Origin of the sequence: Croceitalea marina (assembly GCF_042684265.1) — a bacterium.
GTDB lineage: Bacteria > Bacteroidota > Bacteroidia > Flavobacteriales > Flavobacteriaceae > Croceitalea > Croceitalea marina.
In genome coordinates this window covers 1-57,671 of record NZ_JBHULB010000081.1, presented here as the reverse complement: position 1 = coordinate 57,671, position 57,671 = coordinate 1, and the positions used below count along the sequence as shown (strand labels likewise).

At 35.6% G+C, this 57,671-nt stretch carries 51 protein-coding genes, 2 tRNA genes, 1 other RNA gene and 1 pseudogene (1 of these 55 running past the window's edge); 27 read left to right on the top strand and 28 right to left on the bottom strand.

The genetic code is table 11. From position 1 onward, the window contains the following. The 8 genes from pafA to ACFSQJ_RS17270 form a co-directional block, all read left to right on the top strand. Positions 1–390, top strand: partial view of an alkaline phosphatase PafA gene (gene pafA, locus ACFSQJ_RS17305; protein WP_377768177.1) — the end only. It extends 1,302 nt beyond the left edge of the window; only the last 390 of its 1,692 coding nucleotides appear in the window; its start codon lies off the left edge, out of view; its stop codon occupies positions 388–390. A gap of 167 nt (positions 391–557) precedes the next feature. Next, positions 558–1,658 (top strand): alpha/beta hydrolase family protein, encoded by a 1,101-nt coding sequence (locus ACFSQJ_RS17300; RefSeq protein WP_377768176.1) that lies wholly within the window; start codon positions 558–560, stop codon positions 1,656–1,658. Positions 1,659–1,750: 92 nt separating this feature from the next. Next, complete coding sequence (locus ACFSQJ_RS17295; protein WP_377768175.1) at positions 1,751–3,028, top strand: alpha/beta hydrolase; 1,278 nt, start codon at positions 1,751–1,753, stop codon at positions 3,026–3,028. Positions 3,029–3,060: 32 nt separating this feature from the next. Beyond that, on the top strand, positions 3,061–4,554 hold the full coding sequence (locus ACFSQJ_RS17290; protein WP_377768174.1) for a serine hydrolase domain-containing protein: 1,494 nt from the start codon (positions 3,061–3,063) through the stop codon (positions 4,552–4,554). A gap of 5 nt (positions 4,555–4,559) precedes the next feature. Continuing rightward, positions 4,560–5,297: a DUF6503 family protein gene (locus tag ACFSQJ_RS17285; protein ID WP_377768173.1), complete on the top strand. Its 738-nt coding sequence runs from the start codon at positions 4,560–4,562 to the stop codon at positions 5,295–5,297. Between the two features lie 102 nt (positions 5,298–5,399). Continuing rightward, entirely contained in the window at positions 5,400–6,332 is a 933-nt protein-coding gene (locus ACFSQJ_RS17280; protein WP_377768172.1) for an alpha/beta hydrolase family protein, read from the top strand. A 14-nt stretch (positions 6,333–6,346) separates the two neighbouring features. Further along, positions 6,347–7,060, top strand: coding sequence for a hypothetical protein (locus ACFSQJ_RS17275; RefSeq protein ID WP_377768171.1), 714 nt, complete (start codon positions 6,347–6,349; stop codon positions 7,058–7,060). Between the two features lie 76 nt (positions 7,061–7,136). Next, a complete protein-coding gene (locus tag ACFSQJ_RS17270) occupies positions 7,137–7,580 on the top strand; it encodes a hypothetical protein (protein WP_377768170.1) in 444 nt (147 codons plus the stop codon). Between the two features lie 71 nt (positions 7,581–7,651). Here the strand turns inward: ACFSQJ_RS17270 and ACFSQJ_RS17265 are convergent, their stop codons facing one another. Together ACFSQJ_RS17265 and ACFSQJ_RS17260 are read right to left on the bottom strand one after the other, a co-directional pair. After that, positions 7,652–8,653, bottom strand: a complete 1,002-nt coding sequence (locus tag ACFSQJ_RS17265) for a metallophosphoesterase family protein (protein ID WP_377768169.1) — start codon at positions 8,651–8,653, stop codon at positions 7,652–7,654. 62 nt (positions 8,654–8,715) lie between these two features. Continuing rightward, positions 8,716–10,017, bottom strand: a complete 1,302-nt coding sequence (locus ACFSQJ_RS17260) for an alpha/beta fold hydrolase (RefSeq protein WP_377768168.1) — start codon at positions 10,015–10,017, stop codon at positions 8,716–8,718. A 123-nt stretch (positions 10,018–10,140) separates the two neighbouring features. Between ACFSQJ_RS17260 and ACFSQJ_RS17255 the strand changes: the two genes are divergently transcribed. Beyond that, the gene (locus ACFSQJ_RS17255) at positions 10,141–10,896 is read left to right on the top strand and encodes a LytR/AlgR family response regulator transcription factor (protein WP_377768167.1); all 756 of its coding nucleotides are present in this window, start codon (positions 10,141–10,143) and stop codon (positions 10,894–10,896) included. 33 nt (positions 10,897–10,929) lie between these two features. On the opposite strand, the gene ACFSQJ_RS17250 is transcribed toward ACFSQJ_RS17255, so the two are convergent. Beyond that, positions 10,930–11,952, bottom strand: a complete 1,023-nt coding sequence (locus tag ACFSQJ_RS17250; protein ID WP_377768166.1) for a helix-turn-helix domain-containing protein — start codon at positions 11,950–11,952, stop codon at positions 10,930–10,932. A gap of 105 nt (positions 11,953–12,057) precedes the next feature. On the opposite strand from ACFSQJ_RS17250, the gene ACFSQJ_RS17245 reads away from it, so the two are divergent. Continuing rightward, positions 12,058–13,920 (top strand): hypothetical protein, encoded by a 1,863-nt coding sequence (locus ACFSQJ_RS17245; RefSeq protein WP_377768165.1) that lies wholly within the window; start codon positions 12,058–12,060, stop codon positions 13,918–13,920. A gap of 83 nt (positions 13,921–14,003) precedes the next feature. On the opposite strand, the gene ACFSQJ_RS17240 is transcribed toward ACFSQJ_RS17245, so the two are convergent. The 5 genes from ACFSQJ_RS17240 to ACFSQJ_RS17220 all read right to left on the bottom strand — a co-directional run bounded on the left by ACFSQJ_RS17240 (position 14,004) and on the right by ACFSQJ_RS17220 (position 18,681). After that, on the bottom strand, positions 14,004–14,564 hold the full coding sequence (locus ACFSQJ_RS17240) for a BfmA/BtgA family mobilization protein (protein WP_377768164.1): 561 nt from the start codon (positions 14,562–14,564) through the stop codon (positions 14,004–14,006). 289 nt (positions 14,565–14,853) lie between these two features. Further along, positions 14,854–16,152: a site-specific integrase gene (locus ACFSQJ_RS17235; RefSeq protein WP_377768163.1), complete on the bottom strand. Its 1,299-nt coding sequence runs from the start codon at positions 16,150–16,152 to the stop codon at positions 14,854–14,856. A gap of 181 nt (positions 16,153–16,333) precedes the next feature. Beyond that, positions 16,334–16,408, bottom strand: a tRNA-Pro gene (locus ACFSQJ_RS17230). Positions 16,409–16,445: 37 nt separating this feature from the next. Beyond that, positions 16,446–16,529: transfer RNA gene (locus tag ACFSQJ_RS17225), tRNA-Ser, on the bottom strand. 112 nt (positions 16,530–16,641) lie between these two features. Beyond that, positions 16,642–18,681 (bottom strand): HD family phosphohydrolase, encoded by a 2,040-nt coding sequence (locus tag ACFSQJ_RS17220; RefSeq protein WP_377768162.1) that lies wholly within the window; start codon positions 18,679–18,681, stop codon positions 16,642–16,644. Positions 18,682–18,795: 114 nt separating this feature from the next. On the opposite strand from ACFSQJ_RS17220, the gene ACFSQJ_RS17215 reads away from it, so the two are divergent. Then, positions 18,796–19,971 (top strand): acetyl-CoA C-acyltransferase, encoded by a 1,176-nt coding sequence (locus ACFSQJ_RS17215; RefSeq protein WP_377768161.1) that lies wholly within the window; start codon positions 18,796–18,798, stop codon positions 19,969–19,971. A gap of 14 nt (positions 19,972–19,985) precedes the next feature. Continuing rightward, positions 19,986–20,738: a C40 family peptidase gene (locus tag ACFSQJ_RS17210; protein ID WP_377768160.1), complete on the top strand. Its 753-nt coding sequence runs from the start codon at positions 19,986–19,988 to the stop codon at positions 20,736–20,738. Between the two features lie 49 nt (positions 20,739–20,787). Here the strand turns inward: ACFSQJ_RS17210 and ACFSQJ_RS17205 are convergent, their stop codons facing one another. Then, on the bottom strand, positions 20,788–22,032 hold the full coding sequence (locus tag ACFSQJ_RS17205; protein WP_377768159.1) for a tetratricopeptide repeat protein: 1,245 nt from the start codon (positions 22,030–22,032) through the stop codon (positions 20,788–20,790). A gap of 28 nt (positions 22,033–22,060) precedes the next feature. Then, entirely contained in the window at positions 22,061–24,592 is a 2,532-nt protein-coding gene (gene gyrA / locus ACFSQJ_RS17200; RefSeq protein WP_377768158.1) for a DNA gyrase subunit A, read from the bottom strand. A gap of 258 nt (positions 24,593–24,850) precedes the next feature. Between gyrA and ACFSQJ_RS17195 the strand changes: the two genes are divergently transcribed. Next, entirely contained in the window at positions 24,851–27,400 is a 2,550-nt protein-coding gene (locus tag ACFSQJ_RS17195; protein ID WP_377768157.1) for an ATP-dependent Clp protease ATP-binding subunit, read from the top strand. A gap of 208 nt (positions 27,401–27,608) precedes the next feature. Further along, entirely contained in the window at positions 27,609–28,031 is a 423-nt protein-coding gene (locus ACFSQJ_RS17190) for an STAS/SEC14 domain-containing protein (RefSeq protein WP_377768156.1), read from the top strand. Here ACFSQJ_RS17190 and ACFSQJ_RS17185 read toward each other — a convergent pair whose 3' ends face one another. Further along, positions 28,032–29,570 (bottom strand): NAD(P)H-hydrate dehydratase, encoded by a 1,539-nt coding sequence (locus ACFSQJ_RS17185; protein WP_377768155.1) that lies wholly within the window; start codon positions 29,568–29,570, stop codon positions 28,032–28,034. 237 nt (positions 29,571–29,807) lie between these two features. Here ACFSQJ_RS17185 and thrA point away from each other — a divergent pair, with 237 nt between their 5' ends. The 8 genes from thrA (at position 29,808) to ACFSQJ_RS17145 (ending at position 38,222) form a co-directional block, all read left to right on the top strand. Beyond that, complete coding sequence (thrA, locus tag ACFSQJ_RS17180) at positions 29,808–32,252, top strand: bifunctional aspartate kinase/homoserine dehydrogenase I (protein WP_377768154.1); 2,445 nt, start codon at positions 29,808–29,810, stop codon at positions 32,250–32,252. 2 nt (positions 32,253–32,254) lie between these two features. Then, positions 32,255–33,178 carry a homoserine kinase gene (locus ACFSQJ_RS17175; RefSeq protein WP_377768153.1) on the top strand — a complete coding sequence of 308 codons (924 nt, stop codon included), beginning with the start codon at positions 32,255–32,257 and terminating at the stop codon, positions 33,176–33,178. A 29-nt stretch (positions 33,179–33,207) separates the two neighbouring features. Then, on the top strand, positions 33,208–34,503 hold the full coding sequence (thrC, locus tag ACFSQJ_RS17170; RefSeq protein ID WP_377768152.1) for a threonine synthase: 1,296 nt from the start codon (positions 33,208–33,210) through the stop codon (positions 34,501–34,503). A gap of 153 nt (positions 34,504–34,656) precedes the next feature. Continuing rightward, positions 34,657–35,742, top strand: a complete 1,086-nt coding sequence (gene gcvT / locus ACFSQJ_RS17165) for a glycine cleavage system aminomethyltransferase GcvT (protein ID WP_377768151.1) — start codon at positions 34,657–34,659, stop codon at positions 35,740–35,742. Between the two features lie 9 nt (positions 35,743–35,751). Then, positions 35,752–36,570: a sugar nucleotide-binding protein gene (locus tag ACFSQJ_RS17160; RefSeq protein WP_377768150.1), complete on the top strand. Its 819-nt coding sequence runs from the start codon at positions 35,752–35,754 to the stop codon at positions 36,568–36,570. A 20-nt stretch (positions 36,571–36,590) separates the two neighbouring features. Next, positions 36,591–36,875, top strand: coding sequence for a 4a-hydroxytetrahydrobiopterin dehydratase (locus tag ACFSQJ_RS17155; RefSeq protein WP_377768149.1), 285 nt, complete (start codon positions 36,591–36,593; stop codon positions 36,873–36,875). 70 nt (positions 36,876–36,945) lie between these two features. After that, positions 36,946–37,656, top strand: a complete 711-nt coding sequence (locus ACFSQJ_RS17150) for a YebC/PmpR family DNA-binding transcriptional regulator (RefSeq protein WP_377768148.1) — start codon at positions 36,946–36,948, stop codon at positions 37,654–37,656. Positions 37,657–37,727: 71 nt separating this feature from the next. Further along, entirely contained in the window at positions 37,728–38,222 is a 495-nt protein-coding gene (locus ACFSQJ_RS17145; RefSeq protein ID WP_377768147.1) for a hypothetical protein, read from the top strand. Between the two features lie 99 nt (positions 38,223–38,321). Here ACFSQJ_RS17145 and ACFSQJ_RS17140 read toward each other — a convergent pair whose 3' ends face one another. Genes ACFSQJ_RS17140 through ACFSQJ_RS17115 form a run of 6 tightly spaced genes read right to left on the bottom strand, consistent with a single transcriptional unit; the run spans position 38,322 to position 43,504 of the window. Next, positions 38,322–38,861: a 1-acyl-sn-glycerol-3-phosphate acyltransferase gene (locus ACFSQJ_RS17140; protein ID WP_377768146.1), complete on the bottom strand. Its 540-nt coding sequence runs from the start codon at positions 38,859–38,861 to the stop codon at positions 38,322–38,324. A gap of 31 nt (positions 38,862–38,892) precedes the next feature. Further along, a complete protein-coding gene (locus ACFSQJ_RS17135; RefSeq protein ID WP_377768145.1) occupies positions 38,893–40,020 on the bottom strand; it encodes an iron-containing alcohol dehydrogenase family protein in 1,128 nt (375 codons plus the stop codon). Continuing rightward, the gene (locus ACFSQJ_RS17130) at positions 40,017–40,727 is read right to left on the bottom strand and encodes an HAD family hydrolase (RefSeq protein ID WP_377768144.1); all 711 of its coding nucleotides are present in this window, start codon (positions 40,725–40,727) and stop codon (positions 40,017–40,019) included. The genes ACFSQJ_RS17135 and ACFSQJ_RS17130 overlap by 4 nt, the downstream gene beginning before the upstream one ends. Continuing rightward, complete coding sequence (kdsB, locus tag ACFSQJ_RS17125; protein ID WP_377768232.1) at positions 40,718–41,431, bottom strand: 3-deoxy-manno-octulosonate cytidylyltransferase; 714 nt, start codon at positions 41,429–41,431, stop codon at positions 40,718–40,720. The genes ACFSQJ_RS17130 and kdsB overlap by 10 nt, the downstream gene beginning before the upstream one ends. A 38-nt stretch (positions 41,432–41,469) precedes the next feature. Continuing rightward, positions 41,470–42,039, bottom strand: a complete 570-nt coding sequence (locus ACFSQJ_RS17120) for a DUF4126 domain-containing protein (protein ID WP_377768143.1) — start codon at positions 42,037–42,039, stop codon at positions 41,470–41,472. A gap of 25 nt (positions 42,040–42,064) precedes the next feature. Next, a complete protein-coding gene (locus tag ACFSQJ_RS17115; RefSeq protein WP_377768142.1) occupies positions 42,065–43,504 on the bottom strand; it encodes an ATP-dependent DNA helicase in 1,440 nt (479 codons plus the stop codon). A 102-nt stretch (positions 43,505–43,606) separates the two neighbouring features. Between ACFSQJ_RS17115 and ACFSQJ_RS17110 the strand changes: the two genes are divergently transcribed. The 3 genes from ACFSQJ_RS17110 to rsmD are packed head-to-tail and all read left to right on the top strand — an operon-like array spanning position 43,607 to position 45,600. Next, entirely contained in the window at positions 43,607–44,254 is a 648-nt protein-coding gene (locus ACFSQJ_RS17110) for a hypothetical protein (RefSeq protein WP_377768141.1), read from the top strand. Then, positions 44,235–45,056: a DUF3822 family protein gene (locus tag ACFSQJ_RS17105; RefSeq protein ID WP_377768140.1), complete on the top strand. Its 822-nt coding sequence runs from the start codon at positions 44,235–44,237 to the stop codon at positions 45,054–45,056. The genes ACFSQJ_RS17110 and ACFSQJ_RS17105 overlap by 20 nt, the downstream gene beginning before the upstream one ends. Positions 45,057–45,060: 4 nt before the next feature. After that, complete coding sequence (gene rsmD / locus ACFSQJ_RS17100) at positions 45,061–45,600, top strand: 16S rRNA (guanine(966)-N(2))-methyltransferase RsmD (protein ID WP_377768139.1); 540 nt, start codon at positions 45,061–45,063, stop codon at positions 45,598–45,600. A gap of 8 nt (positions 45,601–45,608) precedes the next feature. On the opposite strand, the gene ACFSQJ_RS17095 is transcribed toward rsmD, so the two are convergent. Both ACFSQJ_RS17095 and rnpB read right to left on the bottom strand, forming a co-directional pair. Then, complete coding sequence (locus ACFSQJ_RS17095; protein ID WP_377768138.1) at positions 45,609–46,451, bottom strand: hypothetical protein; 843 nt, start codon at positions 46,449–46,451, stop codon at positions 45,609–45,611. A 38-nt stretch (positions 46,452–46,489) separates the two neighbouring features. Next, positions 46,490–46,837, bottom strand: an RNA gene (gene rnpB, locus ACFSQJ_RS17090) — RNase P RNA component class A. Between the two features lie 107 nt (positions 46,838–46,944). Between rnpB and ACFSQJ_RS17085 the strand changes: the two genes are divergently transcribed. Both ACFSQJ_RS17085 and miaE read left to right on the top strand, forming a co-directional pair. Then, a complete protein-coding gene (locus ACFSQJ_RS17085; RefSeq protein WP_377768137.1) occupies positions 46,945–48,732 on the top strand; it encodes a DNA polymerase III subunit gamma/tau in 1,788 nt (595 codons plus the stop codon). Positions 48,733–48,742: 10 nt separating this feature from the next. After that, entirely contained in the window at positions 48,743–49,324 is a 582-nt protein-coding gene (miaE, locus tag ACFSQJ_RS17080; RefSeq protein WP_377768136.1) for a tRNA-(ms[2]io[6]A)-hydroxylase, read from the top strand. Between the two features lies 1 nt (position 49,325). Here miaE and ppk1 read toward each other — a convergent pair whose 3' ends face one another. The 9 genes and pseudogenes from ppk1 to ACFSQJ_RS17035 form a co-directional block, all read right to left on the bottom strand. Further along, positions 49,326–51,407 (bottom strand): polyphosphate kinase 1, encoded by a 2,082-nt coding sequence (ppk1, locus tag ACFSQJ_RS17075; protein WP_377768135.1) that lies wholly within the window; start codon positions 51,405–51,407, stop codon positions 49,326–49,328. Between the two features lies 1 nt (position 51,408). Next, positions 51,409–51,894, bottom strand: coding sequence for a SixA phosphatase family protein (locus tag ACFSQJ_RS17070; protein ID WP_377768134.1), 486 nt, complete (start codon positions 51,892–51,894; stop codon positions 51,409–51,411). 5 nt (positions 51,895–51,899) lie between these two features. Beyond that, complete coding sequence (pdxH, locus tag ACFSQJ_RS17065; RefSeq protein ID WP_377768133.1) at positions 51,900–52,547, bottom strand: pyridoxamine 5'-phosphate oxidase; 648 nt, start codon at positions 52,545–52,547, stop codon at positions 51,900–51,902. Positions 52,548–52,608: 61 nt separating this feature from the next. Next, on the bottom strand, positions 52,609–53,514 hold the full coding sequence (locus ACFSQJ_RS17060; RefSeq protein ID WP_377768132.1) for a ribonuclease Z: 906 nt from the start codon (positions 53,512–53,514) through the stop codon (positions 52,609–52,611). Further along, complete coding sequence (locus tag ACFSQJ_RS17055; protein ID WP_377768131.1) at positions 53,511–53,843, bottom strand: ribonuclease Z; 333 nt, start codon at positions 53,841–53,843, stop codon at positions 53,511–53,513. The genes ACFSQJ_RS17060 and ACFSQJ_RS17055 overlap by 4 nt, the downstream gene beginning before the upstream one ends. A 1-nt stretch (position 53,844) precedes the next feature. After that, positions 53,845–54,771 carry an aspartate carbamoyltransferase catalytic subunit gene (locus ACFSQJ_RS17050; RefSeq protein WP_377768130.1) on the bottom strand — a complete coding sequence of 309 codons (927 nt, stop codon included), beginning with the start codon at positions 54,769–54,771 and terminating at the stop codon, positions 53,845–53,847. 3 nt (positions 54,772–54,774) lie between these two features. Further along, a complete protein-coding gene (gene pyrR, locus ACFSQJ_RS17045; protein ID WP_377768231.1) occupies positions 54,775–55,314 on the bottom strand; it encodes a bifunctional pyr operon transcriptional regulator/uracil phosphoribosyltransferase PyrR in 540 nt (179 codons plus the stop codon). A gap of 116 nt (positions 55,315–55,430) precedes the next feature. Continuing rightward, entirely contained in the window at positions 55,431–57,293 is a 1,863-nt protein-coding gene (rpsA, locus tag ACFSQJ_RS17040) for a 30S ribosomal protein S1 (RefSeq protein WP_377768129.1), read from the bottom strand. Between the two features lie 271 nt (positions 57,294–57,564). After that, positions 57,565–57,671: pseudogene (locus tag ACFSQJ_RS17035) on the bottom strand (IS1595 family transposase); the annotation flags it as partial.

The following is a 57,671-nucleotide window of genomic DNA, read 5'->3' as shown; positions in this document are numbered from 1 at the left end:
CTCTACGATCAGAAAGGAGTTAGTACCGTATTAACTGCCCAACAATTAAGGGTTAATGAGTATAAGAATGGTGTCGCAAGTATGTTGCAAAAGGGATACAATCCCAGGAGGTCTGGTGACGTTGTAATGACCTTTAGCTCTGGTTTTAAACCTAGTAAAGACCCAAAGCTTAATGCAAATGGTGTTAAGGGTACTACCCACGGTTCTGCATTTACTTATGATACTCATGTGCCTTTGTTATGGTATGGGAAGCATATTAAATCTGGGAGTTCAACAAGAAAAATTGCCATAGAGGATATTGCCCCCACATTATCCATGCTCTTAAACATTAGATTACCTAGCGGCGCAACTGGTTCACCTTTACAAGAACTGCTTAGTGATCAAGGATAAAGTAAATACCATGTAGAATTGGATATATATTCACAAATAATTGATATAAATAATTTATAAAATTCGAGAAGATGGTTCTATCATGTTTTAAGAATAAACATTTCCTGAAATATTCTAATAGAATATTAAAGGGTTCATCAATTTTATGTGTGTTTTTACTATCCGTCTTGAGCTGTAAACCAAAGACAGTCAACCAAGAAATTACGACCAAGGGAATAACATATACACTTGGAACCAAACAATTTATTTGGTTAGATAGCTTAAGAACAGATTCTTATTATGGAGAAAATAGGTTGGTAAATGCTCAAATTTGGTATCCAAGTACTATATCGAATGAGAAAAGTGATTTAACCCCATATTTCTATAATATCTCACTAGCCTATCCTCATCTTAAGTATTGGTCAAAAAATGATTTTGATCTTGTTAATGCTGTTAAAACAAAATCTTTTTTAAACACTGCAATAAAAGATTGGCCAAAGGCGTATCCATTAATTATTTTTTCCCCAAGCCTTGGTGGTAATTTAAGTCAGTATACTTATTACGCTCAATATTTAGCAGAAAGAGGATTTATTGTTATGGGTATTAATCACCTCTATGAAAGTGAATATGTTATCAATCAAAAAGATAAGATTATTGTAGCTAATCTTACTTTTCATGACAGTTTAAAAACCCTTAAAATTCCAGAACAAATAACTGCGAACAACTACAGGAGTGTTAAAGCAATACGCCAACAAGTATTAGGGGAAGATTTAATATTCGCATTAAACAAAATTCTAGAAGAGCCTTTTTTTGAAAATAGAATTAATACACATCAAATTGGTGTATTCGGGCACTCTATTGGTGGAGCTGCATCTATTTATGCCAGTATGCTAGACGATAGAATTAAAGCGGTTGTAGATATTGATGGCACTCCCCCAACGCTTGCGTTAGAAAATGGAATAAATGCTCCATTTATGTTTATTGAAGATTTAACAGATTACGAAAATCATGAAGGGTATAAAAAATTACACAAGCGGCGAAATGACTTCTGCGAACTAAATAAAAAAGACTCATGGCGCATCCTCCTGGTGGATACCAATCATAATAGTTTTTTAGATAGCAACTATTATCTGGCGCAGGACGGGGTTCAAAAGAAAAACTCTAAAAAACTTCTGGATAAAACATCAGAATATATGAGCAGATTTTTTGAACATCTATTTTTTTCTGAAACATTAAATGTAGAACCCATAAAAACAGATTCGTTAGAGATAATTCTTTTTAAAAAATAACTGTTTCAAAAAATATGCTATAGATAAAAGGACTTTCCATGCAAAGGTTTGAGAAGGTATTTAGTCATAAAAAAACATCAATCAAAATCAAAATGAAAAATAAAATTTTTTTATTTCTGTTCATTCTCATGGTACTATCAAGAGCAAACGCTCAAATGGATATTGACCTTCAAAATTTTGAAGGGCTATATATGGACTCTCAAGGTGAAAAATATTTATTAAGTCCTAGAGCAGGTTTTCCACATTTTGTAATATTAAAATCTGGTGAAACCCACATGTTAAGAAAGATTAGCAAAAATCAGTATGAATTTTCAAACACTAGAAACAATTTTAGTAAGGTTGGCGGTTTTATTGAATTGACAAAATCAAATATAATAACACTTAGCTTTAATAAAGGAAGTAAAAGGCTGCTTGCCCCCATACCAATAAAAAAAACTGAGCTAGGTATAAACCTTAATGATAGTCTTTACATTTCAGGAAGTCTAATACAATCTGCTCAAACGCAAAAGAATAAAATAGCTGTTCTACTTCATGGAGACGGACAGAACGATAGGTATGATTTGTTCGATTTAGGAATGTATTTAATCGATAGTGGGTATTCAATATTTGCATTTGATAAAAGAAATGTAGGAAAATCACGAGGCAAAAAGATACTGGGTAATAATTACTTAGACTTCTCAAAAGAATATGCGAATGATGCTACCCAAATTGTTAAGTGGTTACAAAAAAAATATCCTCACAAACAGTTAGGAGTAATCGGGATAAGCCAAGGTGGTTGGATTGGGGCTATGGTTGCCCAAGAAGTACCTAATTTAGGGTTTTATGTAAATATTGCAGGAAATATGTCAATCGGATGGCAGCAGTTTCGTCATTATATGTTTAGCTACTTAAAACGTAACGGTTTTTCCAAAGCTGATTTAGTCGAGGCCACAAACTATTTTAAGGCCTATTTTGATTTGTGTCTAAATAAAATTGAATTCGAAGAATATGAAAAGGTATTACCATTATATATAAATAAAGTATGGTTTAAAAAATTGGAAACTAGAAAATTGGTGAAATTTAAAAGTAAGAAGACGGCTTTAAGATTACAGGAAGAAAATTCATTTGACCCTACCGATTTTCTAAAAGATGTTTATGCGCCTAGTTTAGGAATTTTCTATCAATATGATCACTCCACACCTCCGGATTCACCAGCCCGATTTATGAACGGTTTAATCAATTCCAAATCAAAAGATATAAGTGTCAGGGTTTTTCCAAATACCACTCATGGCGGTTGGGTAGTTGACGGATACTATTTTAACAGTAACGATATTACAAGAATGGAGTCAAAAGCATTTTTTCATATTATAGAATGGTTAAAATCACTTTAATTAAGGTATACACTAAAAACAAGCTATTAATAATGTTAAAAGCTAATTTCTTTTTATTAACCCTAATAGTGCTAATCATTTTAGGTTGTAATTATCTGTCTAAAACTGAACAAGAAAATATTACAAAAGAAGATATCTACAAAAGTTTCGTCCAATCAGTAAATACCAAGGACAGTGTCCAGATTAAAAGACAAATTTTAGCGCATTGGTCCGATACACTTATTGGCAAGAATGATAGATGGTTAGAAACAGACATAAATTATTGGTTAGCGGCCAATAAGGAATTTGGCCCTTTAGAATTTGTCTCTTTTGGCAAGGATACATTCAATCAAAATGAAGTGGCATGGTTTAAAGGAAAAATATCTAGAGATTGGATTGGTCTTGAATTCGATTTTAGCAAACAAAATAAAATAACTGGAACTAATGTACTAAGGAGTTGTATTCCATCCAAAACAAAGTTTAATGAAACAAAGCCTACTAACCAAAAATATAGCCAATTACTAAAGGAGTATTTTATTGAGATGGAAAAATCTGATTTGTTTTCAGGTATGGTATTGGTGGCCAAAGGAGACACTATACTCTATGAAGGATACCACGGATTTGCAGACAAAGAAAAAAAAGAGCCTATAGATTCTAATAATAGGATGGTAATTGCTTCAACTACTAAGATGTTTACGGCCATTGCAATTGCCCGTTTAGTAGCGCAAAAAAAAATGAATTTACAAACTACTGTTTCTTCATACCTAAAAGATTTCCCCAAAGAAATAGGAAATAAAATAACTCTAGCCAATTTACTGACTCATACTTCGGGAATTGAACTTGATGATATGGATGGATTCACGCAGGAAATTAAAAAAGCAAGAAACGTAAATGAATTTTATGAAATAAACCTTAAGTACTTGCCCAAGTTGTCTAATTTTCAAAGCTTTAGCCCTCTAACACAAATGAACTACTCCAATGAAAATTTTGACATTTTAGGTAGACTAATTGAACAAGTTTCCGGTCAAGACTTTTATGAATATTTGGAACAACATCTTTTTAAGCCCATGAGTATGGATAATACCAAACCTTTAGATATGAATACCAATAATTTAAAGTTGGTAAAAAACTATCAATTAAATAGAAGTAAACAAGGTAGTTTGGATAACGGATTTAGAGATCAAGTGCCACATAGCAATTTAAGTTTTAGTAGACCAGCAGGTTCATTTTACAGTACTACCCGAGATTTATATGCTTTTATGAGGGGGCTTAATAATGGAACTCTTATAAATCATGATATAAAAAAGGAATTTGTTTCGAAGCAAGTAGAAAATCTCAATATAGATATTTATAAATCTTGGTATGGTTACGGTTTTTATGTTAATCAAAGAAATGGTTTACTAAATTATGGGCATGCAGGTGGTATGCCGGGAGCGAGTTCCAGATGTGAATATTATCCAAATTCCAACATTTACATAATTGTAATCTCTAATTATAATGGCGCAGCAAACTTGGCTGCCAACTATATATCTAGCTTAATTAAATAATACCTATGAGACATCTAAAATTTTTAAGTGCCTATTTTTTTATAATGACTATGTTCTGTTGCAATGTAACCAAGCTAGATTCCAAAAACAGTATTTACATTTTAAATCAGGTGAAAGAAAAATATGATGTTTCCGGTAATTGGAAAAATTCTGAGATTAAAATTCATATTCAGGAACCACGAGTTGGCAACCCAAAAAGATATACCCGACTAGTTTTTAATAATACTTCAGGCTATTTTGAAATGCAAAGAACAAAAGATATAGGGGCTATAAAGAGAATAATCAATATAAATGGAGAGAGTAAAATATTTGTTGATGGAAAATCTGTGCTAAGTAATGAAATAAAAGAAAAATATGCTTTAAACAAGCAAAAAACGGAGGAGCACAAAAATTTTTATAAAATTTTATATGGAGTTCCAATGTCGCTCACAAATGAACTTTGGAACACTATAGAGCCTGCACAAAGTGGGGAATATCAAGGAAAAGAAGTTTACAGAATTGACTTGGTTTTAAAAGAAAATGTCATTAGTAAAAATTGGACTTTAATAATCTCCAAAGAGATGGATAAGCTACTTGCTATTGAATTTAACCATCCTGAAGATGGAGCAGATGGTGGGGAAATACTTAGATTTTTTGGAGAATATGAGTTCAACGGTGTGAAAATTCCGAGAATAAGAAACTGGTATTCCCAAAGTCAAAATGAATATCTGGGAAGCGATGTTATTATTGAGAAACTCAAATAAATACTAGACATCGGAAATAATGAATTGATAGTAAACAGTTTTTTTAGTTTATATAAAATCAGCATTTGATTTATAATTTTTAAAAGCAAAATGAAGTTATTAATGTCAAAAAACAAACTTATTCTGACTTTTTTGATAGTTGTGGTTTTACTCTTATTACCACTTATTCTTAAAGAAAGAAGTAGCCCACTCAAAAATTTTGAAGGAACCCAATTAAGTGACTTGCATTATAGTGAAGTTAATTTTATAAACGCTTACGACCAGACAAAATTAGCAGGTATGCTATTCAAGCCAATTAAAAAAGATTCATTTCCAATAGCAATAATCATTCACGGGTCAGGAAATAGTTCTAGGCAAAATAAATGGTACTTAGAATTAGTAAAGCACTTACAGGATAATGGAATTGGCGTTCTTCTACCAGATAAAAGAGGATGTGAAAAATCTGAAGGTAATTGGGTAGGGTTAACTATCGAAGAGTTAGCTACAGACACTGAGGCAGCCATAAATTTTATAAAAAACAGCTACCCAAATAATGTAACAGGAGTTGGATTAATTGGAGTAAGTCAGGGTGGTTGGATTGCCCCTGTTGTTGGAAGTAAAGTAAACGACCTATCTTTTATTGCAAATATTTCTGGAGCACTTACTAACGGTATTTCTCAGTTAAAATTTGAGGAAATCAATAATATAGCTCAGTTTACCTATAAGCCAATAGCTCAATTAATTTCAGGTCTTACCGTCAAAAATTTAGCAAATAAGGAGTCCATTAAACCTTTTATGGATTTTAATCCAGTGCCTTACTGGAAAAATGTTAAAACATCTTCGGCCTTCATAGTATTTGGCCAGAATGATACGAATTGTCCTGTAGAGCAAAGCCTTGAAATAGTAAAGAGTAATAATTTAACTCATCTAAAGGTTAAAGTATATTCGGATGGAAAACATGCTATTCTAAATGAAACAAAAACAGCAATAAGTGATATTTTTTTAGATGATATTGTTGATTTTATTTATGAGAGTAATAGTATCATAAACAAGTAATAGATTAACCAATTATGACAGCTATAGTAATTAATAAAAAATTCTTGCTGTTTGCAAGTGTTTGTTGCTTTCTATCTGTAATTACAACCATAGGAATTCATTCCAGCTTGTTCGATTTGGGAGCTTTAAATTTTGATGAGCGACTTCTCCTTTTTGATGACAACCGTTATCTGGCTAATAGATTTTGGGTAATTCTACACTGTTTATTCGTTTTAATTTCTATGTGGGGTTTCTGTCTAGTTCAATTCAAGAAATCTCCTGGCTTTATCGGCTTAGGTTTTGTACTATTTATCGTCTTTGCATTTACGGAAATCTTTCGTCAAATGTTCGTAATGTTTTACTTAAATGGTCTGCGTCGTAATTTTTTAGAAGCGGATAATACCAGTCAAGAAGTACTTAGAATAAGTATGGAAAATGCTGGATTATTAGGCTATTCATTATTTGGGTTATTCATTTTAACCTTTGCTTTAGGGAATATTTTTTATGGATTGGGACTAGTTAACAAAAATAGAATCGATACCACCTTAGCAATTCTTTTACTTTTTTGGGGATTTGGAAATTTAATTGCCTTTGGAAATGAATTTTGGGAATATGGACTAATTTCCAACACACTAGAACCATTCAATATTGTTTTTCAGCCATTTATTAGGCTAGTTATTGGATTTTGGATGATTTGCAAGTGGAGAAAAATAAAAAGCAATAATGACGAGATGGCTAATGCGATATGAGTAAATATGATTTTATTCAAAAAAATAATATTGGTAGTATTTCCAATTCAAAATACTCTTAAATATAAAAGTCATTATGAAACAGATAATTCAATTCTCTGATTTGGAGAAGATAAAAAAAATAAAAATCCTTAAGGTATTTTATTGGTTTGTTCGTATCAGCATGGGATTTGGCTTTGTACTATCAGGAATGAGAAAACTTCCAGGAATAAGATTTACAATTTTATCAAATGATAATCCAGCCGGAGCTTTTTTTAACGCTATGTATGATACTGGCTTTTACTGGAATTTTATAGGCTACTTCCAAATATTACTCGGGATTCTAATATTTTTTAATCGTTTTGTAGTGCTTACAAGTGTTTTAATGATGCCAGTTACCTTTAATATTTTTCTAGTATCCATTGCACTAAATATGAAGGGAACCCCCATCATTACTTCTACTATGCTTATGGCTAATATCTTTCTATTGGTTTGGAATCAAAAAAATTACAAAAACTTATTCCTTAAACCGTTAAAATAGTAAATGAAGGTGTTAAAAAAATAAACCGAAAAACTTGGCCAAAACCTATATTTGACTAATAAAAAATAGTACTATTTTGGAGCTACATCCAAACTATCCAAAATAAAAGGAACCTTTCCTGTTTCATCTAAAATACCTTCCATTTTTATATGTGTGATTACAGGTTCTTTAGCCATTCGAACTAAGGTAACATGGTCAAATGACATAGAATCTATAGGGTTTTGAGATCCACCTGTAGTTCCTAATATAATGTAGTCATTGTTATTTCTTAATCGATGAGAAAAGGAATGAAAATGACCATTGATTAAAGTATAGCGGCGTTTGGATAACAATTTTTCAAGTCTCCCGAGACCCTTCGAATCTTCTCGCATCCAAACCGGTTTATGCATAAGGACAAAAATCCACTTTACTTCCTGATATTTTTCTAAAACCTCTTTAAAGTAATTGTGTTGTTGTTCATTTATACCACCAATACGACGCTCAGGCATTTTATAATAATCCGATTCTTCATAAACTCCTTCTTCCTGTCCATCCAGAATTCTAATGGCCTCTGACCTGGCCTCATAAATCTCTAGCATTCGCTCCTCTTCATAATCTTCAGAATCCAACATTAAAAAAAGAACATTTTCATATATAAAGTGATAATATCTTGGACCGAATCTGTTCTTCCAAAACTCCCGCATTGTTGGGTTAGTCAAATCATGATTTCCCCCTAAATAAAAGAAAGGCATATTTAATTTGTTCGCTTGTTGATCAAATGACTCCCACTCTTTGACTAGCTGAATTCTATCCTCTGTGCCCCCATTAATTAAATCACCAACACTTAATACAAATGTTGGGTCTAGTCTATTTAATTGTGCTACTGCAGTGCTGAATACACCTGTTCTCTCACCCCCATTTAAATCAGATATTATGGCAAAAGTGAAATCATCTTCTTCGGGTTCGAAGTTTGTCTTTGTCCAAGGTGTTGGAGCTGATTTTATATCGTGTCTAAAGTCTGGTTTTGGGGTTTTGTCTGAAATACAACCACAAAAAAGAAGGTTTAATAGTATAAAGAGTAAACAAAACTTCATTTCTTAAATTAAATTAGTTTTCAATACTATACAAAATAGAGCATTTAGTAAAGAAATAGGTTTCAATACAAGATTTCTTTACACCATTTAACAATAAGTTTTGGCACACCGTCGTCCCATTCACCAGTTTCCCCATTAAATGAATCATCAGGAGTTTTGTGTATGGTATTCCAATGATCTAAACCTGGATATACTACTAATTTATGATCTTGATGTTTAGCCTTATCAAGTATATCTATTATCATATGGTGATCCTCTTCAGACATAATCCAATCATTTGATCCATATAAAATCCGTACTGGCACTTTTACTTTTTGCCATTCGCTCGCTAAATCAATTTTTTGTAATTGATGATAATACTCCATTGGCCTACCATACATATGTCTTCCAGAATGATAATTATATGAAACCAAAGATGGGTTTTCATTAATGACTTCTTGATAGGTTTTTTGCTGAACGAGCATCCCATAATAAAGTGGTATATATCCTTGGTTCATTTTTTTTGTAATTGTAGCTTCATCGTCACCACTCATTTGTCTTATACGCCTTTCGATTTCCAGCATATGCTCAAACCAAGTCTTATAAAAAGTACCTTCTGATATTATCCCAGCTAAATTAAACTCATTCGCAAGAAGTGGAGCTAACGCACTTCCTAAACTTGAACCGTATACAACTATGCGTTTTGAATCTACATAGTCTTTTCCTTTAAGAGTCCTAATTGCTGCTCTATAACCTTCTAGTTCAGTTAAAAAATCAGTCTCGGAACAATCTCCATCACTATCACCAACACCAGGCTTCTCAACTCTCATTACGACCATATTAGAGTTCTCAACCAGGTATTTTATTTGCTTAGACCAATTACCATTTCGACCAGGAAAAACTTCTACAGTGCTGCAACTTAGACCTTGAACTAATATGAGAGATGGGAATTTGCCTTTTACATTCTTTGGGCGAGTTATTATTGTTCTTTGTTTTATCCCAGCATCACTTACAATCTGGCCATAAATAGTTTCAACATTCTCATTTTCCTCAAGGGGGATTGCATTTAAAGAGAGTTTAACATTAAAAACTTCATCTAGACGCCTTACCATCAACTTTATTTCTTTATCCTCTCTTAGACTATAGAATATGGTTGACCACTGTTCCAAAGAAGATACATGCACGCCGTCAACTTTTAAAACAATATCCCCTACTTTAATATTTGCCTTATCCATAGGACTATTTGGTTCAATCGATACAACTTTTGCTCCAAAACCATCGGTTGGTTCTTTAAACGATGCTTGCCAATTCCCTCTCCTTGAGAGTTCCTGACCTATTACCAAACAAGGGAGAATAAAAAGGATTGATTTTAAAATGTTCTTCATCTTATTGCTTATTATTTCGCATATTGCTGAAAAAATGACGTATAGGAAAACTACAATTAATAACGCTTATTCCATTATTTTTATGTAACCCTAGAGTGTTCTTATATGTAACTATCAATTTATATGACAAAATTTTCCAAAATACTTTTAGGAGAGTATCATTTGTTCAATTCAAGAATATTCACGCATGTTCTTTTTTGGCTTTTTTACTATATTTTTTTTAGCCTTCTATGGGTTAAAGAAGGGAATTACTTTAGGTCTTTTGAGCTTGAATTTGTTCTTATGCCTCTTCGTATTGCAGCTTCTTACGTTGTATTATATTATTTAATTCCCCGTTTTTTATTAAAAGAAAAAATAGAACGGTTCCTTACACTCTATTTGACCCTCATATTTATTGCCGGGGTTTTACAAAGAGTTTTGAACTATTACTTTCATGAGTGTTTTTTTATAGAAACCTCGAACCTCGTAGAGTTAAGTCCTTATTTTCGTTCTATCGTATTGATAAATACTACTGTAATGTTACTTTCTTCACTTAAAATTTTTTCTGTTTGGAGAATAGAAAACAAAAAGAACCGTGAGGATTCTGAGGAATATCTAGAAATAAAATCAAACAAAAGAATTTATCGAATTCTGCCCTCCGAAATTAAATTTATCGAGGGAATGGGAAATTATTTAACCACTTATTTAGTGAATAGAAAACCGTTAATTGCGTACATGTCGCTAAAAGAAATGAAAAGTATATTACCAGAAAATTTTGTGCGAATACACAAATCGTTCATTATTAATAAAAACCTTATTGATTCCTATAACAACGAAAGTGTTGAAATAGATGACAGAATCATTCCTATTGGTAAATCGTTTAATGGACAAGAACTATGAATGAACTAAAACCCAAATGCAAACTTGATGTCTTTAATTTTCTAAGTATTGCTTTCTATACTCAGAAGGAGAGCATTTATTAAATTTACGAAATGCAGTATTAAATGTTGATACCGAATTAAAGCCGCTATCGTAAGCCACTATTTCAATCTTTTTATTTTGGTATTTTTCATCTTTTAACAGCTTCTCAGCTTCTTTAATTCTATATGCATTTGTGAAACTTGAAAAGCTTTGTTGAAAAATAGTACTAAATACCAACGAAAGTAAATGCTTTGGAGTCTTAGTATATTCTGCAAGCATTCCCAGATTAAAATCACCATCTAAATAAGGCCTCTCATCCATCATTACCTTTTCTATAGCCTTGGAATATATCTCGGCCTGGTTCTTTGTGATATTAATATTTTGATACTTTGATTCCACTTTAACTGTAAGTAGTTCCTTGTTTCTAAATAAAAAATAACTGGTTGCATAAATAACTAAAGCATATAAAATAGGACCTGTTATATATTCGTGGATTCCTAAAACATAATTTGTAAAATATAAGAGGCAAAAAAGACCAATTGCAACGAATAAAATAATAATCATTCTTAATGACTTTCCATTTTCTTGATAAATCCTTTTTAGAAAAAACCCACCAATAATCAAATAACCCACGGTCAGGTATAACAACGCAGTATATCCACCTTGATACCAAAAATTATTTAGGGTTAAAAAAGGAATAGTTAAAAAAAGAGCTAAAGGAGGAACAAATAACAATGAGATAACCCATCGATTCAATTTATTCGACTGCAGTCTCTTTGATAAATAACATAACAGTACTGGCACAATGAATGCATGTGCAGCAAAACCTATATTAAGGAAAATATTATTTTCAATTTTGAAAAAATACCATCCTATAGATTTTATTAATCTTAAAGAGATTAATAGGAAAAGTAATCCAAGAAGAATTCTTTCCTGCCTTTCAAGTTTCTTGGAGAAAAAAAAGAATATCGATAGAAAAATACTTTGTATTGTGCCAGCTCCGCACAGAAAAATTCCGATTAACGTAAAATCCATATTCAAAAACCTCAAATTAATTAAACAATAGTACTGATTAATTAATCGAGGTTAAAATTAAATTTTAAGGTTATAATCTAGTATTATATTCAAATGCCGAAACCCATGATAAGTTTTAAAAACCCGTACATTTTTTTCCTGATTTTTTTATCGCTTGGCACAAGTTCAATCATTTATTCTCAATCCAAATATAAGCAGAGTGAATATGTTTGGGATCTTACGGAGATATATAATTCAGATATAACTTGGGAACATGATTACAATGAAGTAAATACAATTCTTAAATCTAAAAATTTTCAACATATACCCAATTTTGATACATCTAGGCAATTGCTGGAAGTATTAGAAAATCTATCCCTTCTAAGAGTGAAAATATCCAAAGTGGCATTTTATTCCATTTTAAGATGGGAAGAAGGTAATGTCAAAAACGGAGAACAGTTTTTGGAAAAAGGCGAGACTTTACTGGCTGATTTTGAAGCATTGTTAGCAGAATTAGAAGGTAAAATACTTATTCTGGATAAAAAAAGCCTACAAAATTGGGTCTCCACTAATAAAGATCTTTATAAACACCGTCATTGGTTAAATCAGCTTATTGATCAAAAAGAACGTAGATCTACACCAGAAGTAGAATATGCTTTAAGAAAAACCAGAAAATGGATTAGCAGCTCAATAGATGCGTATTGGGAAATACAAAATATTAATAATATCTGGCCAAAAATGAAAGATAAGAACAATGAAGAAATTCTTTTAAATAGATCTGCTTTTAGAGCAATTAGAAATTCAGCTAATACTGGATACAGGGATAAAATGGCTCAGGCTTACTACAATAGTTTGGATAACGTTCAAAATGTAATGGCAGGCTTATATGTAAGAAAAATAAAATCTGAACTTGAATTGGCACAATTAAGAGGATTTTCTGATGGAATTGATGCAAACTGGTTTTTTTATGGAGGTGTACCAGAAGGTGGTTATCAAATTTTGTTAGAGGTAGCTCGAGAGAATAAACAAGTACTTCAACGCTATGCCAAATTAAGAGGTAAAATACTGAATAATGGTATGTTAACTTATTTAGACTTTTTTAGAACTCCCAAAGCATTAGAAAACTACAATTATAACTTTAATTCATCAATGGATATCGCTTTTGAAGCCTCCAAAATGATTAGTAAAGAATTTCATGAAAATATGAAATTTGCATTCGAAAATAAAAACTGGATGCATCTCGCAGATGTTCCAAAAACCTCAAGATACCATATTCGGCCTCCGGTGTCTGGAATACATCCTTTTTTTATTTTGAAGTATAAACCTGCTATTGTTCAATCGAGGGCTTTAGTGGGTGGTCTATTCAGTTTAGCCGCAAGTGTCTCAAGTATTGGAAAAGATGGTATTGATGTTTTTGAGACTGAAGCTCCAACTCATATTTCGGGCACAATTTATGCAGGAGATATTTGGTTTGATAAAATGATTTCCTCACAGAGCGCTAAAAAAGAAGAGAAAATTGCTCATCACCTTCAAACTTTGGAATTCTTAAAGAGGTTTTTTAAAAATTCCATTCTAATAGAGCTAGATTCAAAAATCCAGAAAATGATAATAGATGGTAAAGCTATTAGAGGAAAAGATGTTTCTAATCTATACTTAGATATTTTAAGAGACTATTACGGTCATGACCTCTATGTTATGGATATACCAACATATTTAAAAAATGACTGGATTACTGAGACAGCAGTGCTCTTTTTACCAAAGTATGAACATCATTTTTGGGCACCTTCCATAGCCATTGGGGCTGCTATGGCTACTGACAAAAAGTTTAAAGGTCTTTTCACTTCTCCTTATAAAAATGATAGGTATGACTCCTATTCCGTTTTGAAAAGAGAGGGAATAGATCTTAGCAATAAAAAATCATATCAGTATTTAATCAAGCTGATGAATGATATCATGGATGAAATTGAGAAAGAATTAAATGATTATTAAAAAAACTGAAGTAAGTAAAACTTTTTGGAGGCAGAAAAGCCCCAGATCTTACCAAACTTCATCCTATCTTTTTGCGAGGTAAATCATAATTCTTGTCCTAGAACTTTCTTCAAACTCTCTAAATCATTCTGATTAATATCCAGTTTAAAATATGCTTTATCAAATCTTGGTTTTTCCAGTTTCACTTGGTTCAAAATCTTTAGTAATTTGTTTCGTTCCTTTTTCCAATTCTCTTTGAGGATATAGTTGTCGTATTGGGTAATCCTATCTTTTTTTAAGGATTGCTCAAACATTCTTTTTTCAAACTCCAAACTCTCCTTTCTGTCCCTTTCTTCATTCTCAGCGTATTCAAACAACTTCTTTAGTTTATTATGAGTCGGTTTTAATTGTTCTCGTTCTATTCTTCGTAACAGTTCCTCTATGTAATCAAAGCGTTTATTTAGTCGATGCTCAAATCCCATATGGTCCATCAAGTATTTGTTCTTTGGGGAGATATTCGCTCCTTCAAAGAAGTCCATCATCAATTCCAAGGTAAGCGTATGAGACTTGGATATCTTCTTTGAAAACTCCCGATATCTTCCAGCTGTAATCCGACTGATGCTTATTGCCGAGAATTCACTTTTTCTCTTCTTTTTAAGTTTCATTACAGTAATTTTTTTGAGGTTTTATTGGGTTTGACAGTCTTATTTCTTGTTTTTGTGACAAAAATTATTTTGACACTATTTTCAATTCATTGAAAATCAATGGCTTGAACAACGTAACATCGCTTTAGCGTGTTACCCTCTTGCTTTACAAACCTTATTCGCTACGCTGCTAAAATTTGTAAACTTTGTTCAGTGCTTTTCATTGAAAAAGTAGGTCGCGCCCTATCCGATTTTTTCTTTACGCTTATCTTTCCGAACACTAAAAAAGTCGTACAGGCACCATGCGCTTTTAGTTTTGGTAAGATTTGGGGACTAAGCTTCTTTCAACTTCCTTCTTATTCTTTAATTTCTCCATCAACTCCTGCATATCCTCCCCTACTTTCTTCTGTACCACTCTAGCATAGATTTGGGTCGTGGACAGCTTTGTATGCCCTAAAAGCTTGGAAACTGTCTCTATGGGTACTCCATTGGACAATGTTACCGTTGTGGCGAATGTATGGCGTGCGACATGGAAGGTTATGTTCTTATGGATGTCACAGGCCTTGGCGATTTCCTTTAGGTTTTTGTTTGTCTTTTGGTTGCTTAACACTGGTAACAATTCTCCTGTCAGTTGCATTTCTTCCTTGTACTTCTCCAAGATTTCCTTGGCCTTGGGCAATAATGGAATTTTAACCGTTTCATTTGTTTTTGCCCTTTTGGTATAAATCCATTGGTGGCCATCTATCCCTATCATGACTTGGTCGGGCCGTAATTCTTTGATGTCAATGTATGAGAGTCCCGTATAGCAACTGAACAAGAAGACATCCTTTACCGTTTCCAGACCTCGGGTCATAAAAGAAGTGTCTTCCAATAGTTGAAGTTCTCTTTCTGTTAGATAATCCCTCTCGTTTCTTATAAATCTGAGCTTATAATTTCTAAATGGGTCTTTTTCCAGCCATTCCATTTTTAGGGAAAGATTGATGATCTTTCGCAATCGTTCCATGTGCTTCATTACCCCATTGTTGGTACAGGTCTTTCTTGTCGTCTTGGGTTCATAGGTCCTTATATAGTTTTCGAAGTTCACGATGAACTTATAGTTCAGCTGTACCAAATAAATATCATTGGTCTTTAGTTTTTCCTGTAAAAACTCTTTTAAGTACTTCTCCGTGGAAAAGTAGTTCTTTAACGTTCCAGGTTTGAGCTCGTTGTTGATGTTCTTGTTGTGATATTCCACTGCTTGCATTAAGGACATCCGTTCCTCGTCCTCCCCGAAGTACCTTAGCTTGATTCCCTTTGCTGTGATAAGCTTCCTTTCAGAGTGCAATTGTTTGTGGGCGTTGAGGACTTCGGCATATACATCATCCAGATAGCTGTTCAATAAAATCAGGTTTTCACCGGTTTCTTTGGCCCTGCACCTAAAAATGTCCCAATTGCACACCGCAATGTCACGTTTGATACTGAATTCTGCCCGTTCTTTGTTGACCGTAATCCGGACATAGATGTCCAATCTTTCGGGGTTGTTTCTTTTTTTCCTAGTGAAGAAAATCACTCCTAATGTGCTGTCCGTACGCATATCTTTAAGTCTTTTGGTTAAACAATTTTTGTTCAAAGACTACATCTAAATTGCTCTAAATGATACTTAAAGTTAGCACATATTGTATACAGTTTTGTACACCGAATTGCACACCTAAAAGGTGGTTTTAAACGATATCAAATGATTGCAGAAAAAATGAAAAACCCTGCTAATCAATAAATTAGCAGGGTAATGATGACCGCCAAAAGGCGGTTCGTCGGGGTGGCAGGATTCGAACCTGCGACCTCCGCGTCCCAAACGCGGCGCGATAACCGGGCTACGCTACACCCCGATACTTGGTTATCTTGTTGCTATTTTCAAGAAAATTGCGGAGAGAATGGGACTCGAACCCATGCGACACTTACGCGTCGACAGATTAGCAATCTGCTCCGTTACCACTCCGGCACCTCTCCTAAAAATCTTTATTAATGAACTTTCGCTTAAAATGCGGATGCAAATGTACATTTTTCCACTACGAATACACAACAATTTATTTACTTTTTTTCAAGCTTCTTTAACTGGTTATTATTCAGGATACTCTACCCTTAGATGGTAAATATTGGTCAGTTTTTGTTTCAGAACTTTCTTTACAGCTTCAATTTCTTTAAAAGTGATATTGGCATTCAAGTATTGGTTCGCCTGCATTTGGCCTTTCACTATTTTTTCCACAAACTCGTCTATCATACCATAAGTCGGTGATTTAAGGCTTTTAGAAGCTGCCTCAACAGAATCTGCCATCATTAAAATTGCAGTTTCTTTAGAGAAAGGTATCGGGCCGGGATATCTAAAATTTGCCTCATCTACATCTTCATCGATTTCTTGTTGCTTTTTATAAAAATAATACACTAACGAAGTACCATGGTGGGTTCTTAAAAAGTCAATTACTCGGTCTGGCAAGTTATACTTTCTGGCTAATTCTATACCCTCAATAACATGGTCTATTATAATCTTTGCGCTCTCTTTTGGCGGTAGTTCATTATGCGGGTTGGCATTCGTAATCTGATTTTCAGTAAAATAAGCTGGCCTATTCATTTTGCCTATATCATGATATAAAGCTCCTACTCTCACTAACATGGCGTTCGCCCCTATTTCATTGGCAGCTGCTTCGGCCAAGTTCGCTACTTGCAACGAATGATGAAAGGTACCCGGTGCTTTATTTGAAAGTTCTTTTAATAGTTTGGAATTGGTATCTGAAAGTTCAAGCAAAGAAACATCGGAAACCAAACCAAATATCTTTTCATATAAATAAATAAGTGGCTGGGCAAATAGCGTAATCATACCATTTAATAAGAAAATACCAAAAGTGACCCATTCGATATTATCAAGGTTGCCTTCATGAATAATGTGGAAGGCAAAATATCCGACAATATAAATAAACGTAATCTGACCGACAGATATAAATAAGTTAGCTCTTTTATAGAGTTCCGAAACCGAAAGAATAGTTACAATACCCGCTATTATTTGCAAGAATATATACTCAAAACTATTAGGCACTACAAAACCTAAAATGAGGATGGTCAGCACGTGCACAAAAAGTCCGAGACGTGCATCAAAAAAGTTCTTTAGAATAAGTGGTAAAATGCACAAAGGCACCACATAAACATAGTTTTCATTGTTCTTAACGACTAGTGTGGTCACGAATACCATTAAAAGAATATTCACAAAAATAAAAGTGACCTTATTGTTATTTGCAAAAATCTCAGGGCGGTATTTTTTTAAGAACAAGAACAGCATGACCAAAACCAATGCGACCAAAACTGTATATCCGAAAAGTATAAAGTAGTAATTGCTACCTTTCCATAGTTCTGATTCGTATTCTTGCTTTAAAGAATTAAGGATATTATAATTATCCGATTCTACGACTTCCCCTTTTGCTATGACTAGCTTGCCTTCTAAAATATTTCCTCTAGTGAAAGAAACTTTAGAAAGCTCCTCTTGCAAGGCTTTATCCGAAAGACTTTTATTATAGGTAACATTTGCTTTTATAACGGAATTAAGTACTCTTACCAATTCAGCTTTGTTAGCTCCAAGTCGAAAATTATCAATGTAAGAAGCTATAAACGTATTGGAATTAGAGACATACTTTATGCTGTTTTGCGGTATAGTTCTCGCAGTGTTATTTCGTATTAGAAAAACCTCATCACTACCTATTTGTTCTTTAAAAAGTCCATCTTTATAAATAGAATCTAAAACAGCTTTACCTGCCGAGTATAATTTATTTCTTTCGCTAGTTGAAAGGGCATCTGAAGAAAAGGCACTCTTGAAATTGACTTCATATTTATTCAATACCTCTTGATAAACTTGTTGATCAAAAGTGTAATAATCTGCCTTATTGGACTCCAGTAACTTTCGTTCAGCAGAAATATCCTCATCGGTCTTCTTAATTGAAAAATCGAAAGGAGCATATAGATTCTCATACTGCCAAGGCTTTCCTTTTTGAAAGTCATACTTGAATTTACCACCTCTCGGAAAGAAAAAAACAATTAGGGCAATGGAAATAAAGTATAGCACATACTTGTAAATCACCGACTGTTTCTTATAAAAATCATCAAGTGTTTTGCCCATATAAAAAAGCTCTAAGCTCAAAAATAAAGAAATCTAATTTCATGTATCCCATAAATCATTAAACTGTTGTAATGCTGTTAATTTTAGTATTTTCGCAGGAACAAAATTACTAGTATGAAAGAAGTTGTTATTGTCTCTGCAGTTAGAACACCAATAGGAAGTTTTATGGGTGCATTATCTAATATTCCAGCACCAAAATTGGGAGCAATTGCTATAGAAGGAGCTCTTAAAAAAGCAAATGTAAAACCCGATATGGTTGATGAAGTACTTATGGGCAATGTCGTTCAGGCCGGAACTGGACAAGCACCAGCCCGTCAAGCAGCTATTTTTGCAGGAATCCCCGAGACAGTACCCTGTACCACTATAAATAAAGTATGTGCCTCGGGCATGAAAACTGTAATGCAGGCGGCTCAGTCCATTGCTTTGGGATATAATGAGATTGTCGTTGCTGGTGGGATGGAAAACATGAGTCTTATTCCGCATTACGTACATATGAGAAATGGTTCAAAATTTGGCCCTGCAACTTTGATTGATGGAATGCAAAAAGATGGGCTAGTAGATGTCTATGATCAGAACGCCATGGGTGTTTGTGCAGACGCTTGTGCTACCGAGCATGATTTTTCTCGTGAAGATCAAGATGCATTTGCCATTCAATCATACCAACGCTCCGCAAAAGCATGGGAGGAGGGTAAATTTAAAAATGAAATAATTCCTGTTGAAGTACCTCAACGAAGGGGTGAGCCAATTGTGGTCAATGAAGATGAGGAATTCAAAAATGTTAGAATGGAGAAAATTCCGGCCTTAAGACCAGCATTTTCTAAAGACGGAACGGTTACTGCCGCTAACGCCTCTACCATAAACGATGGTGCTGCGGCATTGGTATTAATGAGTGCGGACAAAGCAGCCGCTTTAGGTATAAAGCCACTAGTAAAAATTAAAAGCTATGCTGATGCCGCACAGGAACCGAAATGGTTTACTACGGCTCCGGCTAAAGCATTACCAAAAGCCTTAGATAAAGCAAGAATAGCGCTGAATGATGTTGATTATTTTGAATTCAATGAGGCATTCTCGGTTGTTGGTTTGGCCAATATGAAGCTTTTAAATCTTGAAGACAGCAATGTGAACGTTAATGGTGGGGCAGTTTCCTTAGGCCATCCGTTAGGTTGCTCTGGAGCAAGAATTATAGTTACTTTAATTAATGTGCTTGAGCAGAATAATGGTAAAATTGGAGCTGCAGCTATATGCAATGGTGGTGGTGGTGCTTCAGCTATTGTCTTGGAACGAAACTAATTTCGACCAGTAGCATGCAATATGGAATTTGCCACTTAAGCATCGTTCCCGTTAGGGTATCACCCGATGATTCTACAGCGATGGTAACCCAACTAGTATATGGTGATCTTTTTAAAATAAAAGAAAATCGTAAACACTGGGTTCGTATTGTAGTTGCATTTGATGGACAAGAAGGTTGGGTTAGCAAGAATCAATTTAAGTTAGTTTCTGAAGAAGATTTTAATAAACTTAACATTGATAAAAATCAAATCTTAGCTACCGATTTCATATCACATATATTAACTTCGGAAGAAATCTTTCAACCCATTACTTTAGGAGCAAGAATAGATGTGAGTGGTTTTTTGGGCCAAACTCATGAAGGAAATTCTCAAAAACCAAAACAGGACAAATCTAAACTAGTCGAGACAGCGCTTCTCTTTTTAAATGCGCCATCCTTATCAGGCGGTAAAACTCCATTTGGTGTAGATTGTTCTGGTTTTACACAAATGGTGTATAAGGCAAACGGTTTTAAGCTATTTCGAAATACCGAAAAGCAAGCTACACAAGGTGAGGCTTTAAGTTTTATCGAAGAAAGTGAACCTGGTGATTTAGCATTCTTTGATAACTCTGATGGAATTATAGATCATGTTGGTATTATTTTGAAAGATAATTACATTATACATTCTTACGGATATGTAAGAATTGATAGAATAGATCATACTGGTATTTTCAACCCTCAAGAAAAAATATATACCCACAAGCTTCGGGTCATCAAAAAGATCATATAAAAAAAGCCTTGACAATTGTCAAGGCTTTTTTAAAGAGTATATTTTAAATCTACTCACCTAACAACTTTTTAATTCTCATGAAGTTTTCAGTATCACCAAGTGCACCGTAAATGTTCTTTAATTGGGATAATACACCTTCATTATCAGGGTTCATTTTTAAAGCTTCTTCTAAAACCTTCGAACCTTTTAAAAATAAATCATCCTTCTTTTTCTTTAACTCATCATAGCGGGCTGTATCCGCTCTTGATGTACCTAAGGTATTCATCTCATCGATCAAACTGTTTCCTTCGTTTACATATGACGTAGAAAGGTTTAGTTGCGCATTCACATAGCTAGGGTCTATTTCAAGCACTCTTAAATAAGCAGCACGTGCTTCTTCTAAATTACCCTGTTCCATGCTTATAACTCCTATGTTATACATTAAATCTGGATTATCTGGAGCCATGGCAGAAGCCTTTGCCATAAGTTCTTTGAACTTATCTTTATCACCAAGGGTATAATATAAATTAGCCTTGTTTAAAATTAAATTTACATCGTCGGGGTTACTTGCAATAGCATCTTCGTAAGCTGCTAAGGCCTCTTCATTTTTGCCTTGTTGCTGATAGATAAGAGCAACGTTCTTTACAATTTCAGCTTTCTTAGAAGGGGTTTTTTCTTCTTTAGGATCTTTGTGTGTACCTGCTTTTACATAAAGATCTCGGGTCGCTTCGTCCATTTCTTCTACTTCCCCGGTTTCCACATTTACCGCACTATATTTTACTGCACTTCCATCATAACCTATCTCTTTTAATTCATTATAATACTCTAACGCTGTATCATAATGGGCACCATTAACTGCACTACTCGCCGCATAGTAAAGGTAGATAGTATCTTTCGGGCTTAGTTTGTAACCCATATATAATTTCTCAGCTCCTGCTTTGTAATCTTTATTGTTGTTATCCTCTACAGCAGCATTGATAATATCCGCTGTCATTTGACTTAACCTTTGCTGCGCATCTGCAGTAAACTTCTTTTTACCTGAAGTCTCTTCTACTGAAATAACTTTATTCAGAGCGTTTATTGCGGGTTCAAACTCAGAAAGATTGGCGTAAGCATTACCTAAAATGGAATACGCCTGAGCCTGGTATTTAGCATCAGCACCATCTATTAGGGACTTTGCCCCTTCCAAAATAGTTTTTGCTTCGGCTGCATTGCCACTTTTCATCGCTTTATCAGCAGCTTTAATCTCATTTTTTTGTGAAAATCCTACCATCGAAATCATTGCGGTAAGAAGTATTAAAATCCTTGTTTTCATTTTTAATGTAATATTTAGTGTTTATTGTTTATTCTTTTGTTTCGGTATCTGTATTATCAAGAGCCGTGCCATCTTCCTCATTTACCTCAATATCAAGTATATCGGTACCCTCAACGGCATCTTCATCTTTCATTACCTTGGCCACTGCCGCAATACTATCGTTGCCTTTTAGGTTGATAAGTCTAACACCTTGGGTTGCACGCCCCATCACTCTTAAATCTTCCACACCCAAACGTATCGCAATACCTGATTTATTAATTATCATTAAATCGTCAGAATCCGTTACATTTTTTATAGCAACCAGACCTCCTGTTTTATCAGTGATGGAAATGGTCTTTACCCCTTTTCCACCTCTATTAGTTACGCGATAATCGTCTATGTTAGATCTTTTGCCATAACCATTTTCTGAAACCACAAGAATATTATCTTCAAAATTATGCACAGATACCATTCCTATTACCTCATCGGTATCGCTTGCCAAAGTAATTCCGCGAACCCCAGAGGCATTCCTTCCCATAGGTCGAGTTTTACTTTCTTCAAAACGAATAGCTTTTCCTGATTTAAGCCCTAGGAATATTTCGCTTGTGCCCGTAGTAAGTTTAGCTTCAAGCAATTCATCATTATCCTTAATGGTTATGGCATTTATACCATTTTGCCTTGGTCTTGAGTACTGCTCTAAAGAAGTTTTCTTTACAGTACCTTTTTTGGTTGCCATGATTACATAATGACTATTTACATAATCCTCATCCTTTAAATCTTGTGTACAAATAAAGGCTTTGACCTTATCTTCACTCTCTATGTTAATAAGGTTTTGTATCGCCCTACCTTTAGAAGTTCTGCTTCCTTCAGGTATTTCATAGACACGCATCCAGAAACATTTTCCTTTTTGTGTAAAGAAAAGCATGTATTGGTGGTTTGTACCAACAAATAGATGCTCTAAAAAGTCTTCGTTACGGGTAGATGATGCTTTTTGACCGACTCCTCCCCTGTTCTGCGTTTTGTATTCGGTAAGTGGCGTACGTTTGATGTAGCCCGCATGAGAAATAGTTATAACTACTTGCTCATCAGGTATCATATCTTCAATACTCAAATCTCCTCCTGCAAAGTTAATTTCGGAGCGACGCTCATCACCATACTTATCTTTTACCTCAATTAACTCATCTTTTATTATTTGCATTCTTCTCTCCTTCTTATCCAAGATATCTTTCAAATCTTCGATAGTAAGTAAGAGTGCATCATATTCTTCTCGTAATTTATCTTGCTCTAGACCCGTTAACTGTCGTAGGCGCATTTCTACAATGGCTTTCGCTTGAATTTCAGTTAACTTGAATTCTTCCATCAAATTGTTGCGAGCCTCATCAACATTCGAAGAACCCCTAATAATCTCAATAACCCTATCTATATTATCAGATGCAATAATTAAACCTTCTAGTATATGCGCTCTATCCTCGGCTTTTTTAAGTTCAAACTTGGTTCTTCTAACAACTACCTCATGACGATGTTCAACAAAATGATGAATCATCTCCTTTAGGTTAAGCAACTGCGGACGCCCATTAACAAGGGCAATATTGTTAACACTAAAAGACGATTGTAAAGCAGTGTACTTATAAAGCGTATTTAAAACGATATTAGGAATGGCATCTCTTTTAAGAATGTACACGATACGCATACCCTTTCTATCAGATTCATCCCTTATCGCTGAAATACCTTCAATCTTCTTATCATTTATTAGGTCAGCCGTCTTTTTGATCATGTCGGCCTTATTGACTTGATAAGGTATTTCAGTAACAATGATACTTTCCTTACCCTGTACTTCTTCAAAGGTAGCTTTGGCCCGCATTACTACTCTGCCACGACCTGTATGAAAAGCCTCTTTAACACCATCATATCCATAGATAATACCTCCGGTAGGAAAATCAGGTGCCTTTATGTGTGTTATAAGTTCATCGATTTCAATGTCATGATTATCTATGTAGGCGATGGTACCATCAACTACTTCAGAAAGATTGTGTGGCGGCATATTTGTTGCCATACCAACAGCAATTCCAGATGCCCCATTAACCAGAAGTTGTGGAACTCGAGTAGGTAAAACAGTAGGTTCTTTCAATGAATCATCAAAGTTCAATTGATGATCGACTGTATCCTTATCGATATCTGCCAACATATCGTCAGCGATTTTTCGCATGCGCGCCTCCGTGTAACGCATCGCAGCGGGGCTATCACCATCTACCGAACCAAAGTTACCTTGTCCATCAACCAACATATACCTCAAACTCCATTCCTGCGCCATACGCACCATACTGTCGTATACCGAGGTATCACCATGAGGGTGGTACTTACCCAAAACCTCACCTACGATACGGGCCGATTTTTTGTGGGCACTATTTGAACGAACCCCCAATTCATGCATGCCGTATAGCACCCTTCTATGAACCGGTTTTAAACCATCCCTGACATCAGGTAGGGCACGTGACACAATGACCGACATTGAATAATCAATGTAGGCAGATTTCATTTCATCATCAATGTTGATAGGTATCAATTTTTCTCCTTCAGCCATATTAAAATCTTGTTGCTTTTGTAATTAAAATATCGTAGCAATATACGTAAAAACACATGTTTCAAAACGCTTGCCGATTACTTTATTAAAAAAATTATCAACATTAAAATTAGGCCGAATGCTATCTTTGAAATTTGTTAAAGAATCTAAAAAAAGCTCTTTTTTTCGCCTTTTACCCCTTGTTTATCGAATATGGGTACAGTATTTGGTCATTGTTGGATTAGTTTTATTAATTTTAATTGCTGAATAAGGAAATTTATGGATGATAATTTTTCGCCAAGGGTAAAAGACGTTATTGCATTTAGCAAAGAAGAGGCGCTGAGACTTGGCCATGATTTTATTGGAACAGAGCATTTAATGCTAGGCCTGTTGCGTGATGGTAATGGAAAGGCTATTAATATATTAGACGCACTGGATGTAGACCTCGACCATTTAAGGAGAAAGGTCGAAATATTGAGTCCGGCTAACCCAAACACCGCTGGTATACAAAAAGATAAAAAGAACCTTCACCTGACAAGGCAGGCAGAACGTGCCTTAAAGACTACCTTTTTAGAAGCTAAACTTTTTCAAAGTTCTTCTATTAATACCGCTCATTTATTGTTATGTATACTGCGTAACGAAAATGACCCGACCACAAAATTGCTTCACAAGTTAAAAGTCGATTATGATAATGTGAAGGAGCAATTCAAGTCTATGATAACCAGTGACGATGACTATTTAGATGTTACTAGGGCCGAATCTTTTCCTGGAGATTCGGAAGATGCCGGAGAGTCCAAAGAAAGTACTTTCGGATCCTCTAGTTCTCAAAAGGGAAGCAAAAAATCCAAAACACCTGTATTGGATAATTTTGGAAGGGACTTAACAAAATTTGCGGAAGAAAATAAGCTCGACCCTGTTGTTGGCCGAGAAAAAGAAATCGAACGTGTATCTCAGATATTAAGTAGGCGTAAAAAGAATAATCCGCTTTTAATAGGAGAACCAGGAGTTGGTAAGAGCGCCATTGCAGAGGGTTTGGCCTTGCGTATTATCAATAAAAAAGTATCACGCATACTCTACGGAAAGCGTGTGGTCACCTTAGACCTTGCCTCTTTAGTAGCTGGCACAAAATATAGGGGGCAGTTCGAAGAGCGGATGAAAGCCGTAATGAACGAATTGGAGAAAAATGATGATATTATTCTCTTCATTGATGAAATACACACTATAGTTGGTGCAGGTGGGGCGACTGGCAGTTTAGATGCTTCAAATATGTTTAAGCCAGCCTTAGCTAGAGGTGAAATACAATGCATCGGTGCCACTACACTAGATGAGTACAGACAATATATTGAAAAAGATGGTGCATTGGAACGTCGTTTTCAAAAGGTAATTGTTGAGCCGACTTCTGTAGAAGAAACCGTTGAAATTCTGATGAATATCAAAGGTAAATATGAAGACCATCATAATGTCACCTATACCGATGAGGCCATTAAAGCTTGTGTTGCCTTAACGAACCGTTATATGACCGACCGTTTTTTACCGGACAAGGCTATTGATGCGTTAGATGAAGCTGGCTCAAGAGTGCATATTGTAAATATGGATGTACCAAAGCAGATTTTAGAATTGGAAAATCAGCTTGAAGAAGTAAGAGTTCTTAAGAACAGCGTGGTCAAAAAACAGAAATATGAGGAAGCTGCCAAGCTTCGTGATGATGAAAAACGCATAGAGAAAGATTTGGCCATGGCCCAAGAATCTTGGGAAGAAGAGAGCAAACTGAATAGAGAGACCGTTTCTGAGGATAATGTCGCCGATGTAGTTTCAATGATGAGCGGCATTCCCGTAAATAGAATCGCGCAGACCGAAAGCAATAAACTTGCCGAACTGCCTGCATTGATAAAGGATTATGTAATCGGGCAAGACGAGGCCGTGGTTAAAGTAGCCAGAGCTATTCAGCGTAACAGAGCTGGGTTGAAAGATCCGAACAAACCAATTGGATCCTTTATTTTCTTAGGTCAAACAGGGGTTGGAAAAACGCAACTAGCTAAAGTATTGGCAAAGGAATTATTTGATTCTGAAGACGCACTTATTCGTATTGATATGAGTGAGTACATGGAAAAATTTGCTATCTCTAGATTAGTGGGGGCTCCTCCAGGATATGTGGGATATGAAGAAGGCGGACAACTTACGGAAAAAGTAAGGAGAAAACCATACTCAGTGGTTCTTTTAGATGAAGTTGAAAAAGCACATCCAGACGTCTTTAATATGCTTTTACAAGTATTGGATGATGGGTATTTAACCGATAGTTTAGGAAGAAAAATAGATTTTAGAAATTCTATTATTATAATGACTTCCAACATAGGTGCAAGGCAGTTAAAAGATTTTGGACAAGGCGTAGGTTTTGGTACTGCTTCTAAAAAAGCGCAGGCCGATAGCCACCAAAAAAGTGTGATTGAAAATGCATTGAAAAAAGCTTTCGCACCTGAGTTTTTAAATCGAATCGATGATGTTATTGTATTTAATCCGTTAGAACGGGCAGATATACATAAGATTATTGATATTGAACTGGATAAATTATTCAAACGTATCAAAGACATCGGGTATGATTTAAATCTTACTGATAAGGCAAAAGACTATATCGCCGATAAAGGTTTTGACAAACAGTACGGTGCAAGACCTTTAAAAAGAGCGATACAGAAGTATATTGAAGATTCTTTAGCAGAAGAAATTGTGAATTCGAATCTTAATGAAGGTGACAGTATTTTTATGGATCTAGATGAGAAGAAAGAAGAACTCACCATAAAAATCAAGAAGAAGGAAAAATCTTCAAAAGCTTAAATAAAATAATTTCATTTTATAGCGAAAGGAGCCATCAAACAATGGCTCCTTTTTTATTACAATTAGTGTAGGCAAAACCCAGTTCAAATATGGATTTTATTTAGGTGTTACATTTAAAACGATATTTAAGCCTTTAATCTATTATTTTTCTGATTAATTTATACTACTTCTACATTCGTCAGCGAGACACTATAATATATTTTGGGGAATGAACATGGGATTTAGCAAAAAAACCATCGTTGTCAAAGAATATCATCTAGATATTGGAATTATCCAAGTTTTTGACGACTATATGGTTTCCATTTTTGAAGAGGGATCTACACTTACGCTTGAGCGGGCATATCAAATTATTGGTATTTCAGAAATCCATTTTAGAAATAAAAAGTTCGGTTACATCAGTTTGCGAAAAAACTCTTACGCTATCGACCCGGTTATTTATACCTATTTAAGAGGATTAGATAATTTAAAAGCTTTTGCAATTGTTTCTAAAAAGGAAATAGATATGCACAACTTTAAGATTGAAAAGATGTTCTATAAAAAGAACATGGAATTTTTTATTGAATACGAAAATGCGGTTTCTTGGATCAAAAAACGCGTATCAAAAAACAATAAAGGAAAGAAGAGTGCCTAGTTACTGCGGTTGCTCTTGACCTTCCGGCGAAGCTCTTTTAAATAATTCCATAAAGGCCTTACCAATATTAGCTATTATAGTTGATGCGGTAACTGCTTCATATCCATTCTCGGAAGAAGAAATATCTCCTGAAAGTCCATGAAGGTATACACCAAAAATAGCAGCATATAATGGTGGGTAATTTTGCGCTATTAGCCCTGTAATTATTCCTGTCAATACATCACCACTACCAGCTGTAGCCATTCCGGGGTTTCCATTAGAGTTTATATATCCTTTACCATCATAAATGGTTATGGTATGTGCGCCTTTTAGCACCAAGATACAATCGTATTTTTTTGAAAATGCCTTAGCCTTCTTTAATTTATCAAAATCATCTTCCCATTTACCTATTAAACGCTCCAATTCTTTAGGGTGAGGCGTTAATACAGCTTGCTGTGGCATTTTGTTCAGAAGCCTCTTATTTTCTGCTAAAATGTTTAGTCCATCCGCATCAATTACCATGGGCATCTTCGTATCATTTAAAAATGATGAAAAAGCGGCAACAGTCTGTTCGTGGGTTCCCATTCCGACACCAACCCCAATTGCAGAAGCATTTGACGGAAGTTCTATCTTAGAAATAAAATCTTCTTCTTCATCGGTTAGCACCATTATTTCAGGCTCACTGGTCTGCAAGGGTATATAACCGCATTCTGGTATAAAGGTGGTCACGAGCCCGCTACCAACTTTTAAACATGCCCGGGCAGCCAAATTGACGGCACCAATTTTTCCGTAACTGCCACCAACGATAACAGCATGTCCATAATTTCCTTTGTGCGAGAACTTAAGTCGAGGTATATAGAGTGGTAAAACTTCAGGCTTTCCAATAAATTCAAAATCAGTCTCTGTTTTATAAAGGTATTCTTGGTCCAAACCTATATCCAATAACTCCCATTGATTTAGAAACACACCAGTTTCTGGAAGAAAAAATACAAGCTTTGGTGCTTGAAAACTGAGTACGTGATTTGCTCTTATAACTTGCTCTGGCTTATCAGAAACTTTATCCAAGAACAATCCTGAAGGCACATCTATAGAAAGAATAAAAGCCGCAGAATCATTGATATGCCCAATTAATTTGGCTACCCAATCCTCAGGAGCTCTATTTAGGCCTATACCAAAAATAGCATCAATGATAATATCTTCATGTCCGATTTCAGGAAACTCGCAATCTGAATCTAAAAACTCTGGCCAGAGTTTTCTTTCCTTTAACCTATCGAGATTAATCAAAAAATCTTTAGAACGTTTGTCACTGTAATTGACCACATGCACAGCAATCTCGTAACCATTCTCTACCAAATGCCTGGCAAGTGCAATACCATCACCCCCATTATTTCCGATTCCGCAGAACAAATGAATTTTGACTTTCGCACCTTGCAACCTAGAATGTACCCAGCTAAAAATTCTTTCTGCCGCTCTTTCCATCAAAGCATCGCTCGTAATTGCTTGTTTCTCTATTGTGAATTTATCAGCAGCGTATATCTGTTGGGCATTAAATATTTTCATTTAGCAAAGAAGTGTATTAGAAATTAAGGAATTGACAAAAATTTAGGAATCATTTGATACAGAAACCAAAAGTACTACATTTGACCATGCAATTTAAACAATTGGACACATTAGCGACTTCGATGTATGCAACATCAGTAATCACTTCTACAATTATTATTACCCCTTTGGGGTAATGTGCTATTAATATTCGTCCGTATAACTAATTGTTTCACAATTTCTTCAAATTCTTAATAAATGAAAATTTTAAAATTCGGAGGCACTTCGGTAGCCAATGATGAAAACATTAAAAAAGTAAAATCCATAGTTCAAAATGCCCCTGACTCTAAAATAGGTGTCGTTGTTTCTGCTTTCGGAGGTGTTACGGATATGCTTCTTAATAGTTTAGACCGAGCATCATCGCAAAATAAAAACTATGAAAATACGCTTAATGAGATTGAAGAAAGGCACATTGCGGTTATAAAGAATCTTTTTCCAATAAATAAACAAAGTCCTATTTTGAGTCGCGTTAAAAGCCAGCTCAATGACCTTGAGACGTTACTTGAAGGTTCGTTTTTAATAGGAGAAACCACCCCTAGACTTTCAGACAAAGTTGTTAGTTATGGTGAACTACTTTCTTCTTTTATTATAAGTGAATTCTTTATTTCAGAAGGTCTTGATGCTACCCTAAAAGATGGAAGAACACTAATTAAAACAGATGAGAGTTTCGGAAACGCCAACGTCGATTTTGAGCTTACATACCATACCTGTAGTACTTATTTCGCCGATGTAAAAGAAAAGGTGACCGTGGTACCTGGTTTTGTCTCTTCTTCACACAATGGAAACGCAACTACTTTAGGAAGAGGTGGTTCTGATTATACCGCAGCTATTCTTGCAGCGGCAACAAATGCTGATGTTTTGGAGATTTGGACAGATGTTAGTGGCATGTATACCGCAAATCCTAAACTGGTCAAACAAGCTAAATGTGTATCTCATATTTCTTACGAAGAGGCAATGGAGCTTTCGCACTTTGGCGCAAAAGTGCTGTATCCACCAACCATACAGCCAGTTTTAACAAAAGAAATTCCTATTGTTATTAAAAACACCTTTGCTCCTGATGAAGAAGGTACCTATATTACAAAAAACGAGAACGACAATACGAAAACAGTACGCGGTATTAGCCATGTTGAAAGTATTACCCTACTCTCTTTAGAAGGTTCGGGTATGGTAGGTATTCCAGGAATATCTAAGCGATTTTTTGAAACCTTGTCTCAAGAAGGCATAAGCGTTGTTATGATTACGCAGGCTTCATCAGAACATTCTATTTGTGTTGGTATCTCAGATAAAGATGCAAAACAAGCAGCTATTGCCGTTAATAACACTTTCGAATATGAAATTGCTTCAAAAAGAATAGACCCAGTACACGTAGAACAGAATCTAGCAATTGTAGCACTTGTTGGTGATAATATGAAAAGTCATCAGGGACTCAGTGGTAAAATGTTCAGTACCCTCGGAAAAAACAACGTAAACATACGTGCGATTGCACAAGGGGCTTCAGAACGAAATATCTCTGCGGTAATAAGAAAAGACGATGTAAAAAAAGCGCTTAATACTCTGCATGAAGCATTTTTTGAAGAGAATATAAAACAGCTGAACCTATTCGTAATGGGCGTGGGTAATGTGGGTGCACGTTTTTTAACACAAATCAAAAAGCAAAAAGCATACTTGAAGAATGAATTGAAATTGAATATTCGTGTAATAGGGATATCAAATTCAAGAACCATGGTATTTAATGAAGATGGCATTTCATTGTCAAGTTGGGAGCAGGAGCTGGCAAATGGAGTAAAAGCAAATAAAGATACGTTTATAGACAGGGTGAATAAACTTAATTATCGTAACAGCATTTTTGTAGATAACACCGCTAGTATGGATGTTGCAAAAACTTATACCCGCTATTTAAATAATAGCATTTCAGTAGTCACTTGCAACAAAATAGCCTGTTCTTCGGGTTACGAATCTTATAAAGAATTAAAACAGCTTGCTAAAAAATACAGTGCTCCGTTTTTATTTGAAACCAACGTTGGGGCTGGATTACCCATTATCGATACGCTTAAACACTTAATTGCCTCGGGTGATAAAATCAATAAGATTCAGGCGGTTTTATCGGGCAGTTTAAATTTTGTGTTCAATAATTTCAATGCTAATACCACATTTCACGATGTAGTAAAACAAGCGCAAGAGGAGGGATATACCGAACCCGACCCTACTGTTGATTTAAGTGGAATTGACGTGATGCGCAAAATTTTAATCTTGGCCCGAGAAAGTGGATATGTATTGGAAATCGAGGATATTGAAAACAAATCGTTTCTACCGGAAGAAAGTCTAAACACCAATTCTAACGAGACCTTTTTTGAATCCTTAAAAAAGTACGAAAAGAATTTTCAATTATTGTACTCTAAGGCTGCAGCGAAAGAATGCAAGTTAAAATACGTTGCACAGTTTGAAAATGGTAAAGCCAGTGTAGGTCTACAAGAAATCCCTAAAGGGCATGATTTTTATAACTTGGAAGGAAGTGATAACATTGTGCTTTTTTACACGGAACGATACCCTAATCAACCTATGATTATCAAAGGAGCGGGGGCTGGAGCTGACGTGACGGCTTCAGGTATTTTTGCAGATATTATCAGAATCGGAAATTTCTAGATATGAATGAAATTAAAGTTTTTTGTCCTGCTACAATAGCGAACGTATCCTGCGGTTTTGATGTGCTAGGCCTTGCCTTGGAAACTGTAGGAGATGAAATGCTGATTCGAAAGGTTGATAAACCAGGAATTCATATCACAAAAGTAGATGGACAAGAACTTCCATTGGAAACCAATAAAAATGTGGCTGGTGTTGCCGGTCTGGCCCTATTGGAGAAAAGCAATTATCACGGCGGATTTGAAATAGAAATCTATAAAAAAATCAAACCAGGCAGTGGTATTGGCAGTAGCGCAGCTAGTTCAACCGGTGCCGTATGGGGAATGAACGAGCTTCTAAACAATCCTTTTTCAAAACTAGAGTTGGTTAAGTTCGCTATGCAGGGTGAAAAACTAGCAAGCAATGTAGCCCACGCAGATAACGTAGCACCTGCCATCTATGGTGGTTTTACACTGGCAAGAAGTTACAATCCTCTAGATATTGTGCCCATACCGACCCCAAATGCATTATTCGCTACTGTAATTCACCCACAAATTGAAGTCAAAACTTCCGATTCGCGCAAAATTTTAAAAACAACCATCAGCCTAGAAAATGGAATCAAGCAGTGGGGAAATCTTGGTGGTTTGGTCGCTGGACTGTTTCGTGAAGATTATGAACTTATTGGGCGTTCATTAGAAGACCATATTATTGAACCACTTAGGTCTATTTTGATACCTGGTTTCCATCAGGTAAAATCAGCAGCAATTGAAAATGGTGCCCTAGGCTGCGGCATATCAGGTTCTGGTCCTTCAATTTTTGCATTGAGTAAAGGTGAAGAAAATGCACAAAGGGTAGCTCTAAATATCGCTAAGGTTTATGATGAAATAGGTGTTGATTACGAAGTTCATATTTCAAAAATTTCTGCATCGGGCGTAAAGCAACTTAAGTAATATTCTTTTAGGTATTCTAAAAATTAAAAATGATTTTCTACAGTTTAAATAATCAAGCACCAAACGTATCTTTCAAAGAAGCGGTCATTGCAGGTATTGCTCCAGACAAGGGTTTATATTTTCCGGAACGTATTACACCATTGCCCAATTCATTTTTTGAAGATCTTGAAAAACTAAGCAATCAAGAGATTGCGTTCACGGCAATTCATCAATTCGTAAAAAAAGATATTCCCGATGAGGTATTGCGTGAAATACTTCGCGATATGCTAGATTTTGAGTTTCCAATAGTAGAAATCGAGGAAAACGTTGCAACGTTAGAATTATTTCATGGTCCTACAATGGCCTTTAAAGATGTAGGTGCTCGTTTTATGGCAAATTGCCTCGGTTACTTTTCCAAAGAAAAAAAAGAGGAGGTTACTGTATTGGTTGCTACTTCTGGGGATACAGGTGGAGCTGTAGCTAATGGTTTTTTAGGAGTCTCCGGGGTTAAAGTGGTGATTCTTTATCCAAGCGGCAAAGTCAGTGAAATTCAAGAAAAACAGCTGACCACTTTGGGTGAGAATATTACTGCGATGGAGGTCGAAGGCACTTTCGATGATTGCCAAACTATGGTTAAAACAGCCTTTCTAGATAAAGAAATCAATACAAAGAGAAAGTTAACATCCGCAAATAGTATCAATGTAGCTCGCTGGTTACCGCAATTATTCTACTTTCTTTTTGCATATAAACAGGCCAAATCAAAAGGTAAGGAAATCGTTTTTTCAATACCATCCGGGAATTTTGGAAACGTCTGTGCCGGAATGGTGGCCCAGAAATTGGGCATGTCCGTAAAACACTTTGTGGCCGCAACCAATGTTAATGACACTGTACCAAAGTTTATGGAGAACGGCGAGTATCAACCTAAACCATCGACTGCAACAATATCAAACGCTATGGACGTTGGTGACCCTAGCAATTTTATACGTATTCGTCATTTATATCAAAATGATTTCGAAGTACTTGCCGAAAACCTTTCCTCCTATTCGTTCAATGATACCGAAACTAGAGAGGCAATGCAACATATTCATAAGCGTTCGAAATATGTAAGCGACCCGCATGGTGCTGTTGGCTATCTAGGCCTTAAAAAATATCAAGAACTTAATCCTGACACCTACGGTATATTCTTAGAAACAGCGCACCCCGTTAAATTTCTTCATATAGTAAAAGAAACCTTAGCTATTACTCCAGAAATACCCTCCCAAATAGCAAAAGTTATCGATAGAGAAAAAACGTCGATTAGAATAGGTACGTACCAAGAACTCAAATCCTATTTATTAAAAAGATAAAAAACAATAGAAGGTATTTTCAGTTGAACGCTATTATTTCAATATTTTTACGCCTGCAAATATTGAATGATGAAATGAGCCACGAAGATTTTTAAATCCTCACCAATGACTAACGGCAAATTACATCTGACGGTAAAAATTAAATAGTACCAGATGAAAAATACTGCACTTACCCAAGTACACGAGTCACTTGGAGCTAAAATGGTTCCTTTTGCCGGTTATAACATGCCTGTTTCTTATGAGGGTGTAAATATGGAGCATGAAACTGTTCGAAAAGCCTTGGGTGTTTTTGATGTCTCTCATATGGGAGAGTTCTTAATAAAGGGCCCAAAAGCTTTAGAATTGATTCAAAAAGTGAGTTCAAATGATGCTTCTAAACTAACAATTGGCAAAGCACAATACAGTTACTTGCCAAATGAAACTGGAGGTATAGTTGATGACCTAATTATCTATCAAATAAAAGAGGACACTTATTTGCTGGTTGTAAATGCCTCAAATATTGATAAAGACTGGGCTCATATTTCAAACTACAATGAAACTATAGGTGCTGAAATGCGTAATATCTCTGAAGACTATTCTTTACTTGCGATTCAAGGCCCTAAAGCGGTCGAAGCTATGCAGTCACTTTCTTCACATGATCTGGCCAACATCAAGTTCTACAACTTTATTGTAGGTGATTTTGCAGGTATAGAACATGTGATTATATCCGCAACAGGATATACCGGTTCTGGTGGGTTTGAAATCTATTGCAAAAATACTGAAGTTGAACAGGTTTGGAACAAAGTTTTAGAAGCTGGCAGTAGCTATGGAATAAAGCCAATAGGGCTTGCCGCAAGGGATACCTTACGATTAGAAATGGGGTATTGCCTGTATGGAAACGACATTGATGACACTACGTCACCCTTAGAAGCCGGGTTGGGTTGGGTAACCAAATTCACAAAAGATTTTGTGAATAGCGAAGCGCTCGCTAAAGAAAAAGCGCGAGGGGCTGAACGAAAGCTAGTCGCTTTTGAATTGGATGAGCGTGGAATTCCAAGACAGGGTTATGATATTGTAGACGGACAAGGAAAGAAAATTGGTGTAGTTACCTCTGGAACAATGTCTCCCTCTTTAGCAAAAGGTATTGGCTTAGGTTATGTTCCTAAAATATTTTCTGAATTGGGTAGCAAAATAAATATTCAAGTTCGTAAGAACGCTTTACCGGCAACTGTGGTAAAACTGCCTTTCTATAAAAGTTAATAGCTTCAATTGAAGAAGAAAATTTTAATCCTAGGGGCAAGCGGATTTATTGGAAATTCACTCTATAAGGAACTTTGTAATTATTTCGATACTTACGGTACCTATCATTCAAACAAATCATTCGCTGAGAATAAACAGTTTTTGTCTTATGACTTAGAGGAAGATGATATTTTTCAAATTCTTGAGAAAGTACGACCAGATTTTATTATTTCGGCGTTAAGAGGAGACTTTACTGCACAAGTTCAGGCGCATACCCATTTAATGGAGTATTTATCTAAGCACAACTGCAAACTCTATTTTATATCTTCTGCCAACGTTTTTGATGCCTATAGCAAATTTCCTTCATATGAGACCGATAAGACCTTATCTGAAAGTATTTATGGTAGATTAAAAATCCGCATCGAAAACATGATGATGCGTATGCCTAAATCAAAAACAGCTATTTTACGAGTTCCTATGGTATTCGGAAATACTTCACCTAGGGTCAAAGAACTAAAAACACTTCTAGACAGTAATGAACCTATTGAGGTTTTTCCCAATTTGATTATCAATGTAACCAATGATGATAAGTTAATGCAACAAGTGCATTATTTAATAAATCAAGATAAACATGGTATTTATCACTTAGGAAGTACTGATTTGGTACATCATGAAGATTTTATCAAGGAGCTTATTAAGCGTTTAGGAAACTTTCATCCTCTGCTAAAAAAGGTCTACACCACAAATGAGGACCGATATCTTGCGGCCCTGCCTAAAAAAAATAAATTACCAAAAAACCTAAGAATAACATTTCAGGAAATTATTGATCACCACCTAATGGTAGATTGAATTGATTAATTTAGTAACCTATGGAAAAACTAAATGAAAATCAGATTGCCGAAAGACTTTCTACACTAAATGGATGGATTTTTGAAAACGATGCCATTGCAAAATCCTACAAATTCAAAAACTTTAAAGAAGCCTTTTCAAAAATGACGGAGATTGCCTTTGAATGCGAAGCACAAGGTCATCATCCGAACTGGGAAAATGTCTACAATTCCCTCACCATAAAATTGAACACGCACGATGTGAATGGCATTACCCAAAAAGACTTTGATTTGGCTACTACCATTGAAAACATAGTCAACCCCTAATTACGCCCAGTAGGTTTGTGATTATCCTATTGGTTTTGTTAATTTGTGCATATCCTTAAAATTGTAATGTATGGGAAGAGCTTTTGAATTTAGAAAAGCACGTAAAATGAAGCGTTGGTCCGCAATGTCAAAGGCCTTTACACGTATTGGCAAAGACATTGTTATGGCTGTGAAGGAAGGTGGTCCCGACCCAGATTCTAATTCAAGACTTAGGGCTGTTATACAAAACGCCAAGTCTGTAAACATGCCCAAGGATAATGTTGAACGAGCCATTAAAAGGGCCAGTGATAAAAGTCTTGGAGACTACAAAGAAGTTTTATTTGAAGGTTATGGGCCGCACGGCATAGCAATTTTAGTAGAAACAGCTACTGACAATAACACCAGAACAGTGGCCAATGTTAGAAGCTATTTTAATAAGTGTAACGGAAGTTTAGGAACCTCAGGCTCCGTAGAATTTATGTTTGACCATACCTGTAATTTCAGAATTCCATCAGACGGTATTGATGCCGAAGAACTCGAATTGGAATTTATAGATTTTGGTGCGGAAGAAGTCTTTGTAGACGAGGACGGCATATTAATTTACGCGCCTTTCGAAAGTTTTGGAGCCATTCAAAAAGAACTGGAAAATAGAGAAATTGAAATTTTATCTTCAGGTTTTGAGCGCATTCCGCAGGTAACCAAAGAGTTGAATGAAGAACAGGCTGCCGACGTTGAAAAACTTCTTGAAAAAATAGAGGAAGATGATGATGTACAGAACGTATATCATACAATGAAAGAGTAAATCATCAATTTATAGATATTCACTTGTAAATGATAGCAGGTTTTATCGACTCATTGATAAATCTCTCTTGTATGCGTTATTTACTTTATTTAGTTTTTGCTTCGTTCTTCAGTATTAGTAGTTTCTCTCAAGAAATGAATTCTGAAATCCTATTAGAAATACTTCAACAAGAATCGGATACATTACAGGTAAATGGAAACTCTTATCGATTTTTAATCGATGATGCTATGCTTATCTGTGTATTTGACGAAAATGCAAACCGGATGCGCATAATTTCTCCAATAATAGAACGCGAAAAAATAGGTGAAGAAGAGCTCTTAAATGCCCTGGTAGCCAACTTTCATTCGGCCTTAGATGTAAAATATGCTTTGAGTGATGAAGTTATATGGTCCGTATTTACACATCCGTTAAAAGAACTTTCTGAAGCGCAGGTTATTGATGCTACAAAACAAGTATACACTGCTACCAAAACGTTTGGTGGTTCTTATTCAAGTACAAACCTCATCTTTCCTGGAAATACAAAAAAGAAGGAGAAAAAACTCCCGCAGGTTTTAAAAAAGACCTAAAAAAACATTCACCGAGATAAACCTCTCACATCACATTCAACTATGAATGTATCATATTTAAGGGGTTTTTACGTCTAGGGTTGGAGGGTTGACTAAAAATTAAAAACTATATTCTGGTACTTTACCAACAACCCCTTTGAAAAAAGACTTATATAGCCGAAAATCTGCCTCTTTATCATCGGTTGTAAAATGAGGCTCCGAAATTGCAATCTGTTTTTTTCCATAATCAAAAGTAACCATCACTATTGGAACGTTCGCAGCCTTGGCTATATAGTAAAAACCAGTTTTCCATTCATTTACCTTTTTTCTGGTTCCTTCAGGAGATAAAGCAAGTCTAAACTTTTTCTTTTGATCAAAAATTGAAGCGATGGCACTAACGGTGTCATTATTTTTACTTCGGTCTATTGGAGCTCCACCCATCCACTTAAAATACCATCCAAAAGGAAATTTAAAAAGACTCTTTTTAGCAATAAAATTAATTTCCTCGTTCCAAACTCTACGTATTAATAAGCCTAAAAAAAAGTCGACCCAACTGGTATGGGGCACTACAATAAAAACTGCTTTATCGATCTGGGGGAATTGCCCAATAAGACGCCAGCCCAAAAGCTTAAAATAAATAAATTTTGCAAGGCTCTGCATGCTTAGATTTTGTTTTGATTAGTGTGGACGACTATATTTTTGAATAAATCTCTTTGAGCTTTTCAGCATTTATTTTTTCACGCCAATTAGTGCCCAAGGCGTTTTCCCACAATGCGTCCATAGAAAGTGATACCGAAATCATTATATTGAAGTCTTCTTCACTTAGGTTGGCACAAATGCCTTTTGGAAGCGAAATACCATGTTTTGCTTTCATTTTACGGAACAATGCCACCCCTTTGGGATAAAACTCGCCTAAGTGTTCAAAAACAAGACAATTACCTATACCATGTTTTACACCAAGCAGATAAGATAATCCGTAACTCATAGCGTGTGCAACACCCACCTGGGAGTATGCAATACTCATACCGCCATGCCATGAAGCCATCATTAATTTTTCTTCAGATTCTTCTTCACTTAAATTCTCAAGAAATACTTCTTTACATAAATCAAGAGCTTTTTCACCATAACTTTGGCTAAAGGCATTTAGATAAGTGCCTGTTAAAGATTCAATGCAGTGTATAAAACAGTCCATACCTGTGTAAAACCATTGTTCTTTAGGTACGGTTTTAAGCAAATTAGGATCTAGAACTACCTGGTCGTAAGTCGTATAATCTGAATTAATCCCTAATTTTTTATCAGGTCCGGATAAAACAGCGGTTCTTGAAACCTCCGCCCCAGTTCCACTAATTGTTGGTACACCAACATGGTAAACCGCTCTATTGGCTACCAAATCCCAACCTTGATATTGCTCTGAGCTTCCCTTATTTGTTAGCATAATAGCAACTGCCTTTGCCAAATCTAAAAGCGTACCCCCACCTATACCAACTACCCCAGAGGGCAATTCATCAAAATCTGATTTGATTTTCGCTACTAAAGCATCTACCTGCGCTGTCTTTGGTTCTTCTTCAGCAGAAATAAAAATGATTTGATCATTAAAAAGCCATGGAATTTGTTGCTCCAAGTCTTTACCATGAAAAAAATCATCAACTAAAAAAATAAAGGGTGCATCTGAATTTCTTCTTTTTGGCAAGAGTATTTCCCCAAGTTGCATAAAACTGCCTCGCCCAAAAATAACCTTGGGAACCATAGGAAAGTTCTTATACTTATGCCCAGCAGCGGCTCCTTTTTCTTTTTTCTCTATTTGCTTTTCTATCTTCATGAATACTCCAAATACTTCAAAATATCACGTACACTATTCAGTTTCAGGTGATTATTTATTCTTTCTTCTTCTTGAGAAACTTGCTCATGAACCCAGGTAGTATGAAATGGGATATGAACAGCCCTCGCACCAATCTTTAATATAGGTATAACATCTGACTTTAAGGAATTCCCTACCATCAAAAACTCATTTATATCAATTTCTAGGTGACTTAACAATTTAATATAATTGGCTTCTTTCTTATCACTTAATACTTCAACATGCTGAAAATACTTTGATAAGCCCGATTTGTCTAATTTTCTTTCCTGGTCTAACAAATCTCCTTTGGTCAGTACAATAAGTCTGTAGTTGGATTGGAGTTTTTCGAGTACTTCTTCAACCCCGTCTAAAAGTTCAACTGGTTGTAAAATCATTTGTTTACCGAGATCCAAAATTTCAGAGATTACTTCCAAAGAAACCGACTTATTCGATAAATCAATGGCCGATTCTATCATGGAGAGCATAAAACCCTTAATACCATACCCATAGGTTTCAAGGTTCTTAATCTCCATTTTAAAAAGTTCTTGGTCAATTTTATTCTTGGTTTCATACCCTTCTAACAGTTCAGCAAAACGTTCCTCAGTTTTCCTAAAGTGAGTTTCATTTACCCACAACGTATCATCGGCATCAAAAGCGATAACCTTTATATCAGAGAAATCTACTTCCATGCTTTTTTCGCTCTTTCTAAATCTTCAGGAGTATCTATTTCAATACCGGTCACATCGGTTTCTACCATTTTTATCTTTTTACCATATTCTAAAAAACGTATGGCTTCAATTTTTTCGGTTGCCTCAAGTTCGAGCATTGGTAATCGTTGGAAATCGACCAAAGCTCTCTTTCTGAAAGCATAAATTCCTTTATGTTTAAAATAGGTTACCCCTGTCTCCTTATCTCGAGGATATGGAATGGGAGACCTCGAAAAGTAGAGTGCAAAATTCTGGTTGTCCACAATTACCTTAACAGTATTAGGGTTCGAAATTTCATCCCAGTCCGTAATTGGTGTCATTAAAGAGGCAAGGTCTATTTCTTTTTTGTCATCCTTTTTAAAGACCGCTATCGTTTTTTCAAGACTCACCTTATCTATAAAAGGCTCATCACCTTGCACATTAATTACAATATCTACATCCATATCGGCAACAGCCTCTGCAATTCGGTCGCTTCCACTTTCATGCTTCTCTTTGCTCATAATGGCCTTTCCCCCGGCATCTGCGATAAGCTTAAAAATAAGTTCACTATCGGTAACCACGTACACCTCATCAAAAAGTTGTGTTTCTACTGTTGCCTCATAGGTTCTCAAAATAACAGGCTTACCACCCAAATCTTGCATCAATTTAGCTGGAAACCTTGAGGCTTGATAACGTGCCGGAATCATTGAGATTATCTTCACAATACTCGAGAATTTGGTTGGTTTTAGGTCCTGGTTTTAGGCCGAAGCTTTCGATAAATTTTAAAGATTATGGCCAATATAATTACCACCAGAACCGCTGCTAAAATAGGTGCAAATATAGAAGCTGTTGAAACTACAACAGCCGTTCCTGTTTCAACAGTAGAAACGACTGGATTGCCCAACCCACCCGTTGTTGCCGTTGAGGTCAACCTACCCGTTGCATTGGCACCTTTTATTGCAGCTGCAGTTCCTCCACCAGCAATAATGGCCAATGACCATGTAACTACTGGATCTAAATCAACAACAGTAGATACCATAACTGCTGTCCCTGCTATGGCAGCCAAGGGTATTGCAATACTGTCCAAAGCATTATCCACCCAAGGTATAAAATAGGCAAAAATCTCTGCGATTGTAGCAACTCCAAACGTAATTACTGCAGTAAGACTACCTATCCATAACCAGCTTTCATTTAATTCCCACTTTCCCAAAAAAGCGGCCAAACTCAATGCAAACAAAGGCAAGAATACCCTAAAACCTGTAGAAGCAGCAAGGCCTATGCCCAAAAAAATACTAATTACCGTTTCTGATGTCATTTAAATCGATTTTTACTAAAATAGGTTATTCTTGAGCAACAAAAAAATCGTCTTTAAACCCGATTAAATACAGCCGGTCCTTGGCTCTGGTTACGGCTGTATACAACCATCTTAAATAATCTTTATCAATTCCATTGGGCAGATAAGGTTGTTCTACAAAAATAGTGTTCCACTGCCCTCCTTGAGATTTATGACAGGTTATTGCATAAGAGAACTTAACCTGCAGTGCGTTGAAATATTTGTTGTTTTTTACTCCCAAGAATTTCTTGTATTTCGATTTTTCATGAGCGAAATCTTTAGATACTTCTTGATACAGCCTATTGCTCTCTTCATAAGGCAAAGAAGGTGTTTCAGCCTTGATCGTATCTAAAAGCAATACCGTTTCAAAAGGTTTTTGGTTCGGGTAGTCTACCATTTGCACTTTTACCTCAGCAAAAGAAAACCCGTATAATTCTTTGATAGCGAATAGTTCTAAAATTTCAATAATATCACCATTAGCTATAAAACCGGCGTCTGAAGTGGGCTTTAACCAGAAGTAGTTATTTTTTACCACCATCATAAAATCGCCAACCGAAATCTGATTCTCTAGATAAAGAATTCGTTGTCTGATATTTTCGTTGTACAGATTGGCCCTTTTATTAGAGCGCACAATGATAGCCGTTTCTTCTTTACCGTTCTGTACATATGAAGCATCAATAGCTTCTTGTATTTCATGTCCATCTACTAATCTGACAATATCTTTAAACGAATCTAGATGAAACTTGAACTCCTCAAAGAATTCGGTCTGTAACTGTTCGCGTAAATTAGTAGCATTAAATAGAATGCCCGAGTCACTTGTTTGGCGCATCACCTCATCTAACTCGATTTTGGTAACCTCTTTGTTGTAATGGAGTTCTAGTTTGTTCTCGTCTAAAGCTGGGCTCAACTCTAGTTTCACTGGCGGAAGCTGGGCGGTATCTCCGATTAAAATAAGTTTGCAGTTGTGGCCAGAATAGACATAAAAAATCAAATCATCTAACAAAGACCCGTTTTCAAAAAGTTTTGAATCTGCAGGAGCGTCAGGTATCATAGATGCCTCATCCACTATAAAAATGGTGTCTCGATGCTTGTTGGGTGCCAATGTGAACTGTATTGCTCCACTGGCCTGTTTTTTAGGGAAATAGATTTTTTTGTGAATAGTAAATGCCTTTGTTTTAGCGTAAACAGACATTACTTTTGCTGCTCTTCCTGTTGGTGCCATAAGAACAGATTTCATTTTGGCATGCCATAGGTTTTTAACTACACTACCTATTATTGTTGTTTTTCCTGTTCCGGCATACCCTTTAAGTAAAAACAGCCTTTCCTTTTCTTTAGAGAGCACAAAATCGGCCAACTTATGTAAGGTGACATCTTGTAATTCTGTAGGAGAATGTGGAAATTTTTCTACTAAAACCTTATGAAAATCAATGGCTGTCAAGTGAGTCATAAAGCCCCAAATATAGGGATGATTTTTATGGCAAAAACTTTCGTGATTGAAAAAAAATTGTAGATTTGTCTAAACCACTAAATTTAATTAACTCGTACACTAATGAAAACCATTTTACAAGTAGTTCTTTGGATAGTATGTATAGGATTAGGATATCTAATTTACCAATCAATCAATGCGCCAATTGAATTTAATAAAGTTCGCGAAGAGCGCTTTTCTGATGTAATCAACAAGCTTAAAGATATTAGAGATTCGCAAGAAGCCTATAAAGCCGTCAATGGCAGATACGCAGGTAATTTCAACAGTCTTATACAATTTATAGATACCGGTAATTATACCATCACCCAACAAAGGGACACTTCTTTTATGCGTTTTGACAAAACATACCAAATTGAGCTACAACAAGATTCTATTGTTATCGATACCTTAGGTATGGTAAAGGTGAAAGATTCACTTTTCAAGAGTGACGACCGTTATAAAACTATGATGAATGTGCCACACGCACAGAACGGTGAAAAATTTGAAATGAAAGCCGACATCATTGATAAAAGTGGTTATAAAGCCCCTGTTTTTGAGGTAAAGGTCAAAAAGAATGTTGTGTTATATGACCAGCCAAAAGATTTAATTGCCAAGGAAAATGCCTACAACAGTGTTGAAGAGGTAAATGGGTCTGAAATAAAAGTAGGTTCATTAACAGATGTGAGCACCAATGGTAACTGGCCACCCCTCTATGACAGAAAAAACAATTAACATAGCGGAAGAAAATTCAAATTCATATAAGAAACTGTCCATTCAAATTAGTTTGAATGGACTTTCTTTTTGTATTGCAGATACTATTCTTAATAAAGTGGTTTTATCTGATACCGTTTTCTTTAAGACAGAATCCACCCCCTACTTGGTTTTAAAAGAACTTAAGAGTTTATTCGAAAAACACAGCGTTCTCAAAAAAAAGTTTTCGGATGTTCTTGTTATTCATAAAAACAACTTATTTAGTTTGGTGCCCAAAACGCTATTTGATGAAAACGAACTTGCTAATTATCTGAAGTTCAATACTAAGATATTAGCGAACGACAATATAGTGTACGACGAGGTCGAAAACCAAGATGTCATAAGTGTCTATGTACCCTTTACAAACATCAACAACTACATTTTTGAAAATTTTGGGGAGTTTGAATTCAAACACAGCAGTACCGCAGTTCTACAGACCCTTTTACAGCAAAAGGCAAGTTCTAAAACTATATGTTATGTTCACGTTTCGGACCGTGAAATGGAATTGGCCGTCTTACATCAAAAAAAGGTGCTTCTGTACAACCAGTTCCCTTATCGAACAAAAGAAGATTTCTTATACTACATACTATTTACCTTTGAACAACTACAACTAGATGTTGAAAGCGTAAAACTAAAACTCTTTGGTAAAATTGAAGAAGGAGACGAGCTATTTGAAATCTGTTACAACTACATAAAAAAAGTGTCCGTTTTTCTTCCTAAAAACAACACCTATAGTTTTGAGGAAGGCTCCCAAGATTCTATTGACCTCACCATGCTTAACTAGTTTTATGCGCATTATTTCAGGAAAATATAAAGGTAAACGTTTAACAGCCCCAAAAAAACTGCCTGTAAGGCCTACTACGGATATGGCCAAAGAGGCCTTATTCAATATTTTAAACAACCAATACTACTTTGAGGATTTAGCAGTTTTGGATTTGTTTTCAGGTACAGGAAACATAAGCTTCGAATTCGCTTCAAGAGGAGCTACTGAAATAACCGCTGTCGATGCTAATGCGGGCTGTGTTCAATTTATCTCTAGAACAGCAAAGGAATTGAATTTCGAAATAGCCGTAATGAAGAGCGATGCCTTCAAGTTTTTAGAACGCACTAAAAGTAAGTATGATATCATTTTTGCGGACCCTCCGTACAGTTTTGATGTTTCACAATTTTCTAAAATTCCCGAGTTGGCTTTTTCAAATGAGCTGTTATCAGGTGAAGGACTTCTAATAATAGAACATTCTGAACAGACAGATTTAAGTGAACTACCTAATTTTGCTGAAAAACGAAAATACGGGAGTAATATTTTTAGTTTTTTTAAGATTGAATAATGAGCAAATCAATTTGATTTCATATCATACTCTCGGAGAAAATTTATAAAACCAAAAGCTAACGCTGTGCAAGTGTAAAAAGATTGATCACCTGCATCACTTGATTTTCCTTCACTTGGATTGTAGACTAAACCTAGCACTCTAAGTTCATTAAATAAAAACTGAAAAACATCTTTTTCAAAAGACTTTATCATCCGACTTCGGACATTTGTCAACTTATAATATTCTAACTTCTTATTTTCCATTTTTTTAATAGCCTCATCTTTTTTATACTTGAAAATTTTCCTTTGATTATTAGATGATTTTGAATTTGTAGAAAAAATTTCTTTTTCAACTCTTTCTGCTTCAGAAAGCTCTCTTGACATTTTACTTAAATCTATTCTTATTGGTTTTAAATCTTTTTCAGTTTCAACATAGGTTAAAAGTATTTTAATCTGATTTTCATTGAGTCTTACAGCCAAATCTAAATACCTTGAAGTATAATCGTATGGCTGAGGATTAACAATTTGTCCATACATTATTTTCCGAAGTAGATTTATTTTTTCATCAGTATTTGCCCTACTTGCATTAATTATTGCAGTTTCTAATAAATCTCTAGTTTCTTGAATATTAGTTTTTTCAAAGACAAAGTCAGGATTATTTTTTTGCAATAATGCTTCGATACCCTCTAGCATAGAAAAAACCCGCTTTTGTTTTATGTCAGATTGAATTCCGTAAAGAGTTTGGAGAAAAAAATTAGATGTACCCGAGGCAAGAACTGGGTCTTGAACAAAAATCATCGCCGATGCAGGAATTAAAATATGCGATAGCACCTTGAACGCATGCTTCCATGTTTGTAAATCATCTTTCATTTATCAAAGAGTTTTTAAAAAGGCGTAACAAACAAATTAAAAAAAGCAGGCCATAAGCCGGATTCTGTGAATCCCAAACAAATTTGGGACTTCCTTATCATTTATCTAGACTTTTAGTTGCCCAAAAGCTCTAACCGCCTACCCTCCAACTCGAGCGTGCAGCCCTCTCCCGATAGCTATCGGGACATTAGTTTACATGACGTTTCACCGTATAGAGTTTACCTGGTTTCACTACAGCCTAACTGTACTTGCTTTCTGTTGCACTTGTCCGCCCCTAATAAACATTAGGGTGACGGGCGTTACCCGCTATACTGCACTGTGGTGTCCGGACTTTCCTCGTTTCATTCTGATAAATCAGTTCGAACCGTGATAAGGTGACCTGCTAAACACAAAGGTAATTCAATTGTTAATAAAAAGATGGCTTAAATAGGCTGCACTAACGGTTATAGTAAGTGCTATTTTTATATTTGTATAGCATCAAAATTTTGTTGTATTGGAACCATTTGTAGTCTCAGCTAGAAAATACCGTCCCCAAACGTTTAAAGACGTCGTTGGGCAGCAATCTATTACCAATACCCTAACCAATGCCATCGAGAACAATCATCTTGCACAAGCTTTACTCTTTTGTGGCCCTAGAGGCGTTGGCAAAACTACCTGTGCAAGAATCCTTGCCAAGAAAATTAATGCGGAGGGTACGGAAAGCCCTGATGAGGATTTCGCCTTTAATATTTTTGAACTGGACGCGGCGTCAAATAACTCCGTTGATGATATTAGAAGTTTAATAGACCAAGTTCGCATACCCCCGCAGGTAGGTAAATACAAGGTATATATCATAGACGAGGTTCACATGCTGTCTCAATCGGCATTTAACGCGTTTTTAAAAACTTTGGAGGAGCCTCCAAAGCATGCGATTTTTATTTTAGCTACGACGGAAAAACATAAAATTATACCCACCATACTTTCAAGGTGTCAAATTTTTGATTTTAAACGTATCACCGTTAAAGATGCAGCTGAGTATTTAAAATATATTGCCCAAGAACAGGGTATCAATGCTGAAGAAGATGCATTGCATATTATAGCACAAAAAGCGGACGGTGCCATGCGAGATGCCTTATCCATTTTTGATAGGGTTGTGAGTTTTTCAGGGAAGGATTTAACCCGAAAAGCCGTTACGGAAAACCTCAATGTGCTTGATTATGACACCTTCTTTGAAAGCACCGATTTAATACTAGAAAATAAGATACCTGAACTTCTTGTATTATTTAATAAGACCCTAGCGCTAGGGTTTGATGGACATCATTTCATCAACGGTCTAGCCTCTCACTTTAGGGATTTATTGGTTTGTCAACATCAACAGACAATCTCATTGTTAGAAGTAGGCGAAAGCACAAAAGAACAATACAAAACGCAAGCTCAAAAAACACCCCAGGCATTTTTAATCAAAGCTTTAGATATCGCTAATGAAAGTGATTTGAACTATAGAACAAGCAAAAATCAACGTCTTCTAATTGAATTAACGTTAATGAAGCTGGCATCATTAACTTTTGAGGCCGAAAAAAAAAAGACTGATTTTATAGTTCCTGCAACTTATTTTAGAACACAAGCATATATAAAAGCTCCGTCTTATTCTATTTCCGAAGAGGTCATAATCAAACCGGTCGAGGCGAAACAAGAGAACATACATACTGAACCTAACGAACTCTCTGGGGCAATAGAAAATAGTAATCAAGAGCACCAAAAATCAGCAGAGGTAGAACAAACTAAAGCCAGCACAACAATTGAAAAGACACCAGTACCTAAAATTGAATTAAAAAATCTACCTAACCGAGTTTCAGGACTTTCAATTTCAAGTTTAAAAGCTAAAAAAGAGCATCAGAATACAAAAACTAATGCTCAAGTAGAAGAAGAAAAACCGACAGACCCATTTTCTGAAGAAGAAATGCAAAACCACTGGGCCGACTTTGTCAAAAAATTGGATGATAAGGGAAAGAAGATATTGGCTTCTAACCTAAATGCCGATATTCCAAAGCTTAAAAACGAAACCACTATTTGGATTGAACTCCCTAATTCTACCATGAAAAAAGAGGTTGAACGTGAGCAGAGCTTAATGCTAAATTATTTAAAGGAGCAACTTAACAATTATGCAATTACTTTACAGATTACTGTTAATGAAGAGACATCCAAAAAGTTCGCTTTTACACCTGAGGAGAAATACGAGAAACTCAAAGAAAAGAATCCGGTAATAGATTTACTAAGAAAAGAATTCGATTTAGACTTGTAAATACCAAAAAATGTTAGGCTTAAAACTACCAACAGACCCAAGATGGGTAAATATCGTTGAAAAGAACATTGAAGAAATACTTACCGATCATGCCTACTGTGAACAAAAAGCAGCTAGTACGGCCATTTCGCTTATTGTTTCTTTTCCAGAGTACACAGATCTTATACAAGAAATGATAGCGCTTTCGAGAGAAGAAATGGGGCATTTTAAAATGGTTCACGATTTAATTTTAAAACGCGGCGGAACGTTGGGCAGAGACCGTAAAGACGAGTATGTACTCCAACTTTTAAAGTTTTTTCCGAAAGGTGGAAGCCGCACAACGCAATTGGTGCATCGTCTGTTATATGCCGCCCTAATCGAAGCCCGAAGCTGTGAGCGTTTTAGGCTATTATCAGAAGAACTGGAAGACAAAGAACTGTCTGAATTCTATTATAAATTAATGGTAAGCGAGGCTAGCCACTATACCATGTTTTTAAAGTTTGCACGCAAATATGGCGACTTGGATGAAGTCAATAAAAAATGGCAAGATTTATTGAATTATGAAGCCGAAATCATGAAAAATTTAGGAAACAAAGAAACCATTCACGGTTAGTCTACTCCTCAAGTTTTTTCTGGTAGTAATCATACAACGCAAACTGCGACCTCACTTTGGGTTTATCGTCATCCTTATAGGCATTATCTTGTTTTGAAGAAAAAATCCGTGCCTTAACATTGTCATTCCAAGAAATTTCAAAAGTCTCCAATAATTCCTGTTTTACATCCTCATCATATATTGGGCAACCGACTTCTACTCTATAATCTAAATTCCGTGTCATCCAATCCGCAGAAGATATATATACTTTTGGGTTGCCATCATTTCCAAAAATGAATAATCGAGGATGCTCTAAAAACTTATCTACGACACTTATCGCCTCAATATTTTCACTCATACCTTCTACACCCGGAATCAAACAACATATACCCCTAATAATCAACTGTATCTTTACCCCGGCCCTACTTGCTTCATATAACTTATCTACCATTTTATAAGAAGTAAAACTATTCATCTTGATTTTTATGAATGCTTCTTTACCCACTATTGCATTGGCAATTTCATTATCGATAAGTTTGGTAAAAACGTTTTTGGTATAATGTGGCGATACAATAAGGTGCTTGTACTTATTTATTTTATAGGTAGTTTCAAAAAAACCAAAAACCTTTTGAAGTTCTTTTAGTATTGCATCATGCGCCGTGAACAAGGTGTAATCGGTATAAATTTTTGCCGTAGACTCATTGAAGTTACCGGTACTAACAAATCCATAACGTTTGGTACTATTTCCCTCTATACGTTCTATCAGACATATTTTGCTGTGTACTTTTAGTCCTGGAATACCAAATATTAGTTTTATACCTTCCTCCTGTAATTGATTGGCATATTCAATATTGGCCTGCTCATCAAAGCGCGCTTGTAATTCTATTTGAACAGTTACTTGTTTTCCGTTTTTAGCCGCATTTATGAGTGCAGCCGCAACCTGCGAATTACTAGCCAATCGATATACCGTAATCTGTATGGACTTTACAAAGGGGTCTAAAGCCGCTTCTTTTAAAAACTTAATTACGTATGAATAGGTATGATAAGGCGTATAAATTAAAAAGTCTTTTTGAGCAATTTTCTCAAGAATGCTACCTTCTAAACCTAAACCTTTTACTGGGAGAGGTGTGATTTTATCATATAACAAATCAGTCCTTCCTAAACTGGGGAAACCCATATAATCTCTACGGTTATGATAACGCCCGCCAGGAATCACACTATCCGTCTCTTCAATGTTCATCTTTTCCTTAAGAAAGCGTAAGGTGTCTATTCTAATCTTTTTATCATAAACAAACCTTACAGGATCTCCTATTTTTCTATGCTCAACACTAGAAGAAATCTTCTCTATAAAACTCTTGCTCAAGTCGTTGTCAATATCTAATTCTGCATCTCGGGTAATCTTGATCATATGAGCAGAAATCTCCTCATAATCGAACATGGTGAATATGTCATCTAAACAAAATCGAATTAAATCATCTAGAATTATTATAAAATTCTTTCCGTCTTCTTTCGGCAGCTCAACAAAGCGATCAACACCTTTCGGAATTTCAATTAGAGCGTACTGCATTTCGGTTTTACGCTTTAAAAATCCCCCTTGTTCTTTTCTCAACACCATTTTTACGGCGAGGTATGCCGCTGTGTCTTTCAGCGTTGGAAACTGTGCTAAATTGTTTAAGATGATAATTATCAGTTCTGGGTTTACCTCTCTTAAAAAATAGTCTTTTATGAACTCTGCTTGCTTCTCTGAAACCTCGGTCTCGTCAATGATATGAATGTTCTCTGTAGCCAGTTCGGCTTCAATTTTTTTAAGTATTTCTAAACTCTTTGATTGTTGTTTGATTACCACTTGTGTAATTTCTTCTAAAAGGTCTTTGGCCTTTTCTCCCCCAAGAACACTTTTACCACTTTTGCCCGCTTCGACAATTCGTTTTACCGTAGCATAGCGTACTTTGAAAAACTCATCCAAGTTATTACTGAAAATTCCTAGAAAACGTAATCTTTCTATTAAAGGCACATTCTTGTCAGCGCTTTCTTGAAGCACCCTATAATTAAAATGTAACCAGCTGATTTCTCTGTTTACATACTCGTTTTGAGGTTTCGTCATTCTATCGTAGTTCTTTTGGAAAAATAACTTGTTTTGTATTCCCTTTTGTTATTTTTTTCCAGTTTTCTGCTTCAAAATCAATCTGCACCAATCCTGATGTGGGAACATTTTCAATATACCTATCTCCAAGCGTATTTACAAGTGTTGTCAAAGCATAATTATGCCCAAAAAGCAAAATGGTCTGGTTAGTATTGCCTATTTGTTTTAAATAATTTAATACACCCTCTCCAGAAAAGTCATATAAATCATGGCTCACCGATAATCTGCTCAAATCAAAGTTTAGGTTTCTTAAAAAAATCGTACAGGTATGCAATGCCCTATTTGCCGGACTCGAAAAAGCATAATCAATTTTGATCTGGTTCGTCTTTAAAGCGTTAGAAACCAAATGTGCATCATTTATACCTCTTTCTTTTAAAGGCCTATCGATGTCTTTAACTTGGTATTCCCATGAAGATTTTGCATGTCTAACAAAAAATATTGTTTTCATAAAATCTAAGGTTGTAAGCGTTCAATCTTCCAGTTAAGGTCTTTTTGTAACGTATATCGTATTCTATCGTGAAGTCTATTGGGCCGACCTTGCCAAAATTCAATTGAGATCGGTTTTACGATATATCCGCCCCAATTCTCAGGTCGTTCCACTTCTTTGCCCTCATAACTCTTTTCCAGCTCTGCCAAACGCTTTTCTAAAATCTCACGTGACGCCACCACTTGGCTCTGTTCAGAAACGATTGCCCCAAGTTTACTGCCGAAAGGGCGAGACTCAAAATAACCATCGGAAAGATTCTCCGCTATTTTCTCGGCGCTACCTTTTATGATTACCTGTCTCTCTAAAATGGGCCAAAAAAATGATAAACATGTAGATGGATTATTAGCTAGGGCCCTACCTTTTTCGCTTTGATAATTGGTGTAAAAAATAAAACCTTCATGGGTATACTTTTTCATTAAAACCACTCTGCTCTTTGGAAAACCATCCAAACCAATAGTGGAAATAGTCATTGCATTGGGTTCATCAACGCCATCTGATTTTTCTACCTCATAAAACCATTTCTGAAACTGCTCTATTGGGTTTTCAAGAACTGAAGCTTCATTTAACTCGCTCTTTTCATATGATTTTCTGTAATCACCTAAGTCTTTTTCCATAGTAGTTCAAAGTTCAACAAAAGAAAGGAAATGATAAAATTAAAAGAGACAGAGTATAATATTATATTTCAAAAACCTTACCATCTTCTGCCAACTCTACATTACTAAAAATAGGCTGTGCTTCTTCCTTAAAAAGTTCTAAGGATTTGTACCTTGTGGAATAGTGGCCTAATACCAACTTGTCTACTCTCGCCTTTTTTGCAATTCTAGCAGCTTCAGAAGCCGTTGAATGCTTTGTTTTGGCACATAGATGTTCTTCGGTTTCTAAAAAAGTAGACTCGTGATAAAGTAAATCTACGTTTTTAATTAAAGGCACGATATCTTCCTTATAGGCAGTATCACTGCAAAAAGCGTAGCTTTTAGGTTTTGGAGGGTCTAAAGTCAAATCTGAATTTAAAATGGATTCTCCACTTTTGGCCGTACCAGCCTTACCATTTTTAATATTACGAAACTCACTTTTATCGATACTGTACTTGGCTACCGCCTCAACATCGAGAACTCGAGGTGCCAGTTTTTCTTCAAACAAAAAACCGTTGGTATATACTCTATGATTTAGGGGAATTGTTCGTACGGAAACTTTATCATCCTCAAAAATTAGTTCCGATTCTTTAGAGTTCAACTCATGAAAAAGCAAAGGATAATTAGTCCATGAATCCCCGAGCTTCAACAATAGTGTAATTGCTTCCTTAATTCCTTTGGGGCCGTAAATATGTAACTCTGATTCCCTTCCCAAAAGACGAAAAGTTGAAACCAGCCCAGGTAATCCAAAAAAATGATCCCCATGCAAATGTGATATAAAAACGTGCTTAATACGGGAAAACTTTAATTTCTGTTTACGCAATTGCACTTGAGTTCCTTCGCCACAGTCAATCAAAAACATATGGTTTCTAATTTCTAATAGTTGGGAAGTTGGATTGGTAAGCGAACGTGGGGTTGCGGAATAACAGCCTAAAATAGTGAGCCTCATATGTCTAGGTCTCGCTCTATTTCTTCCATTTCAATGATGTCTTTTGCTTCTTGTATCGTTGGCACTACACAAATTTCATCTGGTACTTCATCATAAGAAACTTTTTCTGTGACCAAAACAAATGATTTTTTCGATGCCCTATGCTTGTTTGATAGTTCTAAAAACTCTAAAACATCATTTGCATTCAAGGCATCAAATGAAAAGAGATTAATTATAATATGGTCATGCACTAATCTTTCGTAGGCATTGTTAAGATTCATCAAAAATTTACTCAAGGAAATATTTTCTTGAAAAACTATGGTAGTTGTACCTTCTTTGTCAAAAATCATATCACTTAATTTTAGAAGCCAATAAATAGATAACCGCCATACGTATGGCAACACCGTTTTCTACTTGCTCTAAGATAATAGATTGATTTGAATCTGCCACATCGCTGGTAATTTCTACACCACGATTTATGGGGCCAGGGTGCATAATTACGATTTCTTTTTTAAGACCATTCAACAAAGCCTTATTCACGCCAAACTGCTGCGTATATTCTCTTGTCGTTGGAAAATAACTTACATCCATACGCTCATTTTGTACACGTAACATATTGGCCACATCACACCATTCTAAGGCCTTTTTCAAGTTCATTTCTACTTCAACTCCCAACGATTTAATATGTTTGGGAATTAAAGTTTTCGGACCACAAACCTTTACATTGGCTCCTTGTAATTTTAAAGCAAAAATATTTGAAAGCGCTACTCTAGAGTGTAATATATCACCAACTATGACTATATTTTTACCGGCAACCTCGCCCAGTTTTTCCCTTATGGAGTAAGAATCCAACAGGGCTTGTGTAGGATGTTCGTGCGCACCATCTCCTGCATTGATAATAGAGGCCTTAACATGTTTTGAAAGAAATATCCCCGCTCCCGGATTAGGGTGGCGCATCACCACCATATCAACTTTCATTGATAAAATATTATTTACCGTGTCGATAAGGGTTTCACCCTTCTTTACCGAAGATTGTGAAGCCGAAAAATTAATAACATCCGCCGAAAGTCTTTTCTCTGCCAATTCGAACGAAAGTTTTGTACGCGTACTGTTCTCAAAAAAGATATTGGCTATGGTAATATCACGTAAAGTAGGTACCTTTTTAATAGACCTATTAATAACCTCTTTAAAATGATCAGCAGTTTCAAAAATCAGGTCAATATCTTTTTTGTTGAGATATTTTATACCTAGTAAATGATTTACACTTAATTCACTCATTTTTTACTCCCTTATAAGATAAACAGTATCTTCTCCGTCATTTTCTTTCCACATCACTTTTACTTTTTCATCATTTATTGCATCTACCTGTCGGCCTCTATAATTAGGCTGTATGGGCAAGTGTCTACTAAATCTTCTGTCAATTAAAGTCAGTAGTTCTATCTCTTCTGGTCTACCAAAAGACTGTATTGCGGTTAAAGCTGCTCTTATACTTCTACCGGTATATAGCACATCATCAATAAAAACCACTTTTTTATTTTCTACTAAAAAGTCAATCTTGGTTTTGTTGGCCTCGTGAATTTTATCTCCTCTTCTAAAATCATCTCTATAAAATGTAATATCTAAAGAGCCTAGCTTAATGTTTTTGACTTTATAATCTTTTTCAAGGATTTCTGTAAGTCGCTTAGCTAAATAAACTCCCCTAGGCTGAATTCCTATTAAAACAGTATCTGTAAAATCTAAATGGGTTTCTAACAACTGACAAGCCAAACGGTGAAGTATAATATGAATTTCTTTGGCGGAAAGCAGTACTTTTTGACTCATAAACTCCCGAATCGTTTGGGCTACAAAAATACACAATTCTTTATAAGCAGAATGCATAGAAACAAAAAGCCCTTGATTATTCATCAAGGGCTTTTAAAAAAAATATATCTAAAAGACTATTTTTTGGCGTCTGCCTCCATTTTGTCTTTTAACGCTTGTAATGCTGAGTTAGCATCACCTAAAGTGGTTGCTGATTCCTCTGCTGATGCAGCCATTTTCTTCTTGGCCGCTTTTACGTTGCGTTCTTCTTGCTCTCTAAACAAAGCAGTATGACTAGCTACGACACGTTTGAAGTCTTTATTGAATTCAATAATCTTAAATTCAACTTCTTCTCCTTTAGTGATTTTCTTACCGTCTTCTTTTTCCATATGTCTCGATGGAATAAAACCAGTAATATCTTCATTAAAGACTACGGTCGCACCTTTGTCTACAATATCGGTTACCGCTGCTGTGTGAAGTGTACCTTCAGCAAACTCATCTGCATATTTGTCCCAAGGATTTTCGGTTGTCTGCTTGTGACCTAGGCTTAGTTTTCTTCCTTCAACATCTAACTCAAGAACCTCTACTTCTAAAGTATCACCAACATTTACAAATTCTGAAGGATGTTTGATTTTCTTGGTCCAAGAAAGATCAGAAATATAAATTAAACCATCTATACCTTCTTCCATTTCAACAAAAACACCAAAGTTGGTAAAGTTTCTAACAATACCTTTATGCTTAGATCCTACAGGGTATTTAGATGTGATATCAGTCCATGGGTCTGGAGTCATTTGCTTGATACCTAGAGACATTTTTCTATCTTCCCTATCAAGCGTAAGAACTACTGCTTCTACCTCATCACCAACCTTTACAAAGTCTTGTGCAGATCTTAAGTGGGTCGACCACGACATTTCAGAAACGTGAATCAAACCTTCAACACCTTCGGCAACTTCAATAAATGCTCCATAATCGGCAATAACGACTACTTTGCCTTTTACTTTGTCACCAACTTTAATCTCATCTCCAAGAGCATCCCATGGATGTTTCTCTAATTGCTTAAGACCTAGTTGAATTCTAGATTTATTGTCATCAAAATCAAGGATAACCACATTTAACTTCTGGTCTAGCTCAACAACCTCGTTCGGGTGGTTAATTCTGCTCCATGATAAGTCTGTAATATGGATTAATCCATCAACGCCACCAAGATCAATAAAGACGCCGTAAGAAGTTACGTTCTTAACGATACCCTCTAATACTTGGCCTTTTTCAAGTTGACCGATGATTTCTTTCTTCTGCTCTTCAATATCTGCTTCAATAAGCGCTTTATGAGATACAACAACATTTTTGAACTCGTGGTTAATCTTAACCACTTTAAATTCCATTGTTTTGCTCACGTATTGATCGTAATCACGAATTGGTTTTACATCGATTTGAGAACCTGGTAAGAAGGCTTCGATACCGAAAACATCGACAATCATACCACCTTTAGTTCTGCACTTAACAAAACCTTGAACAATCTCTTCTTTGTCATGGGCAGCATTTACGCGGTCCCATGCCATGATTGTTCTCGCTTTTCTGTGAGAAAGTACTAATTGCCCGGTTTTATCTTCGCGGATATCAATTAATACCTCAACTGTATCTCCAACCTTTAAATCTGGATTGTAACGAAACTCGTTTAACGAAATAACACCTTCAGATTTTGCGTTGATATCTATAATTGCCTCACGGTCGGTCATATGAACTACCTTACCTTCAACAACCTCGGCATCTGCAGTATCTACAAAGTTTTCTGCAACAAGCTTTTCAAATTCCTCTAATTTAGAGTCATCTACACGCTCAATACCTTCTTCGTACTTATCCCAATCAAACTCTTTTAAAAATTCTTGTGGGTCTTGTTTTGGAGTTTCCTCTTTTACAGCTACCTCTTGTAGTGTTTCGGTAGCTTCTTGTGTGGCTTCAACAGCTTCAGCTGCTTTGGCACTTTTTTTATCTTCAGCCATTTGCTGATTAAAATTTGTATTCTATAGTTTGTACAAGAGTTAAACGATGACTATAGAAGTAGTTATAATTATTTTGTTTCCCTTCTTCTCTTGAATATTCGCCAAAAAGGAGTGCAAAAATACAATTAATTTGTTGTTCTACAAAGTAATGGGACATAGCGGCCAAAATTTATGCAGGTTTAGTAAAAATTTAATTCTAAATGTGACTTTTATGAGTATATTGTTTCATATTAATAACCATTAAATTAATTATTTGAATATCCGTTAAGTGTCATAACCCTGTGATATTAGCAATAACTACTCTTTCGAACAGTCTTTCCCCGAAATACCGTCTATTAAGTTTGTAAACGAACTCATCAAGATAGAGCTGTAGGTACT

Excerpts from the sequence above, each read along its gene's own strand:
- ACFSQJ_RS17220 (WP_377768162.1), bottom strand. The coding sequence starts at position 18,681 with ATGGGCAAAACACTTGATGATTTTTATAAGAAACAGTCGGTGATTTAC.
- ppk1 (WP_377768135.1), bottom strand. The coding sequence starts at position 51,407 with ATGACGAAACCTCAAAACGAGTATGTAAACAGAGAAATCAGCTGGTTA.
- ACFSQJ_RS17115 (WP_377768142.1), bottom strand. The coding sequence starts at position 43,504 with ATGACTCACTTGACAGCCATTGATTTTCATAAGGTTTTAGTAGAAAAA.
- rsmD (WP_377768139.1), top strand. The coding sequence starts at position 45,061 with ATGCGCATTATTTCAGGAAAATATAAAGGTAAACGTTTAACAGCCCCA.
- ACFSQJ_RS17060 (WP_377768132.1), bottom strand. The coding sequence starts at position 53,514 with ATGAGGCTCACTATTTTAGGCTGTTATTCCGCAACCCCACGTTCGCTT.
- gyrA (WP_377768158.1), bottom strand. The coding sequence starts at position 24,592 with ATGGCTGAAGGAGAAAAATTGATACCTATCAACATTGATGATGAAATG.
- ACFSQJ_RS17285 (WP_377768173.1), top strand. The coding sequence starts at position 4,560 with ATGAGACATCTAAAATTTTTAAGTGCCTATTTTTTTATAATGACTATG.
- pdxH (WP_377768133.1), bottom strand. The coding sequence starts at position 52,547 with ATGGAAAAAGACTTAGGTGATTACAGAAAATCATATGAAAAGAGCGAG.
- ACFSQJ_RS17050 (WP_377768130.1), bottom strand. The coding sequence starts at position 54,771 with ATGAGTGAATTAAGTGTAAATCATTTACTAGGTATAAAATATCTCAAC.
- ACFSQJ_RS17130 (WP_377768144.1), bottom strand. The coding sequence starts at position 40,727 with ATGGAAGTAGATTTCTCTGATATAAAGGTTATCGCTTTTGATGCCGAT.
- kdsB (WP_377768232.1), bottom strand. The coding sequence starts at position 41,431 with ATGATTCCGGCACGTTATCAAGCCTCAAGGTTTCCAGCTAAATTGATG.
- ACFSQJ_RS17135 (WP_377768145.1), bottom strand. The coding sequence starts at position 40,020 with ATGAAGATAGAAAAGCAAATAGAGAAAAAAGAAAAAGGAGCCGCTGCT.
- ACFSQJ_RS17190 (WP_377768156.1), top strand. The coding sequence starts at position 27,609 with ATGAACATGGGATTTAGCAAAAAAACCATCGTTGTCAAAGAATATCAT.
- ACFSQJ_RS17145 (WP_377768147.1), top strand. The coding sequence starts at position 37,728 with ATGCGTTATTTACTTTATTTAGTTTTTGCTTCGTTCTTCAGTATTAGT.
- ACFSQJ_RS17290 (WP_377768174.1), top strand. The coding sequence starts at position 3,061 with ATGTTAAAAGCTAATTTCTTTTTATTAACCCTAATAGTGCTAATCATT.
- thrC (WP_377768152.1), top strand. The coding sequence starts at position 33,208 with ATGATTTTCTACAGTTTAAATAATCAAGCACCAAACGTATCTTTCAAA.
- ACFSQJ_RS17215 (WP_377768161.1), top strand. The coding sequence starts at position 18,796 with ATGAAAGAAGTTGTTATTGTCTCTGCAGTTAGAACACCAATAGGAAGT.
- ACFSQJ_RS17055 (WP_377768131.1), bottom strand. The coding sequence starts at position 53,843 with ATGATTTTTGACAAAGAAGGTACAACTACCATAGTTTTTCAAGAAAAT.
- ACFSQJ_RS17260 (WP_377768168.1), bottom strand. The coding sequence starts at position 10,017 with ATGAAGAACATTTTAAAATCAATCCTTTTTATTCTCCCTTGTTTGGTA.
- ACFSQJ_RS17210 (WP_377768160.1), top strand. The coding sequence starts at position 19,986 with ATGCAATATGGAATTTGCCACTTAAGCATCGTTCCCGTTAGGGTATCA.
- ACFSQJ_RS17255 (WP_377768167.1), top strand. The coding sequence starts at position 10,141 with ATGACAAAATTTTCCAAAATACTTTTAGGAGAGTATCATTTGTTCAAT.
- ACFSQJ_RS17270 (WP_377768170.1), top strand. The coding sequence starts at position 7,137 with ATGAAACAGATAATTCAATTCTCTGATTTGGAGAAGATAAAAAAAATA.
- ACFSQJ_RS17265 (WP_377768169.1), bottom strand. The coding sequence starts at position 8,653 with ATGAAGTTTTGTTTACTCTTTATACTATTAAACCTTCTTTTTTGTGGT.
- ACFSQJ_RS17205 (WP_377768159.1), bottom strand. The coding sequence starts at position 22,032 with ATGAAAACAAGGATTTTAATACTTCTTACCGCAATGATTTCGATGGTA.
- ACFSQJ_RS17295 (WP_377768175.1), top strand. The coding sequence starts at position 1,751 with ATGAAAAATAAAATTTTTTTATTTCTGTTCATTCTCATGGTACTATCA.
- ACFSQJ_RS17280 (WP_377768172.1), top strand. The coding sequence starts at position 5,400 with ATGTCAAAAAACAAACTTATTCTGACTTTTTTGATAGTTGTGGTTTTA.
- ACFSQJ_RS17275 (WP_377768171.1), top strand. The coding sequence starts at position 6,347 with ATGACAGCTATAGTAATTAATAAAAAATTCTTGCTGTTTGCAAGTGTT.
- ACFSQJ_RS17195 (WP_377768157.1), top strand. The coding sequence starts at position 24,851 with ATGGATGATAATTTTTCGCCAAGGGTAAAAGACGTTATTGCATTTAGC.
- ACFSQJ_RS17120 (WP_377768143.1), bottom strand. The coding sequence starts at position 42,039 with ATGACATCAGAAACGGTAATTAGTATTTTTTTGGGCATAGGCCTTGCT.
- ACFSQJ_RS17185 (WP_377768155.1), bottom strand. The coding sequence starts at position 29,570 with ATGAAAATATTTAATGCCCAACAGATATACGCTGCTGATAAATTCACA.
- gcvT (WP_377768151.1), top strand. The coding sequence starts at position 34,657 with ATGAAAAATACTGCACTTACCCAAGTACACGAGTCACTTGGAGCTAAA.
- miaE (WP_377768136.1), top strand. The coding sequence starts at position 48,743 with ATGTTAGGCTTAAAACTACCAACAGACCCAAGATGGGTAAATATCGTT.
- ACFSQJ_RS17140 (WP_377768146.1), bottom strand. The coding sequence starts at position 38,861 with ATGCAGAGCCTTGCAAAATTTATTTATTTTAAGCTTTTGGGCTGGCGT.
- ACFSQJ_RS17245 (WP_377768165.1), top strand. The coding sequence starts at position 12,058 with ATGATAAGTTTTAAAAACCCGTACATTTTTTTCCTGATTTTTTTATCG.
- ACFSQJ_RS17150 (WP_377768148.1), top strand. The coding sequence starts at position 36,946 with ATGGGAAGAGCTTTTGAATTTAGAAAAGCACGTAAAATGAAGCGTTGG.
- ACFSQJ_RS17155 (WP_377768149.1), top strand. The coding sequence starts at position 36,591 with ATGGAAAAACTAAATGAAAATCAGATTGCCGAAAGACTTTCTACACTA.
- ACFSQJ_RS17095 (WP_377768138.1), bottom strand. The coding sequence starts at position 46,451 with ATGAAAGATGATTTACAAACATGGAAGCATGCGTTCAAGGTGCTATCG.
- thrA (WP_377768154.1), top strand. The coding sequence starts at position 29,808 with ATGAAAATTTTAAAATTCGGAGGCACTTCGGTAGCCAATGATGAAAAC.
- ACFSQJ_RS17070 (WP_377768134.1), bottom strand. The coding sequence starts at position 51,894 with ATGAAAACAATATTTTTTGTTAGACATGCAAAATCTTCATGGGAATAC.
- ACFSQJ_RS17175 (WP_377768153.1), top strand. The coding sequence starts at position 32,255 with ATGAATGAAATTAAAGTTTTTTGTCCTGCTACAATAGCGAACGTATCC.
- ACFSQJ_RS17240 (WP_377768164.1), bottom strand. The coding sequence starts at position 14,564 with ATGAAACTTAAAAAGAAGAGAAAAAGTGAATTCTCGGCAATAAGCATC.
- rpsA (WP_377768129.1), bottom strand. The coding sequence starts at position 57,293 with ATGGCTGAAGATAAAAAAAGTGCCAAAGCAGCTGAAGCTGTTGAAGCC.
- ACFSQJ_RS17110 (WP_377768141.1), top strand. The coding sequence starts at position 43,607 with ATGAAAACCATTTTACAAGTAGTTCTTTGGATAGTATGTATAGGATTA.
- pyrR (WP_377768231.1), bottom strand. The coding sequence starts at position 55,314 with ATGAGTCAAAAAGTACTGCTTTCCGCCAAAGAAATTCATATTATACTT.
- ACFSQJ_RS17105 (WP_377768140.1), top strand. The coding sequence starts at position 44,235 with ATGACAGAAAAAACAATTAACATAGCGGAAGAAAATTCAAATTCATAT.
- ACFSQJ_RS17250 (WP_377768166.1), bottom strand. The coding sequence starts at position 11,952 with ATGGATTTTACGTTAATCGGAATTTTTCTGTGCGGAGCTGGCACAATA.